This is a genomic window from Amycolatopsis eburnea (assembly GCF_003937945.1).
Classification (GTDB): domain Bacteria; phylum Actinomycetota; class Actinomycetes; order Mycobacteriales; family Pseudonocardiaceae; genus Amycolatopsis; species Amycolatopsis eburnea.
On sequence record NZ_RSEC01000053.1, the window covers coordinates 167,388 to 224,395 of the forward strand.

At 72.2% G+C, this 57,008-nt stretch carries 50 protein-coding genes and 1 riboswitch (2 of these 51 cut by a window edge); of the genes, 23 read left to right on the forward strand and 27 right to left on the reverse strand.

Translation table 11 applies throughout. The annotated features are described in order from the left end of the window. Positions 1–841, forward strand: the end of a protein-coding gene (gene recQ / locus EIY87_RS24360; RefSeq protein WP_125312138.1) for a DNA helicase RecQ. It extends 995 nt beyond the left edge of the window; the window shows 841 of its 1,836 coding nt (coding positions 996–1,836); its start codon lies beyond the left edge, outside the window; its stop codon occupies positions 839–841. Between the two features lies 1 nt (position 842). Here recQ and EIY87_RS24365 read toward each other — a convergent pair whose 3' ends face one another. Beyond that, positions 843–1,064, reverse strand: a complete 222-nt coding sequence (locus tag EIY87_RS24365) for an antitoxin (protein WP_125312140.1) — start codon at positions 1,062–1,064, stop codon at positions 843–845. 128 nt (positions 1,065–1,192) lie between these two features. Here EIY87_RS24365 and add point away from each other — a divergent pair, with 128 nt between their 5' ends. Then, on the forward strand, positions 1,193–2,182 hold the full coding sequence (gene add / locus EIY87_RS24370; protein ID WP_125312142.1) for an adenosine deaminase: 990 nt from the start codon (positions 1,193–1,195) through the stop codon (positions 2,180–2,182). Then, positions 2,140–3,606 carry an ApeA N-terminal domain 1-containing protein gene (locus tag EIY87_RS24375; RefSeq protein ID WP_125312144.1) on the forward strand — a complete coding sequence of 489 codons (1,467 nt, stop codon included), beginning with the start codon at positions 2,140–2,142 and terminating at the stop codon, positions 3,604–3,606. The genes add and EIY87_RS24375 overlap by 43 nt, the downstream gene beginning before the upstream one ends. 30 nt (positions 3,607–3,636) lie before the next feature. Here EIY87_RS24375 and EIY87_RS24380 read toward each other — a convergent pair whose 3' ends face one another. After that, on the reverse strand, positions 3,637–5,001 hold the full coding sequence (locus tag EIY87_RS24380) for a vWA domain-containing protein (RefSeq protein ID WP_125312146.1): 1,365 nt from the start codon (positions 4,999–5,001) through the stop codon (positions 3,637–3,639). Further along, a complete protein-coding gene (locus EIY87_RS24385) occupies positions 4,998–5,879 on the reverse strand; it encodes an AAA family ATPase (protein WP_125312149.1) in 882 nt (293 codons plus the stop codon). Before EIY87_RS24385 ends, EIY87_RS24380 begins: the two co-directional genes overlap by 4 nt. A gap of 63 nt (positions 5,880–5,942) precedes the next feature. Between EIY87_RS24385 and mgrA the strand changes: the two genes are divergently transcribed. The 4 genes from mgrA (at position 5,943) to EIY87_RS24405 (ending at position 9,067) form a co-directional block, all read left to right on the forward strand. Then, positions 5,943–6,971: an L-glyceraldehyde 3-phosphate reductase gene (gene mgrA / locus EIY87_RS24390; protein WP_125312151.1), complete on the forward strand. Its 1,029-nt coding sequence runs from the start codon at positions 5,943–5,945 to the stop codon at positions 6,969–6,971. Positions 6,972–7,061: 90 nt separating this feature from the next. After that, on the forward strand, positions 7,062–7,721 hold the full coding sequence (locus EIY87_RS24395; protein ID WP_125312153.1) for a TetR/AcrR family transcriptional regulator: 660 nt from the start codon (positions 7,062–7,064) through the stop codon (positions 7,719–7,721). A gap of 16 nt (positions 7,722–7,737) precedes the next feature. Then, positions 7,738–8,610: a TIGR03564 family F420-dependent LLM class oxidoreductase gene (locus EIY87_RS24400; RefSeq protein WP_191984249.1), complete on the forward strand. Its 873-nt coding sequence runs from the start codon at positions 7,738–7,740 to the stop codon at positions 8,608–8,610. Between the two features lie 100 nt (positions 8,611–8,710). Next, the gene (locus EIY87_RS24405; RefSeq protein WP_225440016.1) at positions 8,711–9,067 is read left to right on the forward strand and encodes a YciI family protein; all 357 of its coding nucleotides are present in this window, start codon (positions 8,711–8,713) and stop codon (positions 9,065–9,067) included. Between the two features lie 6 nt (positions 9,068–9,073). Here EIY87_RS24405 and EIY87_RS24410 read toward each other — a convergent pair whose 3' ends face one another. The 4 genes from EIY87_RS24410 to sigC all read right to left on the reverse strand — a co-directional run bounded on the left by EIY87_RS24410 (position 9,074) and on the right by sigC (position 13,858). Beyond that, entirely contained in the window at positions 9,074–10,297 is a 1,224-nt protein-coding gene (locus tag EIY87_RS24410; protein WP_125312157.1) for a PucR family transcriptional regulator, read from the reverse strand. A gap of 137 nt (positions 10,298–10,434) precedes the next feature. Further along, a complete protein-coding gene (locus EIY87_RS24415; protein ID WP_086863103.1) occupies positions 10,435–10,893 on the reverse strand; it encodes a (2Fe-2S)-binding protein in 459 nt (152 codons plus the stop codon). A gap of 11 nt (positions 10,894–10,904) precedes the next feature. Further along, positions 10,905–13,148, reverse strand: coding sequence for a xanthine dehydrogenase family protein molybdopterin-binding subunit (locus EIY87_RS24420; RefSeq protein WP_125312159.1), 2,244 nt, complete (start codon positions 13,146–13,148; stop codon positions 10,905–10,907). A gap of 164 nt (positions 13,149–13,312) precedes the next feature. Next, entirely contained in the window at positions 13,313–13,858 is a 546-nt protein-coding gene (gene sigC / locus EIY87_RS24425) for an RNA polymerase sigma factor SigC (RefSeq protein ID WP_125312161.1), read from the reverse strand. A gap of 58 nt (positions 13,859–13,916) precedes the next feature. Between sigC and EIY87_RS48950 the strand changes: the two genes are divergently transcribed. Then, a complete protein-coding gene (locus EIY87_RS48950; protein ID WP_191984250.1) occupies positions 13,917–14,606 on the forward strand; it encodes a hypothetical protein in 690 nt (229 codons plus the stop codon). Positions 14,607–14,720: 114 nt separating this feature from the next. Here the strand turns inward: EIY87_RS48950 and EIY87_RS24435 are convergent, their stop codons facing one another. Beyond that, the gene (locus tag EIY87_RS24435; protein WP_125312163.1) at positions 14,721–15,203 is read right to left on the reverse strand and encodes a nuclear transport factor 2 family protein; all 483 of its coding nucleotides are present in this window, start codon (positions 15,201–15,203) and stop codon (positions 14,721–14,723) included. A gap of 219 nt (positions 15,204–15,422) precedes the next feature. Continuing rightward, the gene (locus EIY87_RS24440; RefSeq protein WP_191984251.1) at positions 15,423–16,163 is read right to left on the reverse strand and encodes a DUF427 domain-containing protein; all 741 of its coding nucleotides are present in this window, start codon (positions 16,161–16,163) and stop codon (positions 15,423–15,425) included. A 139-nt stretch (positions 16,164–16,302) separates the two neighbouring features. Between EIY87_RS24440 and EIY87_RS24445 the strand changes: the two genes are divergently transcribed. Next, on the forward strand, positions 16,303–17,460 hold the full coding sequence (locus tag EIY87_RS24445; protein ID WP_404800093.1) for an ROK family protein: 1,158 nt from the start codon (positions 16,303–16,305) through the stop codon (positions 17,458–17,460). A gap of 1 nt (position 17,461) precedes the next feature. Here the strand turns inward: EIY87_RS24445 and EIY87_RS24450 are convergent, their stop codons facing one another. Continuing rightward, a complete protein-coding gene (locus EIY87_RS24450; protein WP_125312167.1) occupies positions 17,462–17,932 on the reverse strand; it encodes a hypothetical protein in 471 nt (156 codons plus the stop codon). Between the two features lie 99 nt (positions 17,933–18,031). Then, positions 18,032–18,487, reverse strand: coding sequence for a pyridoxamine 5'-phosphate oxidase family protein (locus EIY87_RS24455; RefSeq protein ID WP_125312169.1), 456 nt, complete (start codon positions 18,485–18,487; stop codon positions 18,032–18,034). Here EIY87_RS24455 and EIY87_RS24460 point away from each other — a divergent pair. Both EIY87_RS24460 and EIY87_RS24465 read left to right on the forward strand, forming a co-directional pair. Then, positions 18,486–18,962, forward strand: a complete 477-nt coding sequence (locus tag EIY87_RS24460) for a MarR family winged helix-turn-helix transcriptional regulator (protein ID WP_125312171.1) — start codon at positions 18,486–18,488, stop codon at positions 18,960–18,962. The genes EIY87_RS24455 and EIY87_RS24460 overlap by 2 nt on opposite strands. A 51-nt stretch (positions 18,963–19,013) precedes the next feature. Further along, positions 19,014–19,331 carry a nuclear transport factor 2 family protein gene (locus EIY87_RS24465; protein WP_125312173.1) on the forward strand — a complete coding sequence of 106 codons (318 nt, stop codon included), beginning with the start codon at positions 19,014–19,016 and terminating at the stop codon, positions 19,329–19,331. Between the two features lie 160 nt (positions 19,332–19,491). Here the strand turns inward: EIY87_RS24465 and EIY87_RS24470 are convergent, their stop codons facing one another. Beyond that, positions 19,492–19,998 (reverse strand): PaaI family thioesterase, encoded by a 507-nt coding sequence (locus EIY87_RS24470; protein ID WP_125312175.1) that lies wholly within the window; start codon positions 19,996–19,998, stop codon positions 19,492–19,494. A gap of 124 nt (positions 19,999–20,122) precedes the next feature. On the opposite strand from EIY87_RS24470, the gene EIY87_RS24475 reads away from it, so the two are divergent. Genes EIY87_RS24475 through EIY87_RS24485 form a run of 3 tightly spaced genes read left to right on the forward strand, consistent with a single transcriptional unit; the run spans position 20,123 to position 23,634 of the window. Then, positions 20,123–20,491 carry an ArsR/SmtB family transcription factor gene (locus tag EIY87_RS24475; protein WP_125312177.1) on the forward strand — a complete coding sequence of 123 codons (369 nt, stop codon included), beginning with the start codon at positions 20,123–20,125 and terminating at the stop codon, positions 20,489–20,491. A gap of 9 nt (positions 20,492–20,500) precedes the next feature. Then, the gene (locus EIY87_RS24480) at positions 20,501–21,232 is read left to right on the forward strand and encodes an HAD family hydrolase (protein WP_125312179.1); all 732 of its coding nucleotides are present in this window, start codon (positions 20,501–20,503) and stop codon (positions 21,230–21,232) included. Continuing rightward, positions 21,229–23,634: a glycoside hydrolase family 65 protein gene (locus tag EIY87_RS24485; protein ID WP_125312181.1), complete on the forward strand. Its 2,406-nt coding sequence runs from the start codon at positions 21,229–21,231 to the stop codon at positions 23,632–23,634. Before EIY87_RS24480 ends, EIY87_RS24485 begins: the two co-directional genes overlap by 4 nt. Before the next feature lies 1 nt (position 23,635). Here the strand turns inward: EIY87_RS24485 and EIY87_RS24490 are convergent, their stop codons facing one another. Together EIY87_RS24490 and EIY87_RS24495 are read right to left on the reverse strand one after the other, a co-directional pair. Continuing rightward, positions 23,636–23,818, reverse strand: a complete 183-nt coding sequence (locus EIY87_RS24490; RefSeq protein WP_125312183.1) for a hypothetical protein — start codon at positions 23,816–23,818, stop codon at positions 23,636–23,638. A 41-nt stretch (positions 23,819–23,859) separates the two neighbouring features. Further along, the gene (locus EIY87_RS24495; RefSeq protein ID WP_404800094.1) at positions 23,860–24,801 is read right to left on the reverse strand and encodes a Ppx/GppA phosphatase family protein; all 942 of its coding nucleotides are present in this window, start codon (positions 24,799–24,801) and stop codon (positions 23,860–23,862) included. 243 nt (positions 24,802–25,044) lie between these two features. Here EIY87_RS24495 and EIY87_RS24500 point away from each other — a divergent pair, with 243 nt between their 5' ends. Continuing rightward, positions 25,045–25,650, forward strand: coding sequence for a class F sortase (locus EIY87_RS24500; RefSeq protein WP_225440017.1), 606 nt, complete (start codon positions 25,045–25,047; stop codon positions 25,648–25,650). Here the strand turns inward: EIY87_RS24500 and EIY87_RS24505 are convergent. After that, a complete protein-coding gene (locus EIY87_RS24505; protein ID WP_125312187.1) occupies positions 25,647–26,687 on the reverse strand; it encodes an LLM class F420-dependent oxidoreductase in 1,041 nt (346 codons plus the stop codon). The two genes, EIY87_RS24500 and EIY87_RS24505, sit on opposite strands and share 4 nt — an antisense overlap. A gap of 299 nt (positions 26,688–26,986) precedes the next feature. Between EIY87_RS24505 and EIY87_RS24510 the strand changes: the two genes are divergently transcribed. Genes EIY87_RS24510 through EIY87_RS24530 form a run of 5 tightly spaced genes read left to right on the forward strand, consistent with a single transcriptional unit; the run spans position 26,987 to position 30,622 of the window. Further along, the gene (locus EIY87_RS24510; RefSeq protein WP_125312189.1) at positions 26,987–27,691 is read left to right on the forward strand and encodes a flavodoxin family protein; all 705 of its coding nucleotides are present in this window, start codon (positions 26,987–26,989) and stop codon (positions 27,689–27,691) included. A gap of 3 nt (positions 27,692–27,694) precedes the next feature. Next, positions 27,695–28,885 carry a cation:proton antiporter gene (locus EIY87_RS24515; protein WP_125312191.1) on the forward strand — a complete coding sequence of 397 codons (1,191 nt, stop codon included), beginning with the start codon at positions 27,695–27,697 and terminating at the stop codon, positions 28,883–28,885. A gap of 41 nt (positions 28,886–28,926) precedes the next feature. Continuing rightward, entirely contained in the window at positions 28,927–29,568 is a 642-nt protein-coding gene (locus EIY87_RS24520; RefSeq protein WP_225440018.1) for an RNA polymerase sigma factor, read from the forward strand. Next, on the forward strand, positions 29,565–29,795 hold the full coding sequence (locus tag EIY87_RS24525) for an anti-sigma factor family protein (protein ID WP_125312195.1): 231 nt from the start codon (positions 29,565–29,567) through the stop codon (positions 29,793–29,795). Before EIY87_RS24520 ends, EIY87_RS24525 begins: the two co-directional genes overlap by 4 nt. Beyond that, entirely contained in the window at positions 29,792–30,622 is an 831-nt protein-coding gene (locus EIY87_RS24530) for a GNAT family N-acetyltransferase (protein ID WP_125312197.1), read from the forward strand. The genes EIY87_RS24525 and EIY87_RS24530 overlap by 4 nt, the downstream gene beginning before the upstream one ends. A gap of 51 nt (positions 30,623–30,673) precedes the next feature. Here EIY87_RS24530 and EIY87_RS24535 read toward each other — a convergent pair whose 3' ends face one another. The 3 genes from EIY87_RS24535 to EIY87_RS24545 all read right to left on the reverse strand — a co-directional run bounded on the left by EIY87_RS24535 (position 30,674) and on the right by EIY87_RS24545 (position 39,485). Then, complete coding sequence (locus EIY87_RS24535) at positions 30,674–31,588, reverse strand: YhjD/YihY/BrkB family envelope integrity protein (protein WP_158641349.1); 915 nt, start codon at positions 31,586–31,588, stop codon at positions 30,674–30,676. Between the two features lie 74 nt (positions 31,589–31,662). Next, the gene (gene fahA, locus EIY87_RS24540) at positions 31,663–32,868 is read right to left on the reverse strand and encodes a fumarylacetoacetase (RefSeq protein ID WP_191984252.1); all 1,206 of its coding nucleotides are present in this window, start codon (positions 32,866–32,868) and stop codon (positions 31,663–31,665) included. After that, a complete protein-coding gene (locus tag EIY87_RS24545; protein ID WP_125312201.1) occupies positions 32,865–39,485 on the reverse strand; it encodes a DUF885 domain-containing protein in 6,621 nt (2,206 codons plus the stop codon). Before EIY87_RS24545 ends, fahA begins: the two co-directional genes overlap by 4 nt. A 135-nt stretch (positions 39,486–39,620) precedes the next feature. Between EIY87_RS24545 and EIY87_RS24550 the strand changes: the two genes are divergently transcribed. Beyond that, a complete protein-coding gene (locus EIY87_RS24550; protein WP_125312203.1) occupies positions 39,621–40,601 on the forward strand; it encodes an AsnC family protein in 981 nt (326 codons plus the stop codon). Positions 40,602–40,858: 257 nt separating this feature from the next. Here the strand turns inward: EIY87_RS24550 and EIY87_RS24555 are convergent, their stop codons facing one another. From EIY87_RS24555 to ileS, 9 genes are all read right to left on the reverse strand, one after another. Then, the gene (locus tag EIY87_RS24555; protein WP_125312205.1) at positions 40,859–41,788 is read right to left on the reverse strand and encodes an RluA family pseudouridine synthase; all 930 of its coding nucleotides are present in this window, start codon (positions 41,786–41,788) and stop codon (positions 40,859–40,861) included. After that, the gene (gene lspA / locus EIY87_RS24560; protein ID WP_404800095.1) at positions 41,785–42,423 is read right to left on the reverse strand and encodes a signal peptidase II; all 639 of its coding nucleotides are present in this window, start codon (positions 42,421–42,423) and stop codon (positions 41,785–41,787) included. The genes EIY87_RS24555 and lspA overlap by 4 nt, the downstream gene beginning before the upstream one ends. 23 nt (positions 42,424–42,446) lie before the next feature. Continuing rightward, the gene (locus tag EIY87_RS48440; RefSeq protein ID WP_225440019.1) at positions 42,447–43,061 is read right to left on the reverse strand and encodes a hypothetical protein; all 615 of its coding nucleotides are present in this window, start codon (positions 43,059–43,061) and stop codon (positions 42,447–42,449) included. A gap of 16 nt (positions 43,062–43,077) precedes the next feature. Continuing rightward, complete coding sequence (locus EIY87_RS24570; RefSeq protein ID WP_125312208.1) at positions 43,078–44,436, reverse strand: aminotransferase class V-fold PLP-dependent enzyme; 1,359 nt, start codon at positions 44,434–44,436, stop codon at positions 43,078–43,080. 38 nt (positions 44,437–44,474) lie between these two features. Continuing rightward, positions 44,475–44,589: riboswitch (SAM riboswitch) on the reverse strand. Positions 44,590–44,662: 73 nt separating this feature from the next. Further along, positions 44,663–45,313 carry a M23 family metallopeptidase gene (locus tag EIY87_RS24575; RefSeq protein WP_225440020.1) on the reverse strand — a complete coding sequence of 217 codons (651 nt, stop codon included), beginning with the start codon at positions 45,311–45,313 and terminating at the stop codon, positions 44,663–44,665. Positions 45,314–45,435: 122 nt separating this feature from the next. Then, positions 45,436–46,914: a potassium/proton antiporter gene (locus EIY87_RS24580; RefSeq protein WP_125312214.1), complete on the reverse strand. Its 1,479-nt coding sequence runs from the start codon at positions 46,912–46,914 to the stop codon at positions 45,436–45,438. Positions 46,915–47,011: 97 nt separating this feature from the next. Beyond that, a complete protein-coding gene (locus EIY87_RS24585; RefSeq protein ID WP_125312217.1) occupies positions 47,012–47,695 on the reverse strand; it encodes an ArsR/SmtB family transcription factor in 684 nt (227 codons plus the stop codon). 99 nt (positions 47,696–47,794) lie between these two features. Then, positions 47,795–49,417: a penicillin-binding transpeptidase domain-containing protein gene (locus tag EIY87_RS24590; protein ID WP_125312220.1), complete on the reverse strand. Its 1,623-nt coding sequence runs from the start codon at positions 49,415–49,417 to the stop codon at positions 47,795–47,797. Positions 49,418–49,493: 76 nt separating this feature from the next. Next, entirely contained in the window at positions 49,494–52,652 is a 3,159-nt protein-coding gene (ileS, locus tag EIY87_RS24595; RefSeq protein ID WP_125312223.1) for an isoleucine--tRNA ligase, read from the reverse strand. Positions 52,653–53,010: 358 nt separating this feature from the next. Here ileS and EIY87_RS24600 point away from each other — a divergent pair, with 358 nt between their 5' ends. Continuing rightward, positions 53,011–54,780, forward strand: coding sequence for an HSP90 family protein (locus EIY87_RS24600; RefSeq protein ID WP_125312226.1), 1,770 nt, complete (start codon positions 53,011–53,013; stop codon positions 54,778–54,780). Continuing rightward, positions 54,777–57,008, forward strand: partial view of a hypothetical protein gene (locus EIY87_RS24605; protein ID WP_125312228.1) — the 5' portion only. It continues 486 nt past the right edge of the window; the window shows 2,232 of its 2,718 coding nt (coding positions 1–2,232); it begins with the start codon at positions 54,777–54,779; the stop codon falls past the right edge of the window. Before EIY87_RS24600 ends, EIY87_RS24605 begins: the two co-directional genes overlap by 4 nt.

Below are 57,008 nucleotides of genomic sequence, written 5' to 3' on the forward strand. Positions count from 1 at the left end.
GCCCTCGACCGCGTGGCTCGCGTACGGGCTGCAGGACGTCGTGCAACAGCGCAAGATGATCGACACGTCCGAGGGCGACGACGCGCACCGCCGCCGGCTCGGCGCGCACCTGAACGCCATGCTCGCGCTGTGCGAGACGGTGGAATGCCGCCGGGTGCAGGTGCTCAACTACTTCGGGCAGCAGGCCGAGCCGTGCGGCAACTGCGACACGTGCCTCAACCCGCCGGAGAAGTGGGACGGCACGATCGCGGCGCAGAAACTGCTGTCGACGGTGGTGCGGCTGCGCAACGAGCGGCGGCAGAAGTTCGGCGCCGGGCAGATCATCGACATCCTGCTCGGCAAGTCCACGCCGAAGGTCACGCAGTTCCAGCACGACACGCTCAAGACCTTCGGCATCGGCACCGACCTGCGCGAACAGGACTGGCGGGCGGTCGTGCGCCAGCTGCTCGCCCAGGGCCTGCTCGCGGTCGAAGGCGACTACGGCTCGCTCGTGCTCACCGAGGCCAGCGCCGAAGTGCTGAGCGGCGACCGCCAGGTGATGCTGCGCCGCGAGCCCGAGCGCGCGGCCGCCGCGAAGGTCCGCGGCACGCGGAAAGCCGCCGCCGCGGTGGACATGCCCGCGGAGGCGGCGCCGCTGTTCGAACGCCTGCGTGCCTGGCGGGCCGGCGTCGCGAAGGAGCAGGGCGTACCCGCGTACGTCATCTTCCACGACGCGACCCTGCGCCAGATCGCCACGCGACGACCGTCGTCGCTGGCGGACCTGGGCACGGTCAGCGGAGTCGGCGAGAACAAGCTCGCCAAGTACGGCGAGGGGGTCCTCGAAGTCCTGGCCGCCGAGTGACCTAGCGGGCGGCCGGCCCGGGCTGTCCCGGTTCGCCGGTCACGGAGTTGACCTTGCGGACCGCGCCGGCGATCTGCTCGTGGTACTTGCCCTTGGTCTTGTCGTCGACGAACTTGGCCGCCTTGCCGACAGCCCCGTTCACCTTTTCGGGGTTTTTCTTGGCGTACGCGCGGGCGGCGCCGGCCGCGCCGGCCAGCACGGTGAGCTTGCGCAGGAAAGCCATGGTCGTCTCCCTCGTCGGTGTGCGGTCATCCTGACAACGCGGACGAACCACCCGGAGGTTCCCCGTGTGACGACGGCCAAACAAAATTGCCGCGCGAGCTGCGCCTCGCGGCCTCTAGGGTCGGGCTCATGCGCGACCTGGCGACCTTGCCGAAGGCCCACCTGCACGTCCACCTCGAGAGCACGATCCGGCCGGGCACGCTCCGCGAACTCGGCGAGGCGAACGGCGTCGCCGTCCCGGCCGAGCCGCCGGAGTTCGACGGTTTTCGCGCGTTCGCCGACTACAACGCGCTCATCCGGGCCTGCCTCCAGCAGCCCGGGGACTTCGAGCGCATCGCACGCGAGTACTGCGAAGACGAACTGGCCCAAGGCACGCGCTACGCCGAAGTCACGTTCACCGCGGCCTCGCACGGGGAACGACTCGGCGACCTCGAGATGCCGCTGGCGTCCGTCCTCAACGGACTGTCCGGAACCCACGGCCTTGAGTGGCGGCTCGTGCTCGACCACTCCCGGCGCCGCTCGGTCGAACGCGCCGAGCGCACCCTCGACCTCGCCCTGAAGTACGACGAAGTCTTCGCGATCGGCATGGCGGGCGAGGAAAACCACTCGTTGCGGCCGTTCGCGACGCTCTTCGAAAAGGCGCAGGCGGCCGGGATCCGCCTGCTGCACCACACCGGCGAGGACGCCGGGCCGGACAGCATCCGCGAAGCGCTCGAAGTGGGCCGGACCGAACGGCTCGGGCACGGCATCCGCGTCCTCGACGACCCGGCGCTCGTCGCCGAGGTCCGCGACCGGGGCCTGGCGCTGGAAGTCTGCCCGTCGTCGAACGTGACGCTGGGACTGGTGCCGTCGCTACCCGAGCACCCCCTCCCCCGCCTGCGCGACGCCGGGCTGACCGTCACGATCAACACCGACGTCCCTTCGGTGACCGGCGCGGAACTCGCCGCGGAGTACGCCCGCGTCCGCGACGCGTTCGGCTACGACGACGCCACGATGGCGGACTTCGCACGCGCGAGCGTCACCGCGTCCTTCGCCCCCGAAGCGACGAAGCGAAAGCTCCTCGCGGACATCGACGCGTGGCTCACACCGGCACACCAGCACCTGACACCGGGGACCTGATGAAAAGAATCGATACGGCAGGGAAATTCTGGCTAATCGGTCATGAAGAAGACGTATTGCCAGGAAGACTTAAATTCGACCCGGCAGCACAAGGGATTGAATTATCATTAATCGGGAGATTCAAGAGCAGCGGTAGCCCAAACAGAGAACTCGACACCAGAATTCTCGGAATTTGTGATTCCGGTCCCGTCACACTCGATCGATCATTCTTCGCAGGAAACGTTATTCGAAGTTCCGGATTGGACGAATCTCGACATCACGCAAATCGCCTATTCATGGGTCATCACTTTACCGACCCAGAGATAGCAGTCACTTCAGCAACCATCGAGATTGATCACCTTTCCGATTGGATAGCTCAAACTGGAATCACCAAGCAATTCACACCCCGCGACGTAACATCCAACACTCCGAGCGCATTCTCAGCCTCTTGCACTTCCACCCCAGCCGAGGCGAGCGATTTTTCCCGTGGGAGCATCACACTAAACTCACACTGGCGACAAGAAGAGACCTCACCCCATCAGGTTCAGTTAAACTACTGGCATTCAATCAGAATTGAATACGAGACACCTCAAGCTTTCGAAGTGGCTCAGCGCGATGTCGCAAGGCTGCAGGATCTTGTCACCATGTGCACGGACTCCTTTGCAAATCTCACAAATTTTTCAATCGAAGCCCCTGATGCAATGGTGACAATGATCGATGGAACACAGACGGAGTTCAGTCAGCGAATCGAGTTCTTAGCACCTTCGATCCATCGAAAGAGTGACAAGACCTCGCGCCGCAGCGCAAATTCGTCTAATTTTATCACATTCGCAGAGGTCGGCGGCGTCGCAACACTCGCAAACTGGGTCGACCATGTCGACTCGTTTCAGCAGCCCCTTAACTCAATGATGAGCATCAGGCACAACACTCAAATGTACATGGAGAACAAGTTTCTCAACATAATGCAGGCCGCTGAAGCCTACCATCGAATTACGCATTCGAACTCACATGTTGACGAGGAGGAGTTCTCGAAGCTCCGACTTGAACTTGTCGCCGCCACTCCCGCCGAACATCGTGATTGGCTCGACGAAAAGATCAAGTTCATCAACACGCCAACCTTGAATAAGAGGATGCGACAGCTCGCACGATCAGCCGGGCCTAGCATCAGAGCGCTGATCAAGAATCTCGACCACTGGTCATTTACTATCGCGGGCACCAGAAACGAACTGACACACCTGGGTCGCAAGTCCGGTAAGATAACAGGAAGAGACCTATACTACTTGTCCGAATCAGTTTACATAGTTATTCGAAGTTGTATGCTTCTCGAAGCAGGGGTTGCACCAGTAGAATTATCAAGAAAAGCGGACTCGGAGGCGTTACTACAACATGCTGACCGTATCCATGCGAGCATCCAGCGGGTGCGTCACGAGCTACGCGAAACTTAGTCGACGTTGAGCAATTGCGCGACGCGTGGCTCACACCGGCAGCAGGCGGGTGACGAGCGCGGAAAGCTGCTGCACCGTACGGCATTCGTGCATCTCGACGACGTCCGCGTACTCCAGCGCCGCCGAGTCGCCGGTCGACCAGAGCGACCGCCGCTCCGGGTTCAGCCAGTAGACGTGGCGGGCGCGGGACTTGATCGCGCGGACCGCGTCGAGATTGGGGTCGCCGCCGTTGGTGCGGGCGTCGCCGAGGATCAGCACCGACGTGCGGGGGCCGACGGCGTCCAGCCAGTTCTCGGTGAACTGGCGCAGGGAGCCGCCGTAGTCGCTGTGGCCGTCCCAGCGCACCAGGGCCGCTTCGGACAGCATGCGCGCGCCCAGGTGCTCGGGGTCGGCGGTGCCGGTGGTGACCAGGTGGGTGACCTCGTCGGCGCTGTCGACGAAGGCGAACACCCGGATCTTGCTGAACTGGTCGCGCAGCGCCTGCACCAGCAGCATGGTGAAGTTCGCGAAGCCGGCCACCGACCCGGAAAGATCGCACAGCAGCACGATTTCCGGCCGGCCGGGCCGCCGGTGGCGGTAGGCCGGGCGCAGCGGGACGCCGCCGGTGGACAGCGAGCGACGCAGCGTGCGGCGCAGGTCGATCTGGCCGCGCGTGGTGCGCTTGCGGCGGGCGGCCAGGCGCGTCGCCAGCTTGCGGGACAGCGGCTGGATCGTGCGGCGCAGCTCCGCGAGCTGGTTGCGGCTGGCGATGAGGAAGTCGACGCGGTCGGGCGCGGGGGCGATGGCGTGCTTCGCGACGCGTTCGCGGCCGCGGACCTCGGCCGCGCGGCGGCGCGCCTCGGTGCGGACCCGGCCGCGGAACCCCTCGACGCGGCGGCGGATCTCGTCGCGGTCGAGCCGGTCGGTGAACTCGCCGCGGGCGCCGCCGCCGCGGACCGCGGCCAGCACCCGGGCGATCAGCGTCTGCGGCTGGAGCCGCTCCAGGGTCTGGTGCGCCGAGAACCCGCCACCGGGTCCGGACGCCGAGCCGTACTGGCCGAGCAGGTCGACCGCGAGCCCGGCGAGCTGGGCGAGCGCCTGCTCGTCCCCGTCGGCCAGCGCGGCGGCCAGCTCGTCCCGCAGCTCTTCCAGTGTCGACGGCTCTTCGCGGGCCCGTTCGGGTGCGCCGATCCCGGCCGGGAAGTACAGGTCGAAGGCGGCGTCGAAGACCGCGCGCTGCCCACCGCGGCGGACCAGCGCGGCGGCCAGGCCTTCTCGGACGAGCGCGCGGTCGTCCATGCCGAGGACTTCCAGCGCGGCCGCGGCGTCGACCGTCTCGGCGGGACCGGCCGGGATGCCCTGGGCCCGGAGTGCCTTGACGAACGACGCGAGCCGTTCCGGCACGCCGCCGGTCACGATGCGTCCAGGACCTGTTCGAGCTGCAGCCCGGCGCCGGCCTTGGCGATGTCGTCCTGGTGCTTGAGCACGACGCCGAGGCTCTCCCGCACGACCCGCTCGTCCAGCGTCGACGCCCCGAGCGCGAGCAGCGTCCGCGCCCAGTCGATGGTCTCCGCGACCGACGGCAGCTTCCGCAGGTCCATCGCGCGCAGGGCGGCGATCACCCGGACGACGGAATCCGCGAGCGCGGCGTCGATGCCCGGGACCTTGAGCCGGACGATGTCGCGTTCCAGCTCCTCGTCCGGGAAGTCGATGTGCAGGAACAGGCACCGGCGGCGCAGCGCTTCGGACAGCTCGCGCGTGGCGTTGGAGGTCAGGACGGCGAACGGCGGGCGCGTGGCGGTGATCGTGCCGAGCTCCGGGACGGTGACCTGGAAGTCGCCGAGCACCTCCAGCAGCAGGCCCTCGACCTCCATGTCTGCCTTGTCGGTCTCGTCGATGAGCAGCACGGTCGGCTCGGCCGACGAGATCGCGGTGAGCAGCGGGCGGCGGAGCAGGAACTCCTCGCCGAAGATGTCGGTGCGGGCCTGCTCCCACGTCTCGTCGCGGCCGGCGGTGATCCGCAGCAGCTGCTTCGCGTGGTTCCACTCGTAGAGCGCGCGGGCCTCGTCGATGCCTTCGTAGCACTGCAGGCGCACCAGCCGCGAGCCGCTGACCTGGGCGACCGCCTTGGCGAGCTCGGTCTTGCCGACCCCGGCCGGCCCTTCGACCAGCAGCGGCTTGCCCAGCCGGTCGGCGAGGAACACCGTCGTCGCGACCGCCGTGGAGGCCAGGTAGCCCGCCCCGGCCAGCTTGGCCGACACGTCGTCGACGGAGGTGAAGAATCCGGTGCCCACCACGTGCCTCCTAAGCGCTCGCTCACCCGGAGCGTACCCGAAGGGCGGGCTAGCATCGGCCGCGTGACCTACGTTGCGGCATCCGGCCGATACGACTCGATCCCCTACCGGCGCTGCGGGCGTTCCGGGCTGAAGCTGCCGGCGATCTCGCTCGGGCTGTGGCACAACTTCGGGCACGACCGCCCGCTGCAGACACAGCGCGACATCACCCGCCGCGCCTTCGACCTCGGCATCACCCACTTCGACCTGGCGAACAACTACGGCCCGCCCTACGGCTCGGCGGAGGAGAACTTCGGGCGGCTGCTGGCCACCGACTTCAAGCCCTACCGCGACGAGCTGGTGATCTCGACCAAGGCGGGCTACGACATGTGGCCCGGCCCGTACGGCGAGTGGGGCTCCCGCAAGTACCTGCTGTCCTCCCTGGACCAGTCGCTCGGCCGGCTGGGCCTGGACTACGTCGACATCTTCTACTCCCACCGCTTCGACCCCGAGACGCCGCTGGAGGAGACCGTCGGGGCGCTCGACCGCGCGGTCCGCGCCGGGAAAGCGCTCTACGTCGGGATCTCGTCGTACAGCTCCGAGCGGACCGCCGAGGCGGCGCGGCTGCTGCGCGAGCTCGGCACGCCGCTGCTGATCCACCAGCCGTCGTACTCGATGCTGAACCGCTGGATCGAGGAGGACGGCCTGCTCGACACGCTGGACGAGGCGGGCGCGGGCTGCATCGCGTTCTCGCCACTCGCCCAGGGCCTGCTGACCGACAAGTACCTCGACGGCGTCCCGGCGGGCTCGCGGGCCGCGCAGGGCAAGTCGCTGAACCCGGACACCCTGGACGAGAACCGCCTGAACCGCGTCCGCGCGCTCAACGCCATCGCCGGACGCCGCGGCCAGTCGCTGGCCCAGCTGGCGCTGGCGTGGGCGCTGCGCGACCACCGGGTGACGTCGGTGCTCATCGGCGCGAGCAGCGTCGAGCAGCTCGAGGACAACGTCGGCGCGCTCGGCAACCTGGACTTCTCGTCCGAGGAGCTGACCGAGATCGACGGCCACGCGACCGACGCGGACATCAACCTCTGGAAGCGGTCCTCGGACGCCTGAGGCCGCCACGACGGCGGGGCGCACCACGCGTCCCGCCGTTTTCCGGTCCAACGTTTGACCAGATTTCGTATTTGGTCATACGATGGCGTGGTGCCTCCTGCCGAAGACCGGGCCGAACGCGCCGAGCGCATCCTCGACGCGGCCGCCGAGCTGCTCCTGCGCGCCGGGTACCGGCGCACGACCGTCGAAGACGTCGCCGAGCGCGCCGGCGTCGGCAAGGGCACCGTCTACCTGCACTGGAAGAACCGCGAGGAGCTGTTCCTCGCGGTGCTGCTCCGCGAGTCCGTCCGCAGCCTGGAAGACCTGGTCGCGGCGCTCGAGGCCGACCCGCTCGCCGTCGGACTGGCCCGGCTCACCGCGATCCAGTACGCGAACGTGCTGGGCCGGCCGCTGCTGCGCGCCGGGTACGCCGACGACGCGGGCACGCTCGGGAAGCTGCTGCCGAAGCTGCACACCAAGCTCGACCCGCGCCACCAAGAGGCGTTCGTCGACTACCTCGAGCTGCTGGCGGCGAACGACCTGCTGCGCGCGGACCGGCCGGCGCGCGAGCTCGCCGTCGCCTACCAGGCCGTGCTGCACGGGTTCCTGCGCGCCGCGCACCCGCCGGAGCTGATCGCCGACACCGTCGCGCACGCCTTCGAACCGGCCGCGCTCTCGACGAGGCAGCTGCGCGCGGTCGCGCCGCGGGTCCTCGAGCTGTTCACCGAATCCGTCGCGCTCGACCGGAAGCAGATCGAGCGCGCGTACTGACCCCCTGGAGGCCCTGGTGCGCACCGGAATCCTGATCGACGAACTCGGCGTCGGCTTCGACGCCATGACCGCGCAAGCGCGCGAAGCGGCGAAGCTCGGCTACCGCACGCTGTGGGTGGCCCAGCGCGGCGGCTGGGACGCGCTCACCGCCCTGCCCGCCCTCGGGGCCGCCGCGCCCGGTACCGAGCTGGGGACCTGCGTGGTCCCGACCTACCCGCGCCACCCGATCACCATGGCCGCGCAGGCGCTGACCGCCCAGGCGGCCACCGGGGTGCCGGTCCACCTCGGTGTCGGGCTGAGCCACAAGTTCATCGTCGAAGGCGAGTTCGGGTACTCCTACGACCGCCCGCTGCGGCACCTGCTCGAGTACCTGGAAGCGCTGCACCCCTTGCTGCGCGGCGAAAAAGCGGACGTCCACGGCGAGACGCTGACGGCCGCGGGCGGGGTGACCGCACCGGGCGCCGCCCGGCCCCAGGTCCTGCTCGGCTCGGTGAGCCCGCGGTCGACGCGGCTGGCCGGCGAGCTGGCCGACGGCGTGATCACGACGTGGGCGGGACCGCGGGCCACCGGCGAGTTCGTGGTGCCCACGCTCGGGACGGCGGCCCGCGTGGTCTCCGGCCAGCTGATCTGCGTGACGTCCGAACCAGACGAACGCCGGAAGTGGGTCGAGGAGACCTACGGCGCCGCGGCGAACGTCCCCGCCTACCGCGCGATCCTGGACCGGGAAGGCCACGAGCGCGTCTCGGACAGCGCCATCGTCGGCGACGAGGAAACCGTGCTGCGCCAGGTGAAATCCCTCGAAGCCGCGGGCGCGACCGAACTGCTGGTGATGCCCTTCGGCCCGGCCGCGGACCAGGCCCGCACCCGCGAACTGCTGGCCGCCGGGTGAACCGCCACCGAGGAAACCTGACCCGATCGGACCAGCGCGCCGCCGTCGATCCGGGCCCGCCGCGTTCGTGTGGACGACGGCAACCACGAGGAGGAGCGCCATGGCCCACTACCTGCTGTCCGTCCACAGCGTCGACGGCGAAGTCCGCGAACCACCCACCGAGGAGCGGATGCGCGAGGCGCAGCGGCTGCTCGGCGACGTCGAGCGGGACCTGAAGGCCACCGGTGCCTGGGTCTTCAGCGCCCGGCTCGCCGACCACGCCGAAGCCAGGGTGGTCCGCGAAGCCGGTGACGACGTGCTCACGACCGACGGGCCGTTCGCCGAAGGCAAGGAGCACATCGGCGGGTTCTACCTGATCGAGGCCGCCGACCTGGCCGCCGCGCTGGGGTGGGCGGCCCGGGTCACCGCTGCGATCCACGCGCCGATCGAGGTGCGCGCGCTCGCCGGGTTCGCCTGAGCCGGCTCAGCGCGGCGCCGGGAGGTGGGCCGTCTCCGGGAACAGGTTCAGCGCCCGCAGGGCCGCGCCCAGCTCCGCGATGTCCGCCGGGTTCGTCAGCGACCGGCCCAGCTCCTCCGTGATCCGCTTCAAGCGGTGCCGGATCGTGTTGGGGTGGCAGAACATCCGCTCCGACGTCAGCTTCGTCGAGCCCTGGCAGTCGAACCACGCGCGCAGCGTCAGCAGCAGCACGTTCCGGTCGTCGCCCGGGAGGTCCAGCACCGGCTGGAGGACGTGGTGGGCCAGCTGCACCGACGCCTCCGGGGCGCTGGCCACCAGTCCGGCCAGCGGCGACTCGGTGAACTGGACCAGGCCGGGCGTGCCCGGCGTCATGCTGGACAGCGCGACGCGGGCGAGGTGCAGCGCGCGGGCGGTGTTGCCGAGGCCGGTGAACACCGGGCTGATGCCCACCCGGCCCACCGGGTGCTCGCGCACCAGCTCCACGACGGCCTTCGACGCGGCCGGGTCGCGCAGGGACACCACGCCCACCTGCAGGTCCGGCGTCAGCCGCCAGGCCGACGCGTGGTGCAGCCCGCGCAGCCGGGCCTCGATCTGGGGCAGCGGTTCCTGGCCGAGGCGCGGGGTTTCCGCCGCGACGACGACGAACGTGCCGTCCAGCGACAGCTCGAGCACGCGGGCGATGTCCCACAACGTGCCCTCGGTCGCGGTGCCGCCCGCGAACAGCGCCTCGACCAGTGCCGAGCGCCGGTTCTGGTGCGCCACCATCACTTCCGCCGTGGTGTCGCGATAGGACGTCGTGAGGGCTTCGGCGAGGTCGTCGACGAGCGCCCAGATCGCCGTCGTGGCCGCGACCAGCCCGGCCAGGTCCTGCTCGCGGGCGGTCAGCTCGACGAACCGGTGCCACACCTCGGTCAGCCCGATGCGGTACGCCCGCAGCAGCTCCGGCAGCGGCGCGCCCTGCAGCGCCCGGGCGCGTGCGGTCGCGTGGGCCTGCGCCAGGTCCGGGCCGTCCGAGCCGCGCAGCGTGCGCATCACGTGCTCGAGGTTGGCGCGCACCGACGCGCGCAGCTCGGCGTGCGTGACGAACCGGGCGTCGGCGTAGACCGGCATCTCGGCGCGGATCTGCCGCACGGTGCTCTCGATCAGCTCGGGCAGCTTCCGCTCGACGTCGGCGGCGAGGACGGCGACCCGCGGGGCGAGCCCGTCGGACAGCAGCGCCTGGTAGTGCATGGGTGCCCTCCGGTCCCCCGGCCTCTTCGTCGAGGCCCGAGACCCGCATCTAACCCGAAAGCACCAGCCACGACCGGGTGAACTTGCTCCAGGCACCGCGAATGCGGAGGTTCTTGTGGAGAACCTCCGCATCCGCGTCAGGCCATCTTGGCGGCCGCGCTCTTGATCGCCTCCCGGATCCGGAAGTAGGTGCCGCAGCGGCACACGTTCTGGATCGCGTCGATGTCGGCGTCCGTCGGGTTCTTCGTCTTCTTCAGCAGCGCCACGGCCGCCATGATCTGCCCCGGCTGGCAGTAGCCGCACTGCGCGACGTCCTGCTCCAGCCAGGCCTCCTGGACCGGGTGCAGCTCGTCGCCGTCGGCCAGGCCCTCGATCGTGGTGACCTCCTTGCCCGCGCAGTCGGAAACCGGCGTGACGCAGGGGTTGAACGCCTCGCCGTCGAGGTGGCTGGTGCAGGCCTTGCAGACGTTGATGCCGCAGCCGTACTTCGGCCCGCGGACCTTGAGCTTGTCGCGCAGCGCCCACAGCATCGGCAGGTCGGCGGGCGCGTCGACGGTGACGGTCTTCCCGTTCACCACGAAGGTGTAGTTGGGCACGGTGGTTCTCCTCAGCGCGGGAACGGGTCGAAGTCGACCGGGAAGGTGATCGGGAAGCTGCGGGGCTTGATCCCGGTCGCCCGGGCGTAGGCGTTGGCGATCGCGCCGACCGGGGCCGGCAGGCCGAGCTCGCCCGCGCCGCCGATGTCGTCGCCGGTCGCCGGCATGACGTGCACCTGGACGTCCGTCGGCGAGTTCTTCTGCCGCGCGTAGTGGAACTGCGAGTAGCTGCCCTCCAGCGGCAGCCCCTTGTCGATGTGCAGGCCCGCGGTGAGCGTCGTCGAAATCGCATCGGTCAGGCCGCCGAGCATCTGCGCCTGGATCCCGCGCGGGTTCACCGGCTTGCCGACGTCGACCGCGATGGTCGCCTTCGTGACGCGCGGGTGCTTCGGGTCGCGCGCGTCCAGCTCGACCAGGCAGGCGGTGTAGGACTTGTACTCGCCGTGCACCGCGACGCCCTGCGCGAACCCGGCGGGCATCTTCTTGCCCCACTCCCCCAGTTCGGCGACCTTGTCGAGCACCGCGCGCTGCCGCTCCTCCTTGATGAACTCGCGGCGGAAGGCCACCGGGTCCTTGCCGAGCTTCGCGGCGATCTCGTCGACCATGATCTCTTCGGCGCCGCGGGTGTTCGCCGAGTAGACCGACCGCCACGCCGAGGTGTGGAACTTCAGCGGGACCTCGTTGAGCAGCTGCGTGGTGACGCCGAAGTTGTACGGCGACTTGACGGTCAGCAGGAACACCGTCTGCGCGAAGCTCAGGTTCCCGCCGACCGGCAGCTTCGCCGCGAACGCGGTGAGGATCTCGCCGAGGCCGTGGCTCCAGTCGGTTTCGACGCTGGCGACGCGGTGCTCGAACGTCAGCACCTGCCCGAGCGCGAAGGTGGCGCGGATCCGGTGGAAGCTGGCGGCGCGCGCCCGCCCGTGCCGCATGTCGTCGATCCGGCTCCACATCAGCCGGACGGGCTTCTTCATCGCCTTCGAGATGTGCGCGGCTTCGAGGGCGGCGTCGAAGAACAGCCGGCGCCCGAACGAGCCGCCGCCCTGCTGGACGTGCACGGTGACCTTGTTCTCCGGCAGCCCCAGCTCCTGGGCGATGGTCTGCTTGGCCACGATCGGCGACTTCAGCCCGGCCCAGATGGTCGCGCTGTCCTCCCGGACGTCGGCGACCGCGGAGTTCGACTCCATCGGCGCGTGGCTGGCGAAGGCGAAGTCGAACTCGCCGTCGACGTACTGCGTCAGCAGCGGCGGCACCACGAACGGCAGCGCGGCCCCGCGCAGCTTCTTCTTGATGCTCTCGTTGTCTTCACCGTCCACTGTGCCCGGACCCCAGGTGACGTCGAGGGCGTTCTTGCCGTCGAGGGCCTGGCCGAACGTCTCGGCCATCACCGCCACGCCGGTGGGCACGACGGCGATGTCGATGATCCCCGGCATCGCCCGGACCGCGGCCTCGTTGTTGACCTTCTGCACGGTGCCGTTGATCGACGGCGGCCGCCGCACCATCACCGGGTTCGCGCCGGGGACGTCGAGGTCGAGCGTGTAGACCTGTTTGCCGGTGACCATCGCGCGGGCGTCCTTGCGCGAGGTCGGCGTCCCGACGAGCGTGTGCGCCGACTCGGCCTTCGGCGCGATGGTCCCCGTGGTCAGGTCCGTGCGCGACGCCGGCCCGGCGAGGACGCCGTAACCCGCGCTGCGGCCGTCGGGCGCCCACACCGCACCGTCGCGAGTGGACAGCCGCGACGCGTCGGTTCCCCACTGCGCCCCGGCCGCGGCGACCATCCGGGCGCGCGCGGTCGCCGCGGTGGCGCGGACGGGGTCGTAGAGCGAGCGCATCGTGTTGGAGCCGCCGGTCAGCTGGTTGAACAGCAGCTCGGTGCGCGCGTCGGACAGCACGACGTCGACGCGGTCGAGCGGCAGGTCCAGCTCCTCGGCGACGAGCATCGCGGTCGCCGTCGTGATGCCCTGCCCGACTTCGGCGCGGGGCAGCTGCAGCCGCGCCCGCCCGTCGGGCGTCATTTCGAGCACGAGCATCCCGGCGGTCGGCGCGCACGACAGCGTCAGCACGTCGCCGAGGTCGAGGATCTCCGCGGGCTGCGGCAGCGTGGGGACGACGGCGTTGGCCGTCGCCGGGGCCACCGCGTCGGCGGTGAGCTTGGTGGCGACGGTGAGCGTGGGCGCGGCGACGAGGTAGGTCAGGAAGCGGCGGCGGCCGACTTTCCCGGCTTCGGGCTCGGCTGGTTCGGTGGTGGGACTGGCCATCGGGAATCCCTTGCAGCGTGGTGGCGGGGTGCGCGCCACGCTAAGCAGGCGTTGTCAGGCCGTCAACGCGGAGTAGTCGAGTTCGCCCATTCCTGTGACGAGATGACAGTGGGAGCTACCGAATGTGTGCGCCGCCACAGTGCCGGACGGCCCAACGGGCTGGTTCAGCCGGCGTCCGAGCCGCGTTCCCGGCGGGCTTCGAGCAGGTCGTCGCGGGCACGCGCGACCCGGGAGCGGACGGTGCCGACCGGCACGCCGCAGACGTCGGCGGCCTCGGCGTAGGACAGCCCGAGCACCTGGGTCAGCACGAGCACCTCGCGCCGGTCCGGGTCGAGGCCGTCGAGCAGCACGCCGAGCTCGACCAGGTCCTCGAACCCGGCGGCGGCGCGCCCCTGGTCGACCGGCGCGTCCCAGTCGATCTTCGGCCGGGCGGACGCGGCCCGGATCTGGTCGACGACCACCCGGCGCGCGATCGCCAGCAGCCAGGTGCGCGACGATGAGCGGCCGGCGAAGCGGCGAAGGCTGCCGAAGGCGCGGAGGTAGGTCTCCTGCGTCAGGTCGTCGGCGGCGGCCGCGTCGGTGAGGTGCGCGAGGAAGCGCCAGACGTCGGCCTGGGTCGCGCGGACCCACTCCTCCAGGGCCCGCCGGTCACCCCGGCCGGCGGCCAGCGCGAGAGCCGTGACGCGTTCGTCGTCCTCACCGCGGGTCATGGTGCGGAACGTAGCAGTAACCGGGAACTTTGTGACCCCGCCGTCCGACTAGTGGACCATGAGGTGCGAGGACTGCCGCGAAGCGCTGTCGGCCCGGCTGGACGGCGAGAGCGAACCGGTTTCGCCCGACGAGCACCTGGCGACCTGCGCGGCCTGCCAGGAGTGGTTCGCCGGCGCGGAACGGCTGCGGCGCGCGATGCTGCTGCGCCCGGCCCCCGCGGTCCCGGACCTCACCGCGGCGATCCTCGAGCGCACCCCGGCGCCGTCGGGCGAGGGCTGGGGCCTGCGGATCGCGCTGGCCGTCGTCGCGGTCGCGCAGCTCGGCCTGGCGTTCGCCCAGCTGCTCGGCACCGCGGGCGGCCACGGCGGGCTGCACTTCGACCACGAGAGCGGCGCGTGGAACCTGGCGGTGGGTATCGGGCTGCTGGCCGCGGTCGTCCGCCCGAAGACCGCGGCCGGCCAGCTGCCGCTGCTGACCGGGTTCGTCGGGGTCCTGCTGGTGCTCTCGGCGGGCGACCTGGCGGCCGGTCAGGTGACGTTGGCCCGGCTGGCGACGCACCTGCTGGTGGTGCTGGGCTTGGCGCTGCTGTACGCGGTCCACCGCAGCCACCGCGATCGCGGCACGCCCGTGCCCGCGGCGACGGCCGACGGGACGTCGACGTCCGGATCCACTGTGGACGCTCCGGCACCGGCCCGGCCGCGTCCCCGCGGTTCCCGGCGCCAGGCCCACGGCCGGCACGCGGCCTGACTCCCAAGCGCCCCAAGGTGGCCTTCGGTGCGTCAGACGCACCCAAGGCGGCCTTCGGTGCGCAAGACGCAACCAAGGCCACATTGGGGCGCTTGGGGCGGGCGGTATAGGGCGTTATACGAGCTTGGGCACCAGGCGGTCCGCCGTCCGCAGCACGAAGGCGACGGGCCGCGCGAAGAGCGCCACGAGCACGCCGACCAGTGGACCGCGGCGGCGGGCCGCGACGCGCGGCGGAAGCGCCGAAAACAGCGTCGCGAGGCCCGGGAGCGGCCGGGCGAACACCGTGCACTCGGCGATCTGCCCGTGCTCGTCGACGCGCACCACGTTCATCGCTTCGAGTTCCGCACCGCGGACACGGGCCCGGAAGGAGAACGACGCCGTGTCGCCACGCACGAGCGGCTCGGTGGTTTCGACGTCCTCGAGCACGGCGAAGATGTCGCGGTGCAGGGCCGCCACCTGGTCCCGGCCCTCGAAGCGCACTCGCGCGCTGAGCGGGGAGTGGAAGACGACGCCGGGGGCCAGCAGGCCGGCGACCGCGTCGGCGTCACCGCTTTCCCCGGCCGCGCGCAGGGCGGTGATCGCCGGCGGGACGGTCATGACAGATTCCTCAGGCTCGTCGGTGACTCCATGAGCCGAAGCTACCGTCAGCACTGCGGTCTCGCCCGGGCGCTCGACGCCGTGGGGTGACGGGCCGCGGGAGCCGATCGAGGGGCTCGTCCGCTGGTCCGCGCCGAACCCGAGATCGTGCCGGGCCTGGCCGTCGGTGTGCTCACTTTCGACCAGGCCGCGGTGCGAGCGCTCTTCGGGGGCTGAGGCTCAGGCGAACTTCGTCTTCGGGCGCTCCTGCCGCACCCCGTCGACGAACACGTCCACCTTCTCGTCGAGGAACGCCACCAGCCCGGCGGCGCGGATGCTCTCCGGCAGCGGCGTCGGGTAGCTCCACGCGAGGTCGGCGTGCCCGGCCACGTCGAAGTGCTCGGCCGCGCCCTTGTACGGGCAGTGCGTCACCGTGTCGATCTTCTCGAGCAGGTCCATCCGGACGTCGACGCGGGGCAGGTAGTAGCGGACCGGCAGGCCGGTCTCGAACAGCAGGTGCGGCCGGACGGTGTCGGCGACCGTGACGCCGTCGACCTCGATCCGCACGTGACGCGAGCTGGGAAGGATGTCGACGCGCACACCGGGGTCGCGCGGGTGCGTGAAGATCTGCTCGTCCTCTTCGAACCAGTCGAACGCCGCGAAGTCGAAGCGGACGTGGTCCCGGAGCTCCTCGATGGGCGAATCCGGGTGTTCCAGCGCGCCGTCCACCGCCTCGGCCCGGCCGACCTTTATCGTCGACAGAACACCATCTCCGCGGCTGGGCGAGTGCGTCGTCCGGCCGGAGGGGGTGAGAACGCCGCTCACGACGTCCGCGCGCGGGAAGTAGTACGTGGGGTAGTACGGGACTTCCCACACCAGAAGGGGGTGCACCGTGTCCGCGACGAGTTCCCCGCCGAGGAACACGCGCACCCGCTTCGCGCCTTGTGCCACGCGGACCCGGCCGCGTACCGGAGTGCTCATGCCCCGGTCAACGGGTTCCGGATCGGACGTATTCCGGGAAATCCGGGGCACGGGCGGCTAGCGTGGCGGGGAGAACGAAGACGAGAGGCGGGCACGGGTGACCGGCGTAGGAGCTCCAGCGGTCGGGACCCCCGCCGGGATGCGCAAGATCAACCAGCGGGCGGTGCTCGACCTGCTGCGCCGCAGCGGGCCGGCGACCCGGCCGCAGGTCGCGAAGGACACCGGGCTGTCCAAGCCGACGGTCAGCCAGGCGCTGCTGGCGCTCGAGGCCGCGGGGCTGGCGCGCCCGACGGGGCAGACGTCCACCGGCACCGGCCGGTCGGCGGTGCTGTACGAGGCCGACCCCACGGCGGGGTACGTGCTGGGCGTCGACATCGGCCGCGAGCACATCCGGGTCGCGGTGTCCGACCTCGGGCGCGTGCTGGTGGCCCGCCGCGACGAGCGCAACACGGCGCGGTCCGGGGCGGCGCTGGTGACCGCGGTCGGGAAGATCGCCGCCGGCGCCGTCGCCGAAGCGGGCCTGACGGCGGCCGACATCGTTGTCCGCGTGGTCGGCTCCCCCGGCGTCGCCGACCCGGAAAAGCGCTGCTTCCGGCACGCGCCGAACCTGCCGGGCTGGGGCCGGGCCGGGCTGATCGACGACCTCGAAGCCGTGCTGGGCCCGGACCTGATGGTCGAGAACGACGCGAACCTGACCGCGGTCGGCGAGTGGGAAAGCGGCGCCGCGCGCGGCGCGTCGGTGTTCGGCTGCATCACGATCGGCACCGGCGTCGGCATGGGCATGATGGTCGACGGCCGGGTCTTCCGCGGCGCGACCGGCGCGGCGGGCGAGATCGGCTACCTGCCCTACGGCCGCACCCGGGCGGCGGAGGAACCCACGACCCCGCCCGCGCGCGGCCACCTCGAAGAGGCGACGGCGGCCCAGTCGGTGGTCCGCGGCGCCCGCGAACTCGGTCTCGGCACGGCGAAGTCGGCCCGCGAGGTCTTCCGCCTGGCCCGCGAAGGCGACGAACTCGCCCGGCGCGCGGTGGAAACCGAAGCCGACCGCCTCGCCTACACGGTCGCCTCGGTGGCGGCGGTGATCGACCCGGAGCTGATCGTCCTCGGTGGCGGCATGGGCACGGCGGCCGACCTGCTGCTGGAGCCGATCGACCGCGCCCTGCGCGCGTTCACGCCGCTGGTGCCGAAGGTGGTCCAGGGCGAACTGGGCGAGGACGCCGTGCTGACCGGGGCGATCAGCGTGGGCCTGCGGGCGGCCGAAGGCCTGGTCTTCGACCGCCGCGTCGGGGCCGCCTGACCTACAGGCAGCCGATGGTTTCGCTCGCGAAGATCGCGGTGCTCAGCGTGCCGTCGTAGTCGATCCAGAGCCGCTCTTCGTTCCGGACGCAGAGCCGTGTCTGCCGGGCGTTCGCGGAGTAGATCGTGCGCTGTTCACCGGCGTTCAGACGGATCGCGCCGCTGTCGTCGGTGTTGAACGGCCCGCCGTCGTAGGCGTAGTAGAGGTCCCAGTTGACGGTCCGCGCGCTCGTCGCCGTGTTGATCAGCCCGAGGTAGCCGAGCACGTTGCACTTCGTGCTGTCGCAGTTCCAGCGGAAGCAGACCTGGTAACGGATCTTGCCCCACGACGCCGTACCCGAGCACTTCGGCGACACGGCGGCCACCGCGGCGGGCCGGGCGGGAGCGGCGTGCGCCACGGTCGCGGAGAACAGCAGGCTGGGCGCGAAGGCCGTGCACAGCGACGTCAGCACCGCGAGAGTTCGCTTGAGCATCCGGGCTTCCCTTCGGAGGTGGATTTCGCCGCCCTCACGCCCCGGTGCCGACGCCGGTTTAACCGCCGCCGAGGCGTCACACGATCGGACCAGTGCCGGTCAGGCCGCGCGCCAGGCTTCGCCGCCGGTCGAGATCCGCCACGGCGTCAGCTTCAGCACGGTGATCTCCGGGTCGCGGAAGTCCTCGCCGCCGAGGATCTTCGGGTCGTAGCCCAGGGGTTCCGGTGCCGAGGCGAACCGGTCCCACAGGTCCTTGCGGCTCGCCTCGTCGTCGGCGAACTCCGCCCGGCACTCCGCGACGGCCACCTCGTGGGCCGGGTCCCAGTACGAGCACGACACCCACGGCGTCGCCGCCAGGTGCGCCACCTTCAGCGGGGTCGGCCGGGTGAACAGCCAGCCCGTCAGCGGGTCCGGCCGCCAGATCGGGTGCACCACCCGCGACCGCGGCCTGCCCCGGCGGTCGACGGTCGCCAGCGTGCACCAGACGATCCGGTGCGCCACGCGCACGAACGCTTCGGCCAGCGCGTCCGGCACCCTGCTAGATTCCACAACCATGGTTGTGCATCCTAGCACCCTCGACCTCTCCCTGACCGCGCTCTTCGCGGGCTGGGCCATGACCGACGAGGTCCAGCGGCGCCTCGCCGAGCAGGGTTTCGACGAGCTGCGGTTCAACGACGGCGTCGTCATCCAGCACGTCCTGGCGGCCCCGCTGTCGATCACCGCGCTGGCCGAGCGGATGGGCGTCACCCAGCAGGCGGCCTCGAAAGCCGTCGCGGATCTCGAACGCCGGAACCTGCTGCGGCGGGAACCGGCACCGGACGACGCGCGCACGAAGCTGCTCCACCTGACCGCGCACGCGCTGGCCGCCGTGGAAGCGACGCGGGTGCTGCGACGAGAGCTGCAGGAGGAACTGGTCGCCGAGTACGGTGCCGACCGCGTCGGCGACGCCCGGGCGTTGCTGGCGTCGGTCATCGGCCGCTTCGGCGGCGAGGACGCGATCCGCGGGCGCCGGGTCCGGCCGCCCCGCTGATTACCCCCGACGTAATCGACGCGGGCCGTGCCGGTGAGCAGGATCGGCGGCATGAGCCGAACCAACCGCGAGATCGTCGCCGCCTGCTTCGAGGACCTGTTCGTGCACAAGGACTTCGACGCCGCGAAGGCCGCGCTGCACCCCGACTTCCGCACCCACAGCCCCGGCCTGCCCAACGGCCGGGAAGCGTTCACGGACGCCGTGAAGAACTCCCCGCTCGCGGGCGCGACCGCCGAGATCCGGCACGTGGTCGCCGAGGACGACCTCGTCGTGGTGCACCTGCACGTGGCGGGCACCGCCGTCGTCGACATCCTGCGCGTCGAGGACGGCCTGCTCGTCGAGCACTGGGACGTGAAGCAGCCGCTCTAGTGTCGTGCGTCCGAGGTTCGTTGACAGCGCCCCGGCAATGCACCCCAATGTGGCGTTGGTTGCGTTCAACGCACCGAACGCCACATTGGGTGCACTGGACGCACCGAACGCCACATTGGGGCACTCAGCCCGGCTGTGAAACGACTTGCGACGCGCGACACTAGCGGGTGATCGCGCAGGTTCCCGACGCCGTCGCCAGCAGCTTGCCCTCGGCGTCGCGGATCTCCCCCTCGGCGAACGCGATCCGCGACCCCTCCTTCACCACGCGGCCGACGGCCCGGATCTCGCCGCGGCCCGCGTGGATCGCGCGCAGGTAGCTCACCTTCAGCTCCACCGACGCGTAGCCGACGCCGGCCGGCAACGTCGTGTGGACCGCGCAGCCGACGACCGAGTCGAGCATCGTGGCCGCCACGCCGCCGTGGACCATGCCGATCGGGTTGTACAGCGACTCGTCCGGCTCGGCGACGGCCTCGACCTCGCCGGGCTCGATGCGCTCCCAGCGCAGGCCGAAGTGGGCGGCGATCGGCGGGCCCGGGATGCGGCCGTCCTTGATGGCCGTCAGGTACTCCAGGCCGGACATGCTCGCGCCGAGCCGGGCGGTGGGCAGCGGGTCCTGCCAGGTGATGGTCTTCAAGCGGGTACCCGCTTCGGCGGCGACGTCGGTCATTCCGGGCTCCTCGATTATGACAGGTGTCTTAATCGCAGCTTCGCCCGGCGCCGGGACGGCGTCAAGCGCGGCGTGAGCCAGGCCACCGGTGGTCCGGCCGTGGCGCGGGTGGAATCATCCGGGGGTGAGCACCGAGCGCAAGCTGATCGACCCGGAGCGCGTCTCGGCGGCGGTCGACGGGCTCGGCGACCGCGCCGTCATCGACGAATGGGCCCGGCGCTTCTCCGTGGTCGCCGACCCGTCCCGGCTGGCCCTGCTGGTCTCCATCCACTACGCGCGCGAGATCAGCGTCACCGACCTCGCCGCCGCCACCGGCATGACCGACACCGCCGTGTCGCAGGCCCTGCGGCTGCTGCGGGCCCACGGCCTGGTCACGCCGCAGCGCTCCGGCCGCGTCGTGCGCTACCGGCTTGCCGACGCGACCGTGCACGAACTCATCCACCACGTCCGGCCGCACCCCGAACATCCCGCGAACGGCGACGAGGACCGGTAGCGTGCGGGCATGACGGGATTGCCGGAAGCCATCACCGCCTGCCTGTTCGACCTCGACGGAGTGCTGACCGGGACGGCGATTCTCCACCGCGAAGCCTGGAAACGGACATTCGACGAATTCCTGCGCGCCCGCGACGGCGCCGGGTTCGCCGAGTTCACCGACCTCGACTACGCGGCCTTTGTGGACGGCCGCCCCCGCGCCGACGGTGTGCGGGAGTTCCTGCGGTCACGCAACATCGAGCTGCCCGAGGGCACCCCGGACGACCCGCCGGACGCCCCCACGGTCAACGGCGTCGGCAACCGCAAGAACGACCTGGTCCTCAAGATCATCGACGAGCGCGGCGTGAGCCCCTACCCCGGCTCGATCCGGTACCTCGAAGCGGTCAGGGCCGCCGGGCTGCGGATCGCCGTCGTGACGTCCTCGGCGAACGGCGCCAAGGTCCTCGACGCCGGCGACCTGAGCAAGTACGTCGAGGCCCGCGTCGACGGCCTCGTCATCCGCGACCGGCACCTCAAGGGCAAGCCCGCGCCCGACTCGTTCCTGGCCGGCGCCGCGGCGCTCGGCGTCGAGCCCGCGCACGCGGCCGTCTTCGAGGACGCCCAATCCGGTGTCCAGGCCGGGAAAGCCGGCGGCTTCGGGTACGTCGTGGGCGTGAACCGGGCCGACCAGGCCGCCGCACTGAAGGCCCACGGGGCCGACATCGTCGTCGACGACCTCGCCGACCTGCTGGAGGACCGATGACCGACGAACCCCGCGGCTACGAGTGCGCCCCGTGGGAGCTGCGCTGGCGCGGCATGGACGTCGACGCCCTGCAGCGCACCGAATCGGCGTTCGCGGTGTCCAACGGCCACATCGGGCTGCGCGGCACCCTCGAAGAGGCCGAGCCGCGCGGGCTGCCCGGCACCTACCTCAACGGGTTCTACGAGCAGCACGAACTCCCCTACGCCGAAGCCGGGTACGGCTACCCCGAAGAGGGCCAGACCGTCGTCAACGTGACCGACGGCAAGATCATCCGGCTGCTGGTCGAGGACGAGCCGCTGGACATGCGCTACGGCGCGGCCACCAAGCACGACCGCGTGCTCGACTTCCGCAAGGGCACGCTCAGCCGCAGCACCGAGTGGTCGTCGCCGACCGGGCGGCGGGTCCGCGTGCGCACCGAGCGCCTGGTTTCCTTCACCCAGCGCGCGATCGCCGCCATCCGCTACGAGGTCGAGCCGCTCGACGAGGACCTCCAGCTGGTCGTGCAGTCCGACCTGCTGGCCAACGAGCCGATCGAATCCGACACCAGCGACCCGCGGGTGGCCGCCGCGCTGAACTCTCCACTGGTCGGCGAGTTCCACCGCGCGTCGGAGTACAACGCCGTGCTGGTGCACCAGACCCGCCGGTCCGGGCTGCGGATGGCCGCGGCGATGGACCACAAGATCGAGGTGGACGACGGCATCCGCGCCCGCATCCACTCCGAGGAGGACCTCGCCCGGCTCACCGTCGCGGTCGACGTCCCCAAGGGCGGCCGGCTCCGCATCACCAAGTTCCTCGCCTACGGCTGGTCGGCGCAGCGCTCGGTGCCGGCGCTGCGGTCGCAGGTGGAGGCGGCGCTGGCGGGGGCGCGCCAGACCGGCTGGAAGGGCCTGATCACCGAGCAGCGCCAGTTCCTCGACGACTACTGGGCCACCTCCGACATCGAGATCGAGGGCGATCCCGAGCTGCAGCAGGCCGTCCGCTTCGCGCTCTTCCACCTCCTGCAGGCCGGGGCCCGCGGCGAGAGCCGCGCGATCGCGGGCAAGGGGCTGACCGGCCCGGGCTACGACGGGCACGCGTTCTGGGACACCGAATCCTTCGTCCTGCCGGTGCTCACCTACACCATCCCGGACGCGGCGCGCGACGCGCTGCGCTGGCGGCACTCCACAATGGACAAGGCGCGGGAACGCGCGCACCAGCTGGGGTTGCGCGGCGCGGCGTTCCCGTGGCGCTCGATCAACGGCGCGGAGTGCTCGGCGTACTGGCCGGCCGGCACGGCGGCGTTCCACGTCAGCGCGGACATCGCCGACGCCGTGCTGCGCTACCTCAACGCGACCGGCGACGAGGAGTTCGAGCGCGACTACGGCACCGAGCTGCTGCTGGAGACCGCGCGGCTGTGGGCGTCGCTGGGCCACCACGACCGGCACGGGACGTTCCGCATCGACGGCGTCACCGGCCCGGACGAGTACTCGGCGGTGGCGGACAACAACGTCTACACGAACCTGATGGCGCGCCGGAACCTGCTGGCGGCGGCGGACTCCTGCGAACGGCAGCCGGAGGTGGCCGCGCACTTCGGCGTCGACACCGTCGAGCTGGACTCGTGGCGCGCGGCCGCGGCGGCGATGCACCTGCCCTACGACGCGGAACTCGGCGTGCACCCGCAGTCGGAGGGGTTCCTCGACCACGACGAGTGGGACTACGAGAACACCGACCCGGCGCACTACCCGCTGCTGCTGCACTATCCGTACTTCGACCTCTACCGCAAGCAGGTCGTGAAGCAGGCGGACCTGGTGCTGGCGCTGCACCTGTGCGGCGACTCGTTCAGCCCCGAGGAGAAGGCGCGCAACTTCGCCTACTACGAAGCGAGGACCGTGCGGGACTCCTCGCTGTCGGCGGGCACGCAGGCCGTCATCGCGGCCGAGGTCGGGCACCTCGAGCTGGCCTACGACTACCTCGCCGAAGCCGCGCTGACCGACCTGCACGACGTGCACAACAACGTGCGCAACGGCCTGCACATGGCGTCGCTCGCGGGGGCGTGGCAGGGCGCGGTGGCCGGGTTCGGCGGGCTGCGCGACCACGGCGGGACGCTGGCGTTCTCCCCGCGGCTGCCGGAGCAGCTGGGCCGGCTCACCTTCCGGCTGATGTTCCGCGGCACGCGGTTCCAGGTCGAGATCGACCCCGACCAGGTCACCTACCACGTGCTCGACGGTGAGCCGCTGGAAGTGCTGCACCACGGCGAGCGCATCACGCTCACGGCGGAGCCGCAGCGGTTCCCCATCCCGAAGATCGACGCGGGCGAACCGCCGAAGCAGCCTCCGGGGCGCGCCCCGATGCGGCGTGACTCGGAAATGGTGCGCCAGTACGCGGAACCGGCCAACCCGATCAGCGAGGTCTACACCGACTGAGCTACTCCGGGAGGTCGCCGAGGGCGTCCCGGCCGGGCGGGGCCGGGACTTCTTCGGTCCCGCCCGGGTTCACGTCCGGGTCGGGTGCGGTCGGCACGTCGTGCGTCAGGCTGCCCGGCGTCGGCAGCTTCGGGAGTTCTTCGTCTTCGTCGTCGCGGCCGTGGACGCGCTGCTGTTCGCTCATGGTTTCCGGGATACCCGGTTTTCCCGGTCCCGGCCAGGGGTTCACGCCGCCCGGTCGGCCGCGGCCGCCTTTGCCTTGTCCTGGAGGGTGAGCAGCAGGCCGTCGCGGGTCGACCACGGGCAGATCGCGACCTTGCCGCCGGCGACCGTCAGCAGCGCCTCCGCCACGATCGCGCCGGCCAGCGCCTGGTGGGCGCGGCTGCGCGAAATGCCCGGCAGCTCGGCCCGCTTCGACGGCGGCAGCGCGGCGAGCCGCGGGATCCAGGCCCGCAGGTCGTCGAGCCGCAGCTCCCGGCACTTCCCGGGCCGGGCACCGGCCAGCCGGGCGAGCTGCTGCAGCACCTTCGAGCAGCCGACGACGCGCGGATCGTCGACGCCGGCCGCGCCGAGCGTGGTGGTCACGACGTCGAGCGCGTGCGTGCGCAGCGCCTTGACCTGCTTGGTCGACACGCGCTCGGACGGCAGCCAGTCCCGCGTCATCGACCGGGCGCCCAGCGGCAGCGAGCGCGCGAACGTGGCCCGCTCGCCGCAGCCGGCGGCCAGCTCGACCGTGCCGCCGCCGATGTCGAGCACCAGCAGCGGCCCGGCGTTCGCGCCGTACCAGCGGCGGGCGGCCAGGTAGGCGAGCCCGGCTTCGGCCGGCCCGGAGAGGAACCGCAGCTCGACCCCGGTTTCCCCGGCCACGTGCCGGACGACGTCGGCGGAGTTGGCCGCGTCGCGGATCGAGGACGTCGCGAGCGGGTAGACGCCGTGGACGCCGTGGCGGTAAGCGGTGCTCATCCCGGCGGCGACGGCCGTGGTGACGGCGGCCACGCCCCGGTCGGTGAGCCGGCCGCGGTCGTCGAGCTCGCGGTCGAGGCGCAGCCGCGTCTGGTGGTTCAGCACCGGCTCCCGCGGTGACCCGGCGACGGGCACCACCACGAGCCGGGCACTGAACGAACCGACGTCCAGCACGCCCACCGCGGGCTCTTCGATTTTTCGCACGATCCGGCGCACCTCGCTTCCGCCTGCCGAATATCCCCAGCGCGGGTGGTTGAAACCAGCAATGATGTCGGATCTCACCTCCCGCCGCCGGGGGTTTCACGAGATTGGACCCTCCGGCGGTGTGTTCTTGACGCGATGGTCACAGCGAGATAACCCGAACGAGTGAATTGGACACGATTCGGTAACGCCGGAGGCCGGAGCCGCGATCCCCCGGACATCAGCACCGGTGTGGAGCAGGGAAAAGTGACCGAACGGCCCGAGCGGCGATCCGAGCTCGCCCGGCCGGCCGCGGCCGTGCTCGCGGTCGTGGCCGGGCTCGGCTGCGTCCTCCTCGGCGTGACGTCGGTCCTCGCCCCGGCCACGGCGGTTCCGACCGGAGCGGCGGCTCCCCTGCCGTCCCTCGGCGCGCCGGCCTCGCTGCGCATCCCGGAGCTCGGCTTGGCGCTGGACCACGTGCTGGCCTTGGGGCACGTCGGCGGCCGGCGCGCGCAGCCGGGCACGGCACTCGGCGTCGGCTGGTTCGCGGACGGCCCGGCCCCGGGCGCGCCCGGCGTCGCGGTGCTGTCCGGCCACGCCGGCTTCGGCTACTCGGCCGGCGCGTTCGCCCGGATTTCGGCCCTCCGCCCGGGCGCGTCGATCACGGTCCGCGACTTCGACGGGCACGAGTCCCGCTTCGCGGTCGTGCGGACGGCGCTGTTCCCGCCGAACGAACCGGACGCCGCGCTGGTGGCGCCCGAGGGCGCGGGCCCGCAGCTGCGCCTGATCACCAGCGACGGCGTGTACGACGGCGCGGGTTTCAGCGGCGCGCGGGTCGCGGTGTACGCGACCCCCGCCGCCTCGAATCCCTAGCCGATCAGCTCGCGCAGCCGGGAAACCGCCGCCACGCGGGCCTCGCGGCCCGGCAGGAGGGGGTTCACGACCAGCGTCGTCGCGCCCGCCTCCTTGAAGGCCGCCAGGCGCTCCTTCACGTAGCCCGCCGGGCCGACCAGGGAGATCGCGCGCAGCAGCTCGAGGGGAACGGCCGCCGCGGCTTCTTCCTTCTTGCCGTCGAGGTAGAGGTCCTGGATCAGCTTCGCCTCGGCCTCGTAGCCGTAGCGGCGCGCGAGGTCGTTGTAGAAGTTCTTGCCGCGCGCGCCCATCCCGCCGATGTACAGCGCGAGGATCGGGCGCAGGTGGTCGAGCAGCGGCTCGACGTCGTCGCCGATGGCGAGGGCCACCGTCACGTAGGTCTCCAGCTCGCCCAGCTCCGGAGCGCGCTTCGCCTTGCCCTCGGCCAGCGCCGCGCCCCAGGCGTCGGCCGCCTTCTCCGGGTGGAAGAAGATCGGCTGCCAGCCTTCGGCGATTTCCGCGGTGAGCGCGACGTTCTTCGGGCCGAGCGAAGCCAGCAGCACCGGGATCCGCTCGCGCACGGGGTGGTTGATCAGCTTCAGCGGCTTCCCGAGCCCGGTCCCCTGCTCCGGCGGCAGCGGGATCGTGTAGTGCTTGCCCTCGTGCACCACGCGCTCACGGCGCCACACCTGCCGGCACACCTCGACGATTTCGCGGGTGCGCCCGAGCGGCGCGTCGTACTTCACGCCGTGGAAGCCCTCGATGACCTGCGGACCGGACGCCCCGAGCCCCAGGATGAACCGCCCCTCGGAAACGAAGTCGAGCCCGGCCGCGGTCATCGCGGTGAGCGTCGGCGTGCGCGTGTAGATCTGGAAGATCCCGGACGCCAGCTGGACGCGTTCGGTCTTGGCCGCGAGGTACCCGAGCTGGCTGACGGCGTCGAACGAATACGCCTCCGGCACGAAGGCGACGTCGAGCCCCACCTTCTCCAGTTCGACGATGTCCGCGACGCTGTCGGCGAAGCCTCCGGCGTAGTTGATCGCGGTCCCGATCCGCATGTCCACCTCCGTTGAGCAAGCGCTTAGTCGCCGATCCTACGGGATGCACTCCGACGCGCAGGTCCGGCTCGGCCGCGGTGGCGAAACCGCCGTCGGCCACGCGTAGGTCGATTCGGCCGGTCCTGCGGTGCTGGGGCCCGGCGAGCAGCAGCTCCGTGCGGGAGCCGCCGGGTGGTTTCCCGGACCGTTTCGCTCATCGTCGAACTCCTCGTGTAACGCCCGGGCCCTGCCGAGGCACTGAGTCTGCCGTCACCACTTTCGACGACGCACGCCGAACTCCTCCGAACGAAGGGAAACCCATGCCCAGCTACGACGACCTGCGCGCGCTGTTCATCAACTGCACCCTCAAGCGCTCTCCCGAGCGCAGCAACACCGAAGGCCTGATCGACGTCAGCCGCGGGATCATGGAGAAGAACGGCGTCCAGGTCGAACTGATCCGCGCGATCGACCACGACATCGCGATCGGCGTGTGGCCGGACATGACCGAGCACGGCTGGGAGACCGACGCCTGGCCCGGCATCTACGAGAAGGTGATGGCCGCCGACATCCTGGTCGTCGCGGGCCCGATTTGGCTGGGGGACAACAGTTCCGTCACCAAGCAGGTCATCGAACGGCTCTACGCGTGCTCGCACCTGCTCAACGACGCCGGGCAATACGCGTACTACGGCCGGGTCGGCGGCTGCCTGATCACCGGCAACGAAGACGGCGTCAAGCACTGCGCCATGAACGTCCTCTACAGCCTCCAGCACCTCGGCTACACCATCCCGCCCCAGGCCGACGCCGGCTGGATCGGCGAAGCCGGCCCCGGACCGTCCTACCTCGACCCCGGCTCGGGCGGCCCGGAGAACGACTTCACCAACCGCAACACCACGTTCATGACGTGGAACCTGCTGCACCTGGCCCGCATGCTCAAGGACGCGGGCGGTATCCCGGTGCACGGCAACCAGCGCGGCGAATGGGACGCCGGCTGCCGCTTCGACTTCACCAACCCCGAGTACCGCTGAGCCATGCCCGGCGTCGAGTTCGTCAACCTGTTCGCGGTGACGGCCATCGCGCTGGTCGCCCCGTTGCTGCTGGCACTCGTCCCCAAGCTGCGGGTACCCGCGGTGGTGCTGGAGATCGTGCTCGGGATCGTCGCCGGGCCGTCCGGGCTGGGCTGGGTCCACGCCGACGTGCCGGTGCGGATCGCCGCTCTGCTCGGCCTGGCGTTCCTGCTTTTCCTGGCCGGGCTGGAGATCGACGTGCACCGGCTGCGCGGGCGGGCGCTGCGGCCGGCCGTGCTCGGCTACGGCGTCACGCTCGCCCTCGGCTTGGCCGCCGGAGCCGGGTTCGGCGCGGCGGGCTGGGTGCACAGCCCGCTGCTGATCGCCGTGGCGCTGTCGGCGACGTCGCTCGGCCTGGTCGTGCCGGTGCTCAAGGACGCCGGCCAGGCCGAAAGCGGGCTCGGGCAGGCGGTCATCGCCGCCTCCTCGGTGGCCGACTTCGCCGCGGTGGTGCTGCTGTCGCTGCTGTTCTCGGCATCCGGGGGCAGCACCGGCGGCCGCGTGGTGCTGCTCGCGGCGTTCGCCCTGCTGGTCGCCGTGACGGCGGCCGTGGTGTCGCTGGCCGGGAAGTCACGGCGGCTCGGCGCGACGCTGACTGCGCTGCAGGACACCACCGCCGAGATCCGGGTCCGCGCGGCCGTGGTGCTGCTGGTCGCGTTCGTCGCGCTCGCCGAGGCGTTCGGGCTTGAGAGCATCCTCGGCGCGTTCCTCGCCGGCGCCGTGGCCGGCCTGCTCGACCGCGACGCGGCGTCGCACCCGCGGTTCCGGGTCAAGCTGGACGCCATCGGCTACGGCTTCCTCATCCCGGTCTTCTTCGTCACCAGCGGCCTGCGGCTGGACCTCGGTGGGTTGCTCGCCAACCCCGCGGCGCTGGCGCGAGTTCCCCTCTTCCTCGCGGCACTGCTGATCGCCCGCGGCGTCCCGGCGCTGCTGTACGCGCGGGAGTTCGGCCGGCGCCCGGCGGTCGCGGCGGCGCTGCTGCAGGCGACGTCGTTGCCGTTCCTGGTCACCGCCGCACAACTCGGCGTGCTGACCGGGCTGATGTCGCCGGTGACCGCCGCCGGGCTCGTGTGCGCCGGCCTGCTGTCGGTGCTCGTCTTCCCCGCGGGCGCGCTGTCGCTGCTGCGGAAACGGGAGAAGGCAGCCGTAAGATGACGGTCACCCTTCTTCCTGCCTGCCGCGGATATATTCGCCTGGTGACGACCCTGCCGCCGGACGACGAGCTGGTCGCCGCGCTCCGCCGGGGCGACGCCGCGGCGTTCGCGGCGGTGCTCGACGCGTGGTCGGCACCGATGCTGCGGCTGGCTCGCTCGTTCGTGTCCACCCACGCCACCGCCGAAGAGGTCGTGCAGGACACCTGGCTCGCCGTGCTCAAGGGCATCCACGGCTTCGAAGGCCGGTCGGCGTTCAAGACCTGGGTCTACCGGATCCTCGTCAACACGGCCAAGAAACGGGGCCTGGCCGAACGCCGGAGCGTGCCCTGGACCAGTCTGCTGTCCCAGGACGAGGACCACGGCCCGACCGTCGACCCCGCCCGCTTCCAGGACGCCGACGGCGCCTACCCCGGCCACTGGCGCGAAGCCCCGGCCGCGTGGACGTCGCCCGAGGACACCGCGCTCAACCTCGAGGTCCGCCGGGTGATCACCACCGTGCTCGACGAACTCCCCGCACGGCAACGCGCGGTACTGAGCCTGCGCGACGTCGGCGACCACACCGCCGAGGAAGTCTGTGCCATGCTGCAGATCTCCGCGGCCAACCAGCGCGTGCTGCTGCACCGCGCCCGCGCCGCCGTCCGGGAGCGGCTGGCGGAGTACCTGGGGACGGGGGCGAAGACGTGAACTGCGACGAATTCGTCGAACTCGTCACCGCGTTCCTCGACGACGCCCTCGACCCCGGCACCGAGGCACGCTTCGTCGAGCACCTCGCCCTCTGTGAAGGCTGCGAGCGCTACCTCGACCAGTTCCGCGTCACCATCGGCGAACTCGGCCGCCTGCCACCGGAAACCCTCTCCCGGGAAACCCGCGACGCCCTCCTCGGTGCCTTCCGCGACTGGCACCGCGCGTGATTCACGAGTGGACGGTACGGGCGGCGGTCCTCGCCGACCTGGCGGGGATCGCCCGGGTGGCGGAGCTGAGCGGGCTGGGCCGCCACGAAACCGGCGCCGATCCGGACTACGTCCGTCACCTGCTGGCGCACGGACGGCTCGCCGTGGCCGAAGCCGCGACCGGAGAGGTGCTCGGGTACGCCGCGACGATGACGATCGGCGACCGCACCATGCTGACGGACGCCTTCGTCGTGCCCGGCGCGCAGGGCAAGGGAGCAGGCGGCGCACTCCTGGACGAGGTTCTCGTGCCGGGAGCGCCCCGGATGACGTTCAGCTCCCAGGACCCCCGGGCCATCGCCGCCTACAGCCGCCGCGGCCTCTCGGCTACCTGGCCGCTGCTCTACCTCCGCGGCAACCCCGGAACGCTCGCGGCACCGGCCGGCTGGTTCGCCGAGGCAACCACCCCCGCACGAGCGGCGCACGCCGCACGGCGGATCACCGGCACCGATCGCACCGCCGACTACGAGTACTGGAGCAACCGCCCCGACGGCGGCGCCTTCGTGCTGCGCGCCGCGGATGACGTCGTCGCAGCGGGGTGTCTCGGCGGTGGCGGCGACCAGTACGGGTTGACGCATCTGCGCTGCGCACCTGAAGGGGACGCCGGCGACGCCGTGGTCGCAGCCGTGGCGTCCCTGCGGAGCCCCGCGCTGGTGTGCCTGCCCGCCACGCACCCCGCCGTCACGCGCCTGCTCGGGGCGGGTTTCGTGATCACCGACTTCGACCTGTTCATGAGCACCGATCCCGCCGGTGCTCCTGACCACGGGGTGTTTTCGCCGGGTCTCTACTGAGGTCGTCGCCACCGACCGCTTCCCGCTCCGGATCACACCCCGGGCACCTCCTCAGCGGCCCGACAGGGTGCGGACCACCAGCTCCGCCGACGCGCCCGCGCCCAGGGTCGTGCCCGCGTAGCGGACGTCCGCCGCGAGCGTGGTCGTCGGTTCGTCGCGGACCGTCAGCCAGACCGTGACCATCAGGAGCCAGCGGACGATCAGGTAGCCGAACAGCAGGAGGCCGACCAGGGTGCCGAAGGCCGCGACCGCCGGGGACCGGCCGAGCAGGTGCAGGTACAGGCCGCCGGCCTGCTGGATCGCGCCGAGGCCGACCGCGGCGGCGCCCGCTGGGCGGAGGGTCGAGCGCAGGGGCAGCGGGCGGCGGGGCAGGCGGGCCAGGCACCAGGCGATGACCAGCCAGTTCGCCGCCAGGCCGAGCAGCAGCGAGCCCGCGACCAGCACGAAGTGCGCGAACCCGCCGTCCAGGCCGGTCAGGCGGAGCAGGCCCGCGCCGGCCGCGCCGGTCAGGGAGGCCAGGCCGAAGGAGACCGCCATCGCCAGCCCGACGCCGATGAGCACCAGGACGTCGGTGACGATGCCGCGCAGCAGGGGGCGCGGGGTGCGTTCCTGGCCGAGCATCGCGGTGACGGCGTCGCGGACGTTGCTGATCCAGCTCCAGCCCGAGTAGGCGGCGACGGCGAGCGCGAGCAGCCCGATCCGGCCGCGCTCGCCGACCACGGTGTGCACGACGCTCGTGGCCTGGCCGGCGAGTTCCGGCGGCAGCGAGCTGCCGATGACGCGGTCGAGCTCGGCGGCCAGGAGGCGGTCACCGGCCAGCACGAAGCCGGTCACCGAGACCGCGACCATGATCAGCGGGACGAGCGCGAGCAGGCTGAAGAACGTCACGGCGGCGGCGTAGTGGTCGCCGTCGCGCTCCCGGTACCGGGCCAGCGTCGCCCCGGCTCGCCGGAATCCCCTCTTCACCGCTCCTCGCACCACCGGCCGACCCTCTCATCCGCACGCGTCCTCCGCAGTCCGGACCCGGCGGGAGCCACACGTCAGCCGGGCACCACCGTGCCCCGCACGTCGCCGAACCCGATCCGGGTGCCGCCGGGGCCGGGCGCGGTCGCGCTGATCACCACCTCGTCGCCGTCCTCCAGGAACGCGCGGGTCTGACCACCCGGCAGCTCGAACGGTTCCCGCCCGCCCCAGGACAGTTCGAGGAACGAGCCGCGCTGGTCGCGTTCCGGGCCGGTCACCGTGCCGGACGCGTACAGGTCGCCGGTGCGCAGGTGCGCGCCGTTGACGGTCAGGTGCGCCAGCTGCTGCGGAGCCGTCCAGTAGTGCGAGGCGAACGGCGGGCTCGAGACCAGGTGGCCGTTGAGCCGGATCTCCAGGGCCAGGTCCAGGCCCTGCTTCTCACTGGTGCGCAGGTACTCGAACGGCTCCGGGTCCTGCGGCGGGCCGTCGACGCGCGCGTGCTCGAGCGCGGCCAGCGGGACGATCCACGGCGACACCGACGTCGCGAACGACTTGCCGAGGAACGGGCCCAGCGGCTCGTACTCCCACGCCTGGATGTCGCGCGCCGACCAGTCGTTGACCAGGCAGACACCGAACACGTGGTCCGCGAAGTCCGCCGTGGGCACCGGCGTGCCCGGGGTGGAGGGCACGCCGACGACGAACCCGACCTCCGCCTCGATGTCCAGCCGCTGCGAGGGGCCGAACGACGGCACGTCCGCGTTGCGCGGCTTGCGCTGCCCGTGCGGGCGGACGACCGGGGTGCCCGAGGCCACGACGGTGCCCGCCCGGCCGTGGTAGGCGATCGGCAGGTGCTTCCAGTTCGGCGCCAGCTCGGTGACGTCGGGCCGGAAGATCCGGGTGGCGTTGAGGGCGTGCTGCTCGCTGGAGTAGAAGTCGACGTAGTCGGCGACTTCGAAGGCCAGGTGAGTGCTGACTTCGTTCAGCGGCACCAGGTGGGGCCGCAGCCGGTCGGCGTAGCGGCGCTCGGTCAGCCACTCCCGGACGCTTTCGCGGACCTCCCGCCAGGTGCCCGGCCCGGCGGCCAGCAGCGGGTTGAGCACCCCGGCGGTGAGCAGCGGGGCGAACGCCGCCGCGGTCTCGGCCGCCGCGGCGGTCAGGTCGAGGACCTGGTCGCCGATGGGCACGCCGACGCGGCGGTCGGGCGCCCCGGCCGCCGAGAACACGCCGTAGGGCAGGTTGTCCAGGCCGAACGGCGTGTCTTCGGCGAGTTCGAGCCAGGTCACGAGCGCTCCCCCGCCCGGGTGGCCACCCAGTCCGCCACCACCGTGGCCAGGACCGGCAGGGGCAGCGTGCCGCTGCCCAGCACGGTGTCGTGGAACTCGCGGATGTCGAACCGGTCCCCGAGCGCCTCCTCCGCCTCGGCACGCAGGCGCTCGATTTCCAGGCGGCCCACCATGTAGCTGAGGGCCTGGCCGGGGTGGCCGGCGTAGCGGTCGATCTCCGCCTCGATCTCGATCTGTGCCATCGGGGTGTTTTCCCGCAGGAAGTCCACCGCGCGCTGCCGGCTCCAGCCCAGCGCGTGCAGCCCGGTGTCGACCACCAGCCTCGCGGCGCGCATCGAATCCTGGGTCAGCAGCCCGAACCGCGAGACGTCGTCGGAGTACAGGCCCATCTCGTCGGCCAGCCGCTCGGCGTAGAGCCCCCAGCCTTCGACGTAGGCGTTGAACATGCAGACCCGGCGCAGCAGCGGCACCCCCGTCAGCTGCTGCGCGAGCGTCAGCTGGAAGTGGTGCCCCGGCACGGCTTCGTGGAACGCGACCGACTCGCTCAGCGTCCGCTGCCGCTGGTCCGCCTCGGTCGTGTTGGCGTAGTACGTGCCCGGCCGCGAACCGTCCAGCGACGGGTCGATGTAGTACGCGATCGAGCCGCTTTCGGCCTCGGCCGGTGGCACCGGCGCGACCTGGCAACGCTGCTCCGGGACGCGCAGGAACCACTGCGGCGCCACGGCTTCGGCACGGGCGATCGTCCGGCGGGCCGACTCCAGCAGCTCCTCCCCGTCCCGCCAGCGCAACGCCGGGTCGGTGCGGATCCGCTCGAAGATCTCGGCGAGCTCGGTGGTGCCGAACACCTTCGCGCCCAGCTCCCGGTACTCCCCCGCGAGCCGCTCGATGATCGCCAGCCCGGTGTCGTGCAGCTCCTGGGCCGTGCGCTCGGTCGTCGTCTCGGCGCGGATCAGGGCCGCATACCGCTCCGCACCGCCCGGCAGGTCGCCCAGGCCCGGGGACGTCTCCGGGCGCGCGACCGGGACGACCTCGCCGGCCAGGAAGTCGCGGTACCGCTCGTAGGCGGGCCGGACCACTTCGGCGAGCAGCCGGTCGCGCTCCGCCTCGAGCCCGTGGACCGGGACCTTCAGCGGGTCTTCGTCCGGGGCGCCGAGGTAGCGCTCGACGTAGCCGATGCCGATGCGCGCCAGGAACTCCGGCGGCACGAGGCCCTCGGCCAGCGCCGCGCGCTGCCGCTCGATCAGCTGGTCCAGGTACGTGCCGATGGCCGCGAGCCGGCTCAGGTAGCCGCGGGCCTTGGGCTCGTCGTCGAGCACCGTCTGCGGCAGCTCCACCAGCAGCATCAGCGCCGGGGCGGCCAGGCCGTCGCTCACCGCGAGGTCCGCCCGGCCCGAGTCGAGCAGGTCGATCTCGGTGCGCGCCTGCCAGATCACCACGTCCCGGGTGACGCGCTCGGCCGGGGCCAGCGTCGTCGCGTCGAGCGCTTCGGCCCGCGCGACGAGCCCGGCGAGCCCGGCGCGGTACCGCTCGGCCGCCTCGGCGGTCTGGTCGGCGAGCTTGTCGTGCGCGCCGGGCAGGCCGTAGAGCGACGGGATCAGCGGCTGCGCCTCGAACATCAGCTCCAGGCACTCGTCGGCGAGCCGGTCGGGCGTGTCGCCGTGCCCGGCCACCCACTCGGCGACGACGCCGGCCAGCACCGGCAGCGGGAGCGTCCCGCTGCCGAGCACGACGTCGTGGAACTCGCGGATGTCGAAGCGGTCGCCCAGCGCCGCTTCGGCTTCGGCCCGCAGCCGCTGGATCTCCAGGCGCCCCACCATGTAGCCCAGTGCCTGGCCCGGGTTGGCGGCGTACCGGTCGATCTCCGCTTCGATCTCCAGGCGCGCCATCGGCGTGTGCTCGACCAGGTAGTCGACCGCCTGCTGCCGGCTCCAGCCCAGCGCGTGCAGGCCGGTGTCGACCACCAGCCGGCCGGCGCGCATCGAGTCCTGGGTCAGCATGCCCAGCCGCGAGACGTCGTCGGAGTACAGCCCCATCTCGTCGGCCAGCCGCTCGGCGTAGAGGCCCCAGCCCTCGGCGTACGCGTTCACGTGCGCGATCCGGCGCAGCAACGGCAGATCCGTGAGGCCCTGGGCGAGGCACAGCTGGAAGTGGTGCCCCGGCACGGCTTCGTGGAACGCCACGGCCTCGCTGGTGAACCGCGGCCGTTTCTCGGCCTCGTGGGTGTTCGCGTAGTAGACACCCGGGCGCGTCCCGTCGAGCGACGGCTGGAGGTAGTACGCGATCGTGCCGCTGGCCGCCTCCGCCTCGGGCACCGGCGCCACCCCGCACTGCTGCTCGGGGACCCGCGAGAACCATTGCGGGGCAACGGCTTCCGCACGCGTGATGGCGGCGCGGGCCCCCGCCAGCAGCTCCTCGCCGTCCCGCCAGCGCAGCGCCGGGTCGGTGCGGATCCGGTCGAAGATCTCGGCGAGTTCGGTGGTGCCGAAGATCTTCGCGCCCAGCTCGCGGTACTCCCCCGCCAGCTTCTCGATCAGCGCCAGCCCCGTCTCGTGCAGGTCCTGCGCGGAGCGGTCGGTGGTCGTTTCGACGCGGATCAGCGCCGCGTACCGCTCCGGGCCGCCCGGCAGGTCGCCGATGCCCGGCGACGTCTCCGGCCGCGCGACCGGCGCAACTTCGTCCGCCAGGAACGCGCGGTACCGCTCGTAAGCCGGGTGGACGACCTCGGCGAGCAGCCGGTCGCGCTCGGCCTCGAAGCCTTCGAGCGCGTACGCCGGTGTCACCCGCAACGGGTCGCTCTCCGGCGCGGCGAGGTAGCGCTCGACGTAGCCGATGCCGATGCGCACCAGGAACTCCGGCGGCACCAGCCCCTCGGCCAGCGCGGCGCGCTGCCGGGTGATCAGGGCGTCGAGGTAGCCGCCGACGCCGGCGAGCCGGCTCAGGTAACCGCGGACCTTCACCTCGTCGTCCAGCACCGTCTGCGGCAGGTAGAGCAGCAGCTGCAGCGCGGGCGCGCCGAGGCCGTCGCTGACCGCGATGTCGCCGCGGCGCGAGTCGATCTCGTCGATTTCCGTGCGCGCCTGGGAAATGACGACCTCGCGGGTGACCCGCTCGGCGGCCGGCAGGCCCGCCGGGTCGAGCGCCTCGGCCCGCGCGGCGATCGCCGCGTACCCGGCCCGGAAGCGGTCTTCCGCGCCCGGGTCGGGCAGCTTGTCGTGCTCGCCCGGCAGCCCGAACACCGACGGGTAGAGCGGCTGGCGCTCGAAGTTGAGCGCCACCAGGTCGTCGGCGAGCCCGCCGGGCGTGTCGCACTGGCCCGCCACCCAGTCGGTGACCACCTTGGCCAGCGCGGACAGCGGCAGCATGCCGTGGCCGAGCACGACCTCGTGGAAGCCGCGGATGTCGAACCGCTCCCCCAGCGCCGCTTCGGCTTCCGCCCGCAGCCGCTGGATTTCCAGGCGCCCCACCATGTACCCGAGTGCCTGTCCCGGCCAGGCGATGTACCGGTCGATCTCGGCCTCGATCTCCAGCCGCGCCATCGGCGTGTGCTCGACGAGGAAGTCGATCGCCCGCTGCCGGCTCCAGCCCAGCGCGTGCAGCCCGGTGTCGACCACCAGCCGGCCCGCGCGCATCGAATCCTGCGTCAGCATGCCGAAGCGCGAGACGTCGTCGGAGTACAGCCCCATCTCGTCGGCCAGCCGCTCGGCATACAGCCCCCAGCCCTCGGCGTAGGCGTTGAACATGCCGATGCGGCGCAGCAGCGGCAGGTCGCGCAGCTCCTGGGCCAGGCTGAGCTGGAAGTGGTGGCCCGGCACGGCTTCGTGGAACGCGATGGCCTCGCTGGTGAACCGCGGCCGCTTGTCCGCTTCGTGGGTGTTCGCGTAGTAGGTGCCCGGGCGCGTGCCGTCGAGCGCCGGCGGGAGGTAGTACGCGATCGTGCCGCTCGCCGCGTCGGCCTCGGGGACCGGCGCGACCTCGCACTTCTCCGCCGGGAGGTGCGAGAACCAGCGCGGGGCGACGGCTTCGGCACGGGCGATGGCGTCCCGCGCCGCGGACAGCAGCTCGTCGCCGTCGCGCCAGCGCAGCGCCGGATCGGTGCGCAGCCGCTCGAAGATCTCCGCGAGCTCGGTGGTGCCGAACACCTTCGCGCCCAGCTCGCGGTACTCCGCCCCGAGCTTTTCGATCAGCGCCAGCCCGGTGTCGTGCAGCTCCTGCGCGGTGCGCTCGGTCGTCGTCTCCGCGCGGATGAGCGCCGCGTAGCGCTCCGCGCCGCCCGGGACGTGGCTGATCCCCGGCGCGGTGTCGGGGCGTCCGACCGGCTCGACCTCCGTGCGCAGGAAGTCGCGGTAGCGCGCGTACGCCGGGTGGACGACCTCGGCGAGCAGCCGGTCGCGGTCGGCTTCGAAGTTCTCGACGGCCGCCGTCGTGGCCACCTTGAGCGGGTCGCGGTCCGGCGCGGCGAGGTAGCGGTCGATGTACTCGGCGCCGACGCGGGCGAGGTACGCCGGCGGCACCAGCCCTTCGGCGAGGCTCTCGCGCTGCCGTTCGGTCAGCGTCGCCAGGAACGGCTCGACCGCGGCGAGCCGGGCGAGGTAGCCGCGTGCCTTCTTCTCGTCGTCCAGCTTGTAGTACGGCAGGTACATCAGCAGTTCGAGCGCGGGGGCGGTGAGCCCGTCGCTGACCGCCATGTCGGCCGAGCGCGCACCCAGCCGGCCGGCCTCCACCTCGGCGGCGGCGATGACGACCTCGCGCGTGACGGCTTCCTCCGGCGACAGGCCGTCGGTGGGCAGCGCCCGCGCGCGGTCCGCGAGCCCGGTGTAGGCGGCCCGGAAGCGCTCCTTCGCGGCGCGGGTCTGGTCGGCCAGGCGGTCGTGGTCGCCGGGCAGGCCGAGTACAGACGGGGTCAGCGGGTCCTGCTCGAACGTCAGCTCGACGAGCTCGCCCGCCAGGCCGTCGACGGTGTCGCCGTGCCCGGCCACCCACTCGTCGACGACCGAGGCCAGCACCGACAGCGGCAGCGGGCCGCCGGCCAGGACGAGGTCGTGGAACGCGCGGACATCGAACCGCGAGCCGAGCCGCTCCCCGGCGCGGGCGCGGTTCCGCTGGATCTCCAGCCGCCCGACCATGTACGCCAGCGCCTGACCGGGCCACGCGATGTAGCGGTCGACCTCGGACTCGATCTCGGGCAGCGCCTCCGGCGTGTGCTCGAGCAGGTAGTCGATCGCCTGCTGCCGGCTCCAGCCCAGCGCGTGCAGCCCGGTGTCGACGACCAGCCTGCCCGCCCGCAGCGAGTCGCCGGCCAGCATGCCGAGCCGGGCGATGTCGTCGGAGTAGAGCCCCATCTCCTCGGCGAGGCGCTCGCTGTAGAGCCCCCAGCCCTCGATGTAGGCAGCGAACCCGCTGATGCGGCGCAGCAGCGGCAGCTCGGTCAGCCCTTGCGCGATGCTGAGCTGGAAGTGGTGCCCCGGCACGGCTTCGTGGAACGCCGTCGTCTCCGCCATGTGCCGGAGCCGTTCGGTGGCCTGGTGGGTGTTCGCGAAGTAGATGCCGGGCCGGGAGCCGTCGGCCGCCGGGCGCAGGTAGTACGCCGCGGGCGCGCCGGGCGCGACCTCCGCCGGCACCGCTTCGACCGTGCACTGCTGCTCGGGGATCCGGCCGAACCACTTCGGCGCCTCGGCGGCCGCACGGGCGACCGCCGTGCGGGCGGTGTCCAGCAGGTCGTCGGCGCTGCCCCAGCGCAGCGCCGGGTCGGTGCGCAGGCGCTCGAAGATCGCGGCGAGGTCGTCGGTGCCGAACACCTTCAGCCCCAGCTCGCGGTACTCGGCGGCGAGCGAGTCGATGACGTCGAGCCCGATCCGGTGCAGTTCCTCGGGCGTGTGCTGGGTCGTCGTGTGCAGCCGCGCCAGGCGTGCGTAGGTCTCTTCGCCGCCGGGCAGCCACGACAGGCCGGGCCGGTCTTCGGGCCGGCCGTGCGGCTTCACCTCGTCGGCGAGGAACGCGCGGTACTCCGCGAAGGCCGGGCGCACGACGTCGGCGAGCAGTTCCTCGCGGCGCCGTTCGAACTCCTCGTCCGGCGCCGGCTGGCGGCGCAGCGGGTCGTTCGCCGGCTCGGCGAGGTAGCGGTCGAGGTGCGCGACCGCGGCGTCGACCAGGTGGGCCACCGGGAGCAGGCCGTCGGCGATGCCCTCGGCGTGCCGCCGGGCGGACTGGCGGAGGAACTCCGGGATGGCGGCGAGCCGCCCGAGCTGGGCTTCGGCTGTCTCGCCCGCGGTCACCGTCGTCATCGGCAGGGCCAGCAGCAGGCCGGCCGCGGGGCCGATGGACAGGTCGGTGACGGTGAACTCGGCCATCCGGCTGTCGGCCGACGCGATGCGGTTCTCGGCCGTGGAGATCAGCACCTCGCGGGTGACCCGGTCCTCGGCCGAGAGGCCTTCGGCGGCGATCGCGCGGGCACGCTCGGCGAACTCCGCCATCCGGGTCCGGAACGCGCGCTCGGCCTCGGCGGACTGGTCCGGCAGACCGGGTTCCGCCGGGCGGATGCCCATGAGCGCGGGCGTCAGCGGATCGGCGGCGAACAGCGCCTCGACGAACTCGTCGGCGAGTTCGGTGACCGCGGTCATGGGCAGGACCCCCCAGCTTCGTTCGGTGTCTCGTCCGCGACCCTAACGGAGATCACCGACAGAAACGGCGCGCATTTCGCCGGGGGCGGACAGCCTTCGGTACGGCCCGGCGGGCGAGGCGGTAGCGTTCCGGGAGTGGCCGTGACCGATCCCGTGGATACCCGCCTGCTCGCCGCGCTCGCCGACCTCGGCAAGACCGCGGTGCACGAGCTCGCGGCCAAGGTCGGCATGGATCCCCGCGAGGTCGCCTACCGGCTGGTCGCCCTCTCCGGCAGCGGGCTCCCGCTGCTCGTCGGCGTCGAAAGCGACCCGCAGGGGTTGCGCGCGGCCATCGCGGGCGCCCCGCCGTCGTGGGCGAACCGGCCGCCGCAGCAGCCGTACCCGGCGCCGCCGTCGCAGCCGGTGCCGCAGCAGCCGCCTGCCCCGTACAACGTCCAGGGCGCGCCCTCGGGGCCGTACAACGTCCGAGGGGCGCCGTCCGGGCCGTACAACGTGCAAGGCGCGCCCTCGGGGCCGTACAACGTGCAGGGCACGCCGTCCGGCCGGTACCCGGGCCCGCCGCCGCGCCCGCCGCAGCCGCCGCGCCCGTTCACGCCGCCCCCGGCGCCGCTGGACCCGGCCGTCAGCACCTGGGGCCTCCCCCAGACGGCGTCGTGGGCCCGCGGCGACGAGCCGGTCAAGCCGGCCGGCACGGGCAAGCGCGGCCGGCTCGGCGAGGTCATGGAGACCCAGGGCCTGGAGGGCGAGCAGCTGTCGGTGCAGCTCCTGGAGGTCCAGGACCCGGCGGACTACCTGTTCAGCGCGGCCGGCTACCGCCTGGAGGACGGCGAACGCGCGGTGGTCGTGCACACCGAGATCACCAACCGAGGGTCGATCCCGTTCGCGTCGCTGCCGGACAACTACCTCGAGCTGCTCACGGCCGACGGGACGGCGATCGGCAAGGCGCCGGTGTCGCTGACTTCGCGGCCGCCGCACAAGATCGGCGTCAAGCCGGGCGAGACCCTCGGCGGGCACACGGTGTACGTGCTCCCGGACGCGACGCGCGTGGTGTCGGTCCGGTGGAGCCCCCGGCCGGAGCCGGACGAGCGCACGCTGACCTGGTCGATCGAGGACTAGCAGCGGGGGCCCGCGACGACATGAAAGAGTCGTTCACCTCGCCGGACGAGATGAAAGGGTCGTTCATGGCGTCCGGCCCTCGGAAACGCGCGCCGGGCGGGCCGCGCAGAGGTGACAGGGTCTCGGCAAGTCGCGCCACATGGCTCCGTCGAGCGAGCGCCGCCACTGTGCCGGACCCTGGCCCGGGACGTAGTGAACGACCCTTTCACCTCGCCGGACGAGATGAAAGGGTCGTTCATGGCGTCCGGCCCAGCGGACTAGTAGCTCTCGTCCTGCAGGATCTTCAGCGCGTTCGCCAGGTCGTCCGGGTACTCGGACTCGAACTCGACCCAGCGGCCGTCCGCCGGGTGCGCGAACGCCAGCGTCTTCGCGTGCAGCCACTGCCGGCTCAGGCCGAGGTGGCGGGCCAGCACCGGGTCCGCGCCGTACGTCAGGTCGCCGACGCAGGGGTGGCGCAGCGCCGAGAAGTGGACGCGGATCTGGTGCGTGCGCCCGGTTTCGAGCTTGATGTGCGCCAGCGACGCCGCCCGGAACGCCTCGACGACCTCGTAGTGCGTCACGCTCGGGCGGCCGCCCTGGACGACCGCGAACTTGTAGTCGTGGCGCGGGTGGCGGTCGATCGGGGCGTCGATCGTGCCGCGCGTCGGGTCCGGGTGGCCCTGGACGATCGCGTGGTAGCCCTTGTCGACCGTGCGCTCCTTGAACGCCCGCTTCAGCACCGTGTACGCGTGCTCGCTCTTGGCCACCACCATCACGCCGGTGGTGCCCGCGTCGAGGCGGTGCACGACGCCCTGGCGCTCGGCCGCGCCCGACGTCGCGATGCGCAGGCCGGCCGCCGCGAGGCCGCCGACCACCGTCGGGCCGGTCCAGCCCGGGCTCGGGTGCACCGCGACGCCGACCGGCTTCGAGATCACGACGATGTCGTCGTCGTCGTGGAGGATCTGCATGCCTTCGACCGGCTCGGCGACGACCTCGACCGGGTTCGACGGCTCCGGCAGCGTGATCTCCAGGAGGCCGCCGCCGGTGAGCCGGTCGGACTTGCCCGCGGGACGGCCGTCGAGCAGCACGTCACCGGCTTCGGCCAGCTCCGCGACGACCGTGCGGGAGAGGCCGAGCAGCTTGGCGAGGCCGGCGTCGACCCGCATCCCGTCGAGCCCGTCGGGCACCGGGAGCATCCGCGAGCTCACGCCGGGTCCTCCTGCTTCTTCTTGTCCTTGGTCGACGTGCCGTCGTAGTCCTTGCCCAGCAGGGACAGCAGCACGATGAGCGCGCCGCCGACGCAGATCGCCGAGTCGGCGATGTTGAAGATCGCGAAGCCCTTGCCGTTGGGCGCGAACGCCGAGATGAAGTCGACGACGTGGCCCTGCAGCCCGCCGGGCGCGCGGAAGATGCGGTCGGTCAGGTTGCCGGTGGCGCCGGCGAGCACGAGCCCGAGGCCGATCGCCCAGCCGATCGAGCGCAGCCGCCGCGACAGCCAGATGATCGCGATGACGACGGCGAGCGCGACCAGCGCCAGCACCCACGTCATGCCGGTGGCCATCGAGAACGCGGCACCGGGGTTGCGGATCACCTGCAGGTAGATGAGGCCGCCGAGGATCTTGACCGGCTCCTTGCCCTCCAGGTTGGCGGTGACCAGGTTCTTCGTCACCAGGTCGATCGCCCAGAACACGACGGCGACCGCGAACACCCAGCCGACCCGCCGCTTCGGCAGCAGCGGTTTCGCCGGGACCTCGGGGTTCTCCGGGGCGTCGGCCGCCTCGTCGGGCACCGCTTCTTCGGGCGCGGCGGTGTCGGGTTCGGAACGGCTGGGCTCGGTGCTCACCGGTCCATTGTCCACGGCGCTGGTCAGGCGGTGTCGCGGCGGTGCCGCAGGAGCGCGGCGAAGGCGGCGGCGAGCAGGACGATCGCCGCGAGCAGGACGCCCACGAGGTCCGCCGAAAGCACCACGGCGAAGACCGCGAACAGGGCCGCGGTGACCAGGACGAGCACGCTGCGCTCGTACGCGGCGAGCACCAGCAGGCCGAGCGTGGCCAGCAACGGGCCGCGCAGGCCGTCGCCGAGCCGGAACTGCCAGGACCCGACCAGGTCGAGCAGCGGGACGGCGAGCAGCGCGGCGACCACGCCGAGCACGAACCGCCCGCGGTGCACGGGCCGCACCGCGAACCAGTACCAGACGGCGGTGCCGGCGAGGACCACGCCGAGCGCGACGAGCCAGGCCGGGCCGGCCGGCAGCCCCGCGCCCGCCGCGGAGTAGGTGTCCTGGGTGAGGAACTGCGGCGCCGGGTAGCCCGTGCCGCCGACGCCGCCGGTGCCGAGTTGCTGCTCCAGCGGACCGAAGACGAGGTTCACCGAGTCGCCCTCGGCCGGGCTGCGGCGGGACAGCAGCCGCACCACCGCCAGGCCGATCTGCGCGAATCCCAGCAGTGCCAGCGGAAACCAGAAGCGCGGCCCTCTCCCCATCGGGCCAGGCTAGCGCTCAGCAGAACGGCGGGAGCTCCCGCGGGTCGCCGACCGGGGCCCAGCGGCCGTCCACCTTCGCGTACTCCCAGTCCGCCCCGCGCGCGACGATCCGGCGCAGCGCCAGCAGCACGCGGTCGACGTGCTCTTCGGTGCTGCCCAGGCCGAGGCTGACGCGGATGGCCTGCTGCCCTTCGCCACCGGCGACGGCGATGAGGCGCTTGGCCGCGATGTGGGCGCAGAACGCGCCGTCGCGCACGCCGATGCCGTATTCGGCGGACAGCACCGCCGCGAGCCAGCCCGGGTCGAACCCGGCGACGGTGAAGCTGACCGTGCCGACGCGGTCGACCGGCGCGTCGAACAGCCGCAGTTCGGCGCAGCCCGGGATGCTTTCGAGGCCCTTGCGCAGCCGGGCGAGCAGGGCCTGCTCGTGCGCGACGACGGCGTCCCAGTCGCGGGAGAGGGTCTCGCACGCGACGCCGAGCGCGTACACGCCGACGGTGTTGGGCGAACCGGCTTCGTGGCGCTCCGGCCCGTCGTTCCACACGACGGCGTCTTCGGTGACGAGCTTGGTGGCCCCGCCGCCGGCGAGGTACGGGCGGGCGGCGCGCAGCCAGTCGGCGCGGCCGATCAGCGCGCCCGCGCCGAAGGGCGCGTACAGCTTGTGGCCGGAGATGGCGACGTAGTCGACGTCCATCTCCCGGATCGAGATCCGGCGGTGCGGCGCGAGCTGCGCGGCGTCGAGGGCGACGCGCGCGCCGTGCTTCCGCGCCACTGCGGCGATCTCGGCCACCGGGAGCAGCTCACCGGTCACATTGGACGCTCCGGTGACGACCACGAGCCGGGGCCCCTGCGGGGAGTCCGCGAGCGCTTCGTCCACAGCGGACACCGCGGCGAGGCGCGTGCGCGGGGTCGGGATCCGCCGGACGTTCGGGCCCTGCCACGGCAGCAGCGCGGCGTGGTGCTCGGTGTCGAAGACGACGACGGTGGTGTGCCGCGGCAGGCTGCGCGCGAGGAGGTTGAAGGAATCGGTGGTGTTGCGGGTGAAGACGACGGTGTCGGTCCGGCGGGCGTCGACGAACCGGCGCAGGACGTCGCGGGTGCGCTCGTAGAGCTTGGTGGAGACCTGGGAGGCGAAGCCGGCGCCGCGGTGGACGCTGGCGTACCAGGGCAGGAACTCGTCGACCTTGGCGCGGACGGCGTCGAGGCAGGGAGCGCTCGCCGCGTGGTCGAGGTTCGCGTAGCCGACGGTTTCCCCGGTGACGAGCGGGACCCGCAGCGCCGCACCGGCGACCGTGGGGATGCCTTGCGGCGCACCGGTTTCGACGGTCTTCGCGGGGTGAGCGGTGACGCTGGTGCGGTCGATGGCGAGAGTCATCGGGTGCCTCCTCGGCGGTCCGGGGGACCCCGGCGAGGGGCCCGCGCTTGCCCGTCGCGGGACGCGACCGGCCCGGTCTTCACCCGGGGCACCCCACCGCGGTAGGAGGGTTGCCGGCCAGCAAGCCGGGGCTTCGCGCTGGCACTCATGACCTGGCACAGAAGGTAACCGAAAACGCGCCGGCCGGCCAACCCCCGCCTCACATTCTGAGACGCCGCTCACAGGCTCAGGGCTTGGCGCGGAACCGCCCCGGCAGCGCGGTGACCGCGTTGTCCGCGAGGTGCGTCGCGGTGCCCCCGTACTGCTCGGCGCCCGCGGCGAACCGCCAGCCACCCAGGGACTTGCCGTCGACCGGCTCGCCGTACGCGGTGGCGAGGGTGGTCGAGACGGCGCCGAACGCGAGGCCGTCCCAGTTCGCCGCCGGGGCGTCCGGGAGGGTCCAGAGGGTGAAGTGCACGTGGGCGCCCGTGCTGGTGCCGCCGCACGGGAGCGCGTTGCCGGTCGAGCCGAGTTCGGTGCCGGCCTCGACGTGCTCACCGTCGGTGACCTTGATGCCTTCCATGTGGTAGTAGCCGGTGCGCCAGCCGCCCGCGTGGTCGATGGTCACCCAGTCGCCGCCCGCGCAGTGCTGCAGGTGCACGGTGCCGGCGAGCGGCGCGCGCACGGTGCGGTCGGCGGGGCTGAAGTCGATGGCGTTCTTGACACCGGTGCTGCCGTCGTCGGAGTGGATGCCCGCGGAGTAGACCTGCTGGCCCGCCTTGAAGGGCAGAGCGAGGGCCGGGAACGGGGCCACTTCGGCGGTCGCGGCCGGGGTGGAGAGCAGCCCGAGAGCGGCGGTGATCATGAGGGCCGCGGCCACCCTGCGCAGGTTCGTCACTCTGGGTACCCCTTTGACTTGATGTTCGCCCATTCGAATGAGCGCACGTTAAGCCAAAAGGGGTAAAGAGGGAAGATCAAGTGAGATTTTTGTGAGCTTCGTGCTGGGCGGACCGGGCCGGCTCAGCGACCCGATTCGCCCTTCCACCGCGCCAACCGCCCGGCCCGGTCCACCGCGCGCAGCCGCCGCTCGACCGAATCCCGCACGACCGACGTCGTGACCACCAGCAGCTGGTCGTGCTCCTGCAACCGGCTCGTCTTCTGCGGGGTGAAGCCCGCGCCGTCGCGGACGACCAGGCTGACCGTCGCTCCGATGGGGAGCCTCAGCTCGGACAGGTACACGCCGTGCAGTTTCGAGCCGGGCTGGATGCGCACCTGGAGCAGTTCCGCGCCGAGTTCGTCCAGCGGGGCCGAGTCGACCTCGATCTCGTGGGCCTCGGACTTCTTCGCCAGGCCCAGCAAGCGCGCGAGCGGGCCGAGGGTCGTGCCCTGCAGCAGCGTCAGCACGATGACCAGGACGAAGACCGCGTCGACCAGCCGTTGCGCGCCGGGCACCCCTTGGGACAGCGGGATCATCGCGAGCACGATCGGCACCGCGCCGCGCAGGCCGGCCCACGACAGGAACGCCTGTTCCCGCCACGGCAGGCGGAACGGCAGCATCGACAGCACCACCGAGATCGGCCGCGCCAGCAGCAGCACCACCGCGCCCGCGACCAGGCCGGGGACGATCGCGTCGAGCAGGCGGCCCGGCGAGGCGAACAGGCCGAGCAGCACGAACAGCCCGATCTGCGCCAGCCAGCCCAGCCCCTCAGCGAAGGAGAGCGTGTCCGAGCGGTGCGGCAGTCGCGAATTGCCGAGCACCAGCGCGGCGACGTACGTGGCGAGCAGCCCGGACGCGTGCGCCAGCTGGCCGGACGAGTACGCCACGACGCACACCGCGACCGTCGCCAGCGGGTACAGGCCGGTCGCCGGCAGCGCGGCGCGGCGCAGCGCGATCCCGCCGAGCCAGCCGAACGCGAGGCCGATGGCCAGGCCCGCGCCGAGTTCGTAGACCGCGAGCAGCGGCAGCGACCAGTCCACAGTGGTGCCCTCGGCCAGCACGACGACGGCGATGTACGCCGGCGCGTCGTTGATACCCGACTCGAGTTCGAGCGCGCCGGTGAGCCGTTTGCCGATCCCGGCCGAACGCAGCACGGAGAACACCGCGGCCGCGTCGGTGGACGCGAGCACCGCGCCCCACAGCAGCGCGATCCGCCAGTCGAGGCCCAGCAGCCAGTGCAGGGCCGCGCCGGTGACCGCGACGCTCACCACCACGGCCACTGTGGACAGTGCGATGCCGATGCCCAGCGCGGGTTTCACCGCCGACCAGCGCGTGGTCAGCCCGCCTTCGGCGAGGATCATGACGAGCGCGGCGAGGCCGAGCGACTGGGTCAGTTCGGGGCTGTCGAACCGGATGCCGAAGCCGGCTTCGCCCAGCAGCACGCCCATCGCGAGGTAGAGCAGCAGCGAGGGCAGGCCGAGCCGGATCGAGACCCGCACGGCGAGCACGGAGGCCAGGAGCACGACGCCGCCGACGCCGAGCAGCACGGGAAGCTGGTCCATGCCGCCTCCCTCCCGAGTGCCGTGGGGCACTCAGAATAGTGAAGCGACCGGGTTAACACGTTCGTGTACCGCTGCCGCGCGCCGGACGGCCGGTGTGTTAAGGACCGCCGAGCGCCCCGAGTTCGACGCCGAGCGCCGCGAACGGCTGCCGTGCCGCCGGGAGGACCTTCACCGCGCGGTGCCCGTCACGGGCGACCCAGCCGGCGTCGACGGCGCGGTCCAGCAGGGCCGCGGGGAGCGCGCCGGCGAGGTGGTCGCGGCGCTCCGTCCAATCGAGACAGTCGCGCAGCAGCGCCCGCCGCCCGGCGGCGACCGGGACGCCGAGGCCGGCCAGGACCTCGCGGCCGCGGGCGGTCAGCGTCAGGCCGCCGGCGGTGTCGACCAGCCCGGTCGCCAGCATGCCGTCGCGGAGGGCGACGCCGAGGACGCCGGCGAGGTGGTCGTAGCAGGTCCGCGCGAAGCCGAGGCGCTTCACCCGCAGCGACGCCTTCAGCCCGGTGACCGGCCGGTGTTCGGCGTGCTGGGCCAGGTGCTCGATCAGCTCGGCCACGCGCGGGTCGGCGATCCGCACGTAGCTGGCCCGGCCCTGCTTGACCCGGGCGACGAACCCGGCGTCGCTCAGCCGGGTGACGTGCTCGCTGGCGGTCGAGAGCGCGATCCCGGCCGCTTTCGCGAGTTCGCCGACCGTCCAGGCCCGCCCGTCGAGCAGCGCGAGGCACATGGTGGCCCGGCTCGGGTCGGCGAGCACCGCGGCGACCTCGGCGAGCGCGATCGTCTCCATGCCCCCACGGTACGAGCCCCACCCTTCGGCCCCCGCCGAAGCGTCGCTTTCACGTGAAAGCGCCCACCTGGGGGCGTAGCTTTCACGTGAAAGCGACGCTTAGAGCGCCTTCAGGAACTTTGCTGCCAGGGTGACCGCGGGGCCCGAGTCGTTGGAGTTCTCCAGCACCACCGCGAACGCCACGCTCCCCCGGTACCCGACGAACCAGCCCGTCGCGTTGGAGCCGTCGCCGAACTGGGCCGTGCCCGTCTTGCCGAACACCGTCCCGGCGCCCGCCGCGGCCCGGCCGGTGCCGCTGGTCACCACCGCGCGCATCAGCTTCCGGACCTCGCCGAGCACCGCCCCGGGCGGCGGGGTGTAGCCCTTGACGACCGTGGTCGGCAGGTCGTGCCACAGCCTCGGCGTGATCGCCTTGCCCGCCGCCACGGTCGCGGCCATCACCGCGCCGCCGAGGGCGCTGGCCTGGATGCGGCCCTGGCCGAAGCCGTCTTCGACCTGCTCGTCCTTGCTCGCCGCCGGCTCGACCTTGCCCAGCTCGGTCTTGATGCCGGGGATCTCGTAGTCGGCGTTGAGCCCGAGCTCGTCCGCCGCCTTCTTCAGCCCGTCCGCCGGCAGCGCCAGCGCGAGCTGCCCGAACGTCGTGTTGCAGGACCGCGCGAACGCCGTCTGCAGGGTGGTCGCGCCCAGCTCGAAGCCCTCGTTGCGCACCGTGCGCGTGCCGATCGTCGCGACGCCGGGGCAGTCGACGGGTGACCCCGCGTTGAGCCCGCTCTGCTGGACCGCCGCCACGGACGTCGCGATCTTGAACGACGAACCGGGCTCGTACAGGCCGCTGAGCGCCTTCGGGGAGTTCCCGGCGGCCGCGTTCTGGGCGACGGCGAGGATGTCGCCCGAGCCGGTGTCGAGCGCGACCAGCATGGCCGACCCCGCGTAGCCGTCGACCGCGGCCTGCGCGGCGTTCTGCGCGGCCAGGCTCAAGCTCGCCGTGAGCGGCTTGGCCCCGTCCTCGGCCTGCTTGCCGAACAGCGTTTCCAGGCTCTTCCCGCTGGTGTCGACGCGCTGGACGGCGAACCCGCTGCCCGCGGCGGCGGTGACCTGCCCGGTGAGCGCCGAACGCAGCAGCGGCGCCGGGTTGCCTTCGGCCGTCCGCATCCCGCCCGCCCCGGCGATGAGCAACGGCTTGCCGTCGCGGTCGGCGACCGCCGTGGTGTCCGTCGCGGCGGTGCTGACCACCAGCCGCTGGCCCGCCTCCAGCTTCGGGTGCAGCAACGACGGCGCCCAGTGCACGAGCCACTTCCCGCCGGCCTGCGCGAGCTGGAACGGGACGTCGTAGCTCCACACGCCGCTCTTGAGGGACCACGCCATCGAGAACGTCCCGCCGGTCGTCTTCGCCCCGGCCGGCGTCGGCTGCAGGAGCGTCAGCTTGGCGACGACCGACTTCGGGTTCAGCGTGTTCCGCGCGTCCCGCAGCGCCACCGCGGCCGCCGCGTTGTCGTCGGTCAGCCGGGCCGCCGCGTCGGGGTTGTTCTCGGTCAGGTCCTGGACGTACTCGGTGATCGCCGACTGCGGGTCGACCGCGCCCGGCCGCTCGACCGAGGTCGCCCCGGCTTCCGCCGTCGGCGCCGAGTTCCCGCTGTTCAGCACGAAGAACGCCGCCACCACGACCACGACGACCAGCAGCGCGCCGCCGATCAGGATCCCGCGTCTCTTGCCAGGACTCATCCCGGTATCCCCTCCCCCAAGGAACGCCACCGCCGTGGGTGACCGGCCGATCCTACCGGCCACCCACGACGGTTCGTCAGGCCTTCGCGACCGAAACCGTCACCTTCGTGCCTTCGCCGACCGCGCCGGCGAAGCCCGCGCCCACCGGCTCGTGCGCCACCGACGTCGCCAGCGTCTCCGAGGCCAGGAACTCCTCGTGCCGCCGGGCCGCCTCGACGACGTCGTCCGGGGCGTCGACGGTCAGCGCGATCCGGTCCGCGACGTCGAGCCCGGCGTCGCGGCGGGCCTGCTGCACGACCCGGACCAGGTCGCGGACCACGCCTTCGGACGCCAGCTCCGGCGTCACCTCGGTGTCGAGCAGGACCAGCCCGGACCCGCCCGGCAGCTCCGCCGCCGCGCCGCCGCCCTTGGCGACCAACCTGCGGTCGAACTCGCCCTCCTGCAGCGTGATCCCGGCCGCGACCACGGTGCCGCCCTGCAGCGACCAGTCGCCCGCCTTGACGGCCCTGATCACCGTCTGGACGTCCTTGCCCAGCCGCGGCCCGGCCGCACGGGCGTTCACCGCGACCTCGAACCCGCCGTGCGCGGCGACGTCGGTGGTCAGCTCGACCGCCTTGACGTTCACCTCGTCGCGCAGGATGTCGGCGAACGGCTCCAGCGAAGCAGCGTCCTCGGCCGCCACGACCAGCGACGACAGCGGCAGCCGCACGCGCAGCTTGTTCGCCTTGCGCAGCGACAGCGCCGACGACGCCACCTGCCGCACCCGGTCCATCGCGGTGACCAGCGCCGCGTCCGCGGGCAGGTCGAGCGCGTTCGGCCAGTCGGTCAGGTGCACCGAACGGCCACCGGTCAGGCCGCGCCAGACGACCTCGGTGGTCAGCGGCAGCAGCGGCGCCGCCACCCGCGAAGTCACCTCGAGCACGGTGTGCAGCGTGTCGATCGCGTCCTTGTCGCCGGCCCAGAAGCGGTCCCGCGAGCGGCGCACGTACCAGTTGGTCAGTACCTCGAGGAAGTCCCGCACGGTCTGGCACGCGCCCGCGACGTCGTAGCTGTCCATCGCGTACTCGACGTCGGTGACCAGCTCGTGCGTCTTCGCCAGGACGTACCGGTCGAGCACGTTCGGCGAATCCGTGCGCCACTGGCCTTCCACGCCTTCGGCGTTCGCGTACAGCGCGAGGAAGTAGTACGAGTTCCACAGCGGCAGCACGGCCTGGCGGACGGCGTCGCGGATGCCCTTGTCGGTGACGACGAGGTTGCCGCCGCGCAGGATCGGGCTCGCCATCAGGTACCAGCGCATGGCGTCGGAGCCGTCGCGCTCGAAGACCTCGTTGACGTCCGGGTAGTTGCGCAGCGACTTGGACATCTTCTGGCCGTCCGAGCCCAGCACGATGCCGTGCGAGACGCAGGTGCGGAACGCCGGCCGGTCGAACAGCGCCGTCGCGAGCACGTGCAGCAGGTAGAACCAGCCACGGGTCTGCCCGATGTACTCGACGATGAAGTCGCTCGGGTAGTGGTGCTCGAACCAGTCGGCGTTCTCGAACGGGTAGTGCACCTGGGCGTAGGGCATCGAGCCGGAGTCGAACCAGACGTCGAGGACGTCCGGCACGCGGCGCATGGTCGACTGCCCGGTCGGGTCGTCCGGGTTCGGCCGGGTCAGCTCGTCGATGTAGGGCCGGTGCAGGTTGTCCAGCCGCACGCCGAAGTCCGCCTCCAGCTCGTCGAGCGAGCCGTAGACGTCGGTGCGCGGGTACTCGGGGTTGTCGGACTGCCACACCGGGATCGGCGTGCCGAAGTACCGGTTGCGGGAGATCGACCAGTCGATGGCGTTCTCCAGCCACTTCCCGAACTGCCCGTCCTTGACGTTCTCCGGGTACCAGGTGATCTGCTGGTTCAGCTCGACCATCCGGTCCTTGAACTGCGTCACCGCGACGAACCACGACGAGACCGCGCGGTAGATCAGCGGGTTCCGGCAGCGCCAGCAGTGCGGGTAGGAGTGGTCGTAGGTCTCGTGCCGCAGCAGCACAGCGCCCTGCTGCGCCGCCGAACCCGTGCCGTTCTTGAGGTCCCGCACGATGTTCGGGTTGGCGTCGAAGACCTGCTGGCCCTCGTAGTCCGGCACGGTGGCGTCGAACTTGCCGTGCGCGTCGACCGGCGTCACCGGCGGGATGCCGGCGGCGTCGGTGACGACCTTGTCGTCAGCACCGTAGGCCGGCGCGATGTGCACGATCCCGGTGCCGTCGTCGGTGGTGACGTAGTCGGCGGCGAGGACCTGGTGCGCGTTCTCGGTGCCGGTGAAGTACGGGAACGGCGGCGCGTACCGGGTACCGAGCAGCTGCGCGCCGGTGTAGCGCGCGACGACCGCGGGCTCTTCGCCGAGTTCACGCTCGTACGCGGCGACGCGCGCTTCGGCGAGCAGGAACCGCTTGCCGTCGTGCTCGACGACGACGTAGTCGACGTCCGGGTGCACGGCCGTGGCGAGGTTCGACGGCAGGGTCCACGGCGTCGTCGTCCAGATGAGCAGGTAGGTGCCGTCGAGGTCGTTGTCGTTGCCCTGCAGCCGGAAGCCGACGGTGACGGCCGGGTCCTGGCGGTTGCGGTAGACGTCGGCGTCCATGCCCAGCTCGTGGTTGGACAGCGGCGTCGCGTCGCGCCAGCAGTAGGGCAGGACGCGGTAGCCCTCGTAGACGAGTCCCTTGTCCCACAGGCGCTTGAACGCCCAGAGCACCGACTCCATGTACGTGACGTCGAGGGTCTTGTAGTCGTTGTCGAAGTCGACCCAGCGCGCCTGGCGCGTGACGTACTCGCGCCACTCGTCGGTGTAGCGCAGCACGGACTCCTGCGAAGCCGCGTTGAACTTCGCGATGCCCATCTCTTCGATCTCGGACGTCTCGGTGATGCCGAGCTGGCGCATGGCCTCGAGCTCGGCGGGCAGGCCGTGGGTGTCCCAGCCGAAGCGGCGCTCGACCTTGCGGCCCTTCATCGTCTGGTAGCGCGGCACCAGGTCCTTGACGTACCCGGTGAGCAGGTGGCCGTAGTGCGGCAGGCCGTTGGCGAACGGCGGGCCGTCGTAGAAGACGTACTCGTTGTCGCCGTGCTCGCCCGCCGGGCGCGCGTCGATGGTCGCCTGGAACGTCCGGTCCGTCTCCCAGTAGGCGAGGACCTGCTTCTCCAGCTCGGGGAAGGACGGCTGCGACGGGACTCCCGCACCGTCGTTCAGCTGGGCCTGGGGGTACATCCGGGTGCTCCTCGGTTCGTCGCGCTCGTACGGACTGCTGTCCACACGGGGACGAGACGCCTGGCGGCGTTCCGCGGTACCACCCCGCTTGCCCGCTCTCGCGGGCCGCTTCGTTCGGCGGCTGTCACGGGCCGCACCCGTCCGGTTCTACTGAGAGCGGTGAAGCTCGGTTCTTCCGGAGGCTCCCCGGTGATGGCCGGATCGACGCCGTGCTGGTACCAGGTTAACCGCCTCGCGCAACCCGGTTGTCAGGAGGGGCGTCGGGAAACGAACGCGACCGCCGCGGCGATCCCCCGTTAGCATGACCGCGTGCCGCCGAGAGGGTTCGCGGCCGGAAACCACGGGGGAACTTTTCACGGTGAGCCGCACTTTCCAGGTGGACCTTCGCGGGGTCGTCGACCTCCTCAGCCGCCACCTCTACTCCAGCCCGCGCGTGTACGTGCGGGAGCTGCTGCAGAACGCCGTCGACGCGGTGACCGCCCGCCGTGCGCGGGAGCCCGGCGCGCCCGCGGAGATCGCGGTCGAGGTCGGCGAAGGCGTCCTGCGCGTCACCGACACCGGGATCGGCCTGACCGAAGCCCAGGTGCACGAGCTGCTCGCCACGATCGGGCGAAGCTCCAAAAGGGACGAACTGGGCTTCCAGCGCCACGAGTTCCTCGGCCAGTTCGGGATCGGGCTGCTCTCGGCGTTCCTCGTCGCCGACGAGGTGCGCGTCGTGACGCGGTCGGTGGACGGCGGCCCGGCCGTCGCGTGGACCGGCCGCTCCGACGGCACGTACGCGATCGGGCCGGGCGAACGGGACGAGCCGGGCACCACGGTGACCCTCGACGCGCGCCCCGGCGCCGAGCAGTGGTTCGTCCCCGAGACCGTCGCCGAGCTGGCCACGCTGTACGGCTCGATGCTGCCGTTCGGGATCACCGTCGACGGCAGGCCGGTCACCACGCCCGTGCCGTGGGCCCGCGACGACCGCGCGCCCGGGCAGCGGCAGGCCGACCTGGTCGGCTACGCGCAGGACACCCTGGGCTTCACGCCGTTCGACGTCGTCGACCTGGACGTGCCCGCCGCCGGGCTGACCGGCGTGGCGTACGTGCTGCCGTTCCCGGCCAGCCCGGCCGAGCACGGCGGCCACCGCGTCTACCTCAAGCGGATGCTGCTCGCGGAGAACGCGCCGGGGCTGCTGCCGGACTGGGCGTTCTTCGCCCGCTGCGTCGTCGACGCGGGCGAGCTGCGGCCGACGGCGAGCCGGGAAGCGCTCTACGACGACGGCCAGCTGGAGTCGGCGCGCGAAGCGCTCGGCGACCGGCTGCGCGGCTGGCTCGCCGGGCTGGCGCGGACCGCGCCCGACCGGCTGAACCGGTTCCTCGGCATCCACCACCTCGGCGTCAAGGCGCTCGCCCTGCACGACGACGAGATGCTGCGGCTGGTCGAGCAGTGGTGGCCGCTGGAGACCAACGTCGGCCGGATGACCATGGCCGAGTTCCGCGGCCGCTACGGGCTGCTGCGCTACTGCGCCACCTCCGACGAGTTCCAGCAGCTGGCCGGCGTCGCGGCGGCGCAGGACATCGCCGTGATCAACGGCGGCTACACCTACGACAGCGAGCTGGCCGAGCGGATGCGGGCGCTCGAACCGGACCTGGTGGTGACCCGGCTCGACCCGAGCGACCTCACCACGGCGTTCGCCGAGCTCGACAGCGCCACCGCGCTCGCCACCCGGCCGTTCGTCGCGGCCGCGCAGCGCCACCTCGACCGGCTGGGCTGCGAGGTCGTGCTGCGCGAGTTCCAGCCGTCGAGCCTGCCGGTGCTCTACCTGCTGGATCGGGCCGCCGCGTTCGCCGGCGAGCTGCGGGCCACCAAGGACCAGGTCGACGAGCTGTGGGCGGGCGTGCTCTCGGCGTTCGAGAAGCCGGCCGACGACCGCCCGCAGCTGGTGCTCAACCACCGCAACCCGCTGGTGCGGCGGATCAGCCTGCTGCGGGACGACACGCTGCTCGGGCTGGCCGTCGAATCGCTCTACGGGCAGGCCCTGCTGTTCGGCAGGCACCCGATCCGGCCGGCCGACGCCGCGCTGCTGAACCGTTCGTTCCTCGGCCTGCTGGAGCAGGCCGTCCCCGAAGAGGAGACCCGATGACCACCCCCACCGCCGGCGAGCAGGAGGTGTGGGACCGGCTGTGGGCCGCCGAGCGCCTGCCGCGCGGCCGCGCCCAGATCGCCGCGCTCGAAGCCGGGCTCCGGGAGGCCGACGCGCTCGGCTCGCCCGAGCTGCGCTTCGGCGCCCGGATCTTCCTCACCAGCGCCTACCAGCAGGGCGGCGAGCCCGCGAAGGCGTTCGTGCCGTTCGCGTGGTGCCTGGCGGTGCACGACCGCGGCGAGGCCGACCCGCGCTGGACCCACGACCTGCACTGGTACTTCAAGTTCATGGCCGGGTCGATGGCGACCTTCCCCGAGGTGCCGCTCGAGCGGACCCGGGCCGTGCTCGACGACATGGAACGCCGCTACCGCACGGCCGGGTACTCGATGAACCCGGTGCACCAGTACCGCGCCGTGCTGGCCCGGCACGTCGGCGACCGCGAAACCGCCGCCGAGCAGTACCGGCTGTGGTCGGCCGCGCCGCGCGGCCCGATGTCCGACTGCGTCGGCTGCGAGCCGAGCGACAAGGTCGCGCACCTGGCGTGGCTCGGCCGGTACGCCGACGCCGCCGAAGTGGCCGAGCCGGTGCTGGGCGGGCAGTTCAGCTGCGTCGAGCAGCCGCAGCACATCCTGACCGAGCTGCTGCTCCCGTACGTCCACATCGGACGGTACGACGACGCCGTCCAGGCGCACCGCCGCGCGTACCGGGCGATGCGGCACGATCCCGCGCAGCTGCAGTCGATCGCCACCCACGTCGCGTTCTGCGCGCTCACCGGGAACCACGCGCGCGGGCTCGACCTCGTCGAGCGGCACCTCGGCTGGCTCGACGCGCCGCCGACGCCGTACGCGGAGCAGGAGTTCGCCGCCGCGGCCGCGCTGAACCTGCGGCTGGTGGCCGAAGGCGGCCACGGCGACGCGCCGGTGCGCCGCGCGGGCGGCACGACCACGGTGGCGGAGCTGCGCGCCGAGCTGGCGGACCGCGCGCTGGCCATCGCCGCGCGGTTCGACGCGCGCAACGGCACGGCCGAGCAGAGCGACCGGGTCCGCGCGGTGCTCGCCGCCGAACCGCTCGTCGAGCACCTGCCGCTGTCCGGAACCGCCGCGCCGGCGCCGGCTCCCGCGCCCGCCGTCGTCTACCCGGATTCGCCGGAGGAGCTGGCCGACCTCGGCGAGCAGGAGGCACGGCTGGGCCGCTCGCCCGACGCCGTCTGGGCGCGGTTCGACGAGGTGTGCCCGGAACCGGCGGGGACGCTGCGGGCCCGGCGGGTGACCGCGGCGGCCGACGCCGAGGTGCCCGGCGACCTCGCCGCCGCGAGCCGCGGCTTCGCGCGGGCGGCCGCGCTGTTCGAGGAAGCCGGCGACGCCGTCGGGGCGGAAGCCGCGCGCGGCAAGGAAATCCTGTTCGCGGCACTGGCCGGGGACCGCCCCGACGCGGCCGCCGAGCTGGAGGCGTCGGCTGCGCGGCTCGAGGCCATCGGCGAGCCCGCCGACCACGCCCGCGCCCTGCTGCGGCTGGCGGTGCTGCACTTCGCCCGGCAGGACCTCGACGCCACCGCGGCGGTCCTCGACCGGGCCGGCGACCCGGTGCGCGCCACCCCCGAACTCACGGGGGCGTGGCTGGAACGCCGGGCGCTGGTGGTGGCGAACCAGGGTGACTTGCCGGGCGCGATCGAGCTGGTGACCGCGGCCGCCGCGCGGTACGCGGAGATCGGGGCGGTCGAGCGGACCGCGAACGCCCGGCTGCTGGGCGTCCGGTTCCGCGCCGGCCTCGGCGACCGGGAAGCGGCGTTCGCCGAGGCGACGGCGATCGACCCGGGCACCGACGTGTCGACGCGGGCCCAGCTGCAGCAGGTGCGCGGGCACCTGGCGAACGACCTCGGACGTCCCGAGGACGCCGCCACCGCGTTCCGGGCGGCCGTGGCCGACTTCGCCGCGCTCGGCGCCGACGTGGACGCGGCGGTCACACGGGTCGAGTTCGCGGCCGCGGCGCTGGACGCCGGCCGTCCGGAAGAGGCGGCCGAAGCGATCGAGGACGCGGAGGCGGTCCTGGAGCGGGCCGAGGTGGGCCACGAGCTGGCGCGCGGCCGGTACCTGCTGGCGAGGGCGTGCCAGGAGCTGGACCGCGAAGTCCAGGCGGCGGAGCTGTTCGCCGCGTCCGCCGGGCACTTCGCGGCGCTGGGCAACGAGGCCGCCGCGGGGCAGGCGACCGAATCCCGCGCGGAGGTCCTC

What these genes read in the sequence shown, in the direction of transcription:
- EIY87_RS24365 (WP_125312140.1), bottom strand. Translation starts at nt 1,064, where the DNA reads ATGGCTTTCCTGCGCAAGCTCACCGTGCTGGCCGGCGCGGCCGGCGCC.
- add (WP_125312142.1), top strand. Translation starts at nt 1,193, where the DNA reads ATGCGCGACCTGGCGACCTTGCCGAAGGCCCACCTGCACGTCCACCTC.
- EIY87_RS24405 (WP_225440016.1), top strand. Translation starts at nt 8,711, where the DNA reads ATGGCCCACTACCTGCTGTCCGTCCACAGCGTCGACGGCGAAGTCCGC.
- EIY87_RS24410 (WP_125312157.1), bottom strand. Translation starts at nt 10,297, where the DNA reads ATGCACTACCAGGCGCTGCTGTCCGACGGGCTCGCCCCGCGGGTCGCC.
- EIY87_RS24420 (WP_125312159.1), bottom strand. Translation starts at nt 13,148, where the DNA reads ATGGCCAGTCCCACCACCGAACCAGCCGAGCCCGAAGCCGGGAAAGTC.
- sigC (WP_125312161.1), bottom strand. Translation starts at nt 13,858, where the DNA reads ATGACCCGCGGTGAGGACGACGAACGCGTCACGGCTCTCGCGCTGGCC.
- EIY87_RS48950 (WP_191984250.1), top strand. Translation starts at nt 13,917, where the DNA reads ATGAGGTGCGAGGACTGCCGCGAAGCGCTGTCGGCCCGGCTGGACGGC.
- EIY87_RS24435 (WP_125312163.1), bottom strand. Translation starts at nt 15,203, where the DNA reads ATGACCGTCCCGCCGGCGATCACCGCCCTGCGCGCGGCCGGGGAAAGC.
- EIY87_RS24440 (WP_191984251.1), bottom strand. Translation starts at nt 16,163, where the DNA reads ATGAGCACTCCGGTACGCGGCCGGGTCCGCGTGGCACAAGGCGCGAAG.
- EIY87_RS24445 (WP_404800093.1), top strand. Translation starts at nt 16,303, where the DNA reads ATGCGCAAGATCAACCAGCGGGCGGTGCTCGACCTGCTGCGCCGCAGC.
- EIY87_RS24450 (WP_125312167.1), bottom strand. Translation starts at nt 17,932, where the DNA reads ATGCTCAAGCGAACTCTCGCGGTGCTGACGTCGCTGTGCACGGCCTTC.
- EIY87_RS24460 (WP_125312171.1), top strand. Translation starts at nt 18,486, where the DNA reads ATGGTTGTGCATCCTAGCACCCTCGACCTCTCCCTGACCGCGCTCTTC.
- EIY87_RS24455 (WP_125312169.1), bottom strand. Translation starts at nt 18,487, where the DNA reads ATGGTTGTGGAATCTAGCAGGGTGCCGGACGCGCTGGCCGAAGCGTTC.
- EIY87_RS24465 (WP_125312173.1), top strand. Translation starts at nt 19,014, where the DNA reads ATGAGCCGAACCAACCGCGAGATCGTCGCCGCCTGCTTCGAGGACCTG.
- EIY87_RS24470 (WP_125312175.1), bottom strand. Translation starts at nt 19,998, where the DNA reads ATGACCGACGTCGCCGCCGAAGCGGGTACCCGCTTGAAGACCATCACC.
- EIY87_RS24480 (WP_125312179.1), top strand. Translation starts at nt 20,501, where the DNA reads ATGACGGGATTGCCGGAAGCCATCACCGCCTGCCTGTTCGACCTCGAC.
- EIY87_RS24485 (WP_125312181.1), top strand. Translation starts at nt 21,229, where the DNA reads ATGACCGACGAACCCCGCGGCTACGAGTGCGCCCCGTGGGAGCTGCGC.
- EIY87_RS24490 (WP_125312183.1), bottom strand. Translation starts at nt 23,818, where the DNA reads ATGAGCGAACAGCAGCGCGTCCACGGCCGCGACGACGAAGACGAAGAA.
- EIY87_RS24505 (WP_125312187.1), bottom strand. Translation starts at nt 26,687, where the DNA reads ATGCGGATCGGGACCGCGATCAACTACGCCGGAGGCTTCGCCGACAGC.
- EIY87_RS24510 (WP_125312189.1), top strand. Translation starts at nt 26,987, where the DNA reads ATGCCCAGCTACGACGACCTGCGCGCGCTGTTCATCAACTGCACCCTC.
- EIY87_RS24515 (WP_125312191.1), top strand. Translation starts at nt 27,695, where the DNA reads ATGCCCGGCGTCGAGTTCGTCAACCTGTTCGCGGTGACGGCCATCGCG.
- EIY87_RS24545 (WP_125312201.1), bottom strand. Translation starts at nt 39,485, where the DNA reads ATGACCGCGGTCACCGAACTCGCCGACGAGTTCGTCGAGGCGCTGTTC.
- EIY87_RS48440 (WP_225440019.1), bottom strand. Translation starts at nt 43,061, where the DNA reads ATGGGGAGAGGGCCGCGCTTCTGGTTTCCGCTGGCACTGCTGGGATTC.
- EIY87_RS24570 (WP_125312208.1), bottom strand. Translation starts at nt 44,436, where the DNA reads ATGACTCTCGCCATCGACCGCACCAGCGTCACCGCTCACCCCGCGAAG.
- EIY87_RS24580 (WP_125312214.1), bottom strand. Translation starts at nt 46,914, where the DNA reads ATGGACCAGCTTCCCGTGCTGCTCGGCGTCGGCGGCGTCGTGCTCCTG.
- EIY87_RS24585 (WP_125312217.1), bottom strand. Translation starts at nt 47,695, where the DNA reads ATGGAGACGATCGCGCTCGCCGAGGTCGCCGCGGTGCTCGCCGACCCG.
- EIY87_RS24590 (WP_125312220.1), bottom strand. Translation starts at nt 49,417, where the DNA reads ATGAGTCCTGGCAAGAGACGCGGGATCCTGATCGGCGGCGCGCTGCTG.
- ileS (WP_125312223.1), bottom strand. Translation starts at nt 52,652, where the DNA reads ATGTACCCCCAGGCCCAGCTGAACGACGGTGCGGGAGTCCCGTCGCAG.